At 69.9% G+C, this 55,654-nt stretch carries 55 protein-coding genes and 5 pseudogenes; 20 read left to right on the top strand and 40 right to left on the bottom strand.

The window, feature by feature from the left end; translation table 11 throughout:
* Positions 1-106 precede the first annotated feature (106 nt).
* Entirely contained in the window at positions 107-1,474 is a 1,368-nt protein-coding gene (locus tag AC3ETA_RS36015) for a replication-relaxation family protein (protein WP_432197093.1), read from the bottom strand.
* Positions 1,475-2,337: 863 nt separating this feature from the next.
* Here AC3ETA_RS36015 and AC3ETA_RS36010 point away from each other — a divergent pair.
* Positions 2,338-2,742: a hypothetical protein gene (locus tag AC3ETA_RS36010; RefSeq protein ID WP_432197092.1), complete on the top strand. Its 405-nt coding sequence runs from the start codon at positions 2,338-2,340 to the stop codon at positions 2,740-2,742.
* Positions 2,743-2,783: 41 nt separating this feature from the next.
* Here the strand turns inward: AC3ETA_RS36010 and mobF are convergent, their stop codons facing one another.
* Entirely contained in the window at positions 2,784-4,736 is a 1,953-nt protein-coding gene (mobF, locus tag AC3ETA_RS36005; RefSeq protein ID WP_432197091.1) for a MobF family relaxase, read from the bottom strand.
* Between the two features lie 191 nt (positions 4,737-4,927).
* Between mobF and AC3ETA_RS36000 the strand changes: the two genes are divergently transcribed.
* The 3 genes from AC3ETA_RS36000 (at position 4,928) to AC3ETA_RS35990 (ending at position 8,000) form a co-directional block, all read left to right on the top strand.
* Complete coding sequence (locus AC3ETA_RS36000; RefSeq protein WP_432197090.1) at positions 4,928-6,109, top strand: ParA family protein; 1,182 nt, start codon at positions 4,928-4,930, stop codon at positions 6,107-6,109.
* Entirely contained in the window at positions 6,106-7,206 is a 1,101-nt protein-coding gene (locus AC3ETA_RS35995; RefSeq protein ID WP_432197089.1) for a ParB/RepB/Spo0J family partition protein, read from the top strand. Before AC3ETA_RS36000 ends, AC3ETA_RS35995 begins: the two co-directional genes overlap by 4 nt.
* Positions 7,207-7,685: 479 nt before the next feature.
* Entirely contained in the window at positions 7,686-8,000 is a 315-nt protein-coding gene (locus AC3ETA_RS35990) for a hypothetical protein (RefSeq protein WP_432197088.1), read from the top strand.
* A 134-nt stretch (positions 8,001-8,134) separates the two neighbouring features.
* On the opposite strand, the gene AC3ETA_RS35985 is transcribed toward AC3ETA_RS35990, so the two are convergent.
* From AC3ETA_RS35985 to AC3ETA_RS35905, 17 genes and pseudogenes are all read right to left on the bottom strand, one after another.
* Positions 8,135-8,533 carry a hypothetical protein gene (locus AC3ETA_RS35985; protein WP_432197087.1) on the bottom strand — a complete coding sequence of 133 codons (399 nt, stop codon included), beginning with the start codon at positions 8,531-8,533 and terminating at the stop codon, positions 8,135-8,137.
* On the bottom strand, positions 8,530-9,210 hold the full coding sequence (locus tag AC3ETA_RS35980) for a hypothetical protein (RefSeq protein ID WP_432197086.1): 681 nt from the start codon (positions 9,208-9,210) through the stop codon (positions 8,530-8,532). Before AC3ETA_RS35980 ends, AC3ETA_RS35985 begins: the two co-directional genes overlap by 4 nt.
* A complete protein-coding gene (locus tag AC3ETA_RS35975) occupies positions 9,207-9,635 on the bottom strand; it encodes a RapZ C-terminal domain-containing protein (RefSeq protein WP_432197085.1) in 429 nt (142 codons plus the stop codon). Before AC3ETA_RS35975 ends, AC3ETA_RS35980 begins: the two co-directional genes overlap by 4 nt.
* Positions 9,636-10,482: 847 nt before the next feature.
* Positions 10,483-10,890 (bottom strand): annotated as a pseudogene (locus AC3ETA_RS35970) (NUDIX domain-containing protein); the annotation flags it as partial.
* 48 nt (positions 10,891-10,938) lie between these two features.
* Positions 10,939-11,019, bottom strand: a pseudogene (locus AC3ETA_RS35965) (hypothetical protein); the annotation flags it as partial.
* The gene (dnaN, locus tag AC3ETA_RS35960) at positions 11,016-12,158 is read right to left on the bottom strand and encodes a DNA polymerase III subunit beta (RefSeq protein WP_432197084.1); all 1,143 of its coding nucleotides are present in this window, start codon (positions 12,156-12,158) and stop codon (positions 11,016-11,018) included. The pseudogene AC3ETA_RS35965 and the gene dnaN, both read right to left, overlap by 4 nt.
* Positions 12,159-12,268: 110 nt before the next feature.
* The gene (locus AC3ETA_RS35955; RefSeq protein WP_432197083.1) at positions 12,269-14,140 is read right to left on the bottom strand and encodes an RNA polymerase sigma factor; all 1,872 of its coding nucleotides are present in this window, start codon (positions 14,138-14,140) and stop codon (positions 12,269-12,271) included.
* Positions 14,137-14,784 (bottom strand): ASCH domain-containing protein, encoded by a 648-nt coding sequence (locus AC3ETA_RS35950; protein WP_432197082.1) that lies wholly within the window; start codon positions 14,782-14,784, stop codon positions 14,137-14,139. Before AC3ETA_RS35950 ends, AC3ETA_RS35955 begins: the two co-directional genes overlap by 4 nt.
* Positions 14,781-15,473, bottom strand: coding sequence for a GGDEF domain-containing protein (locus tag AC3ETA_RS35945; RefSeq protein WP_432197081.1), 693 nt, complete (start codon positions 15,471-15,473; stop codon positions 14,781-14,783). The genes AC3ETA_RS35950 and AC3ETA_RS35945 overlap by 4 nt, the downstream gene beginning before the upstream one ends.
* A 238-nt stretch (positions 15,474-15,711) precedes the next feature.
* Positions 15,712-16,053: a hypothetical protein gene (locus AC3ETA_RS35940; RefSeq protein ID WP_432197080.1), complete on the bottom strand. Its 342-nt coding sequence runs from the start codon at positions 16,051-16,053 to the stop codon at positions 15,712-15,714.
* Complete coding sequence (locus tag AC3ETA_RS35935; RefSeq protein WP_432197079.1) at positions 16,050-16,994, bottom strand: AAA family ATPase; 945 nt, start codon at positions 16,992-16,994, stop codon at positions 16,050-16,052. Before AC3ETA_RS35935 ends, AC3ETA_RS35940 begins: the two co-directional genes overlap by 4 nt.
* Positions 16,991-17,341 (bottom strand): hypothetical protein, encoded by a 351-nt coding sequence (locus AC3ETA_RS35930; protein WP_432197078.1) that lies wholly within the window; start codon positions 17,339-17,341, stop codon positions 16,991-16,993. Before AC3ETA_RS35930 ends, AC3ETA_RS35935 begins: the two co-directional genes overlap by 4 nt.
* Positions 17,338-17,844: a hypothetical protein gene (locus tag AC3ETA_RS35925; protein ID WP_432197077.1), complete on the bottom strand. Its 507-nt coding sequence runs from the start codon at positions 17,842-17,844 to the stop codon at positions 17,338-17,340. Before AC3ETA_RS35925 ends, AC3ETA_RS35930 begins: the two co-directional genes overlap by 4 nt.
* 115 nt (positions 17,845-17,959) lie before the next feature.
* Positions 17,960-18,469, bottom strand: a complete 510-nt coding sequence (locus AC3ETA_RS35920; RefSeq protein ID WP_432197076.1) for an RRQRL motif-containing zinc-binding protein — start codon at positions 18,467-18,469, stop codon at positions 17,960-17,962.
* A gap of 195 nt (positions 18,470-18,664) precedes the next feature.
* Positions 18,665-18,901 (bottom strand): hypothetical protein, encoded by a 237-nt coding sequence (locus tag AC3ETA_RS35915; RefSeq protein WP_432197075.1) that lies wholly within the window; start codon positions 18,899-18,901, stop codon positions 18,665-18,667.
* A gap of 110 nt (positions 18,902-19,011) precedes the next feature.
* Entirely contained in the window at positions 19,012-19,815 is an 804-nt protein-coding gene (locus AC3ETA_RS35910) for a hypothetical protein (RefSeq protein WP_432197074.1), read from the bottom strand.
* A gap of 122 nt (positions 19,816-19,937) precedes the next feature.
* Positions 19,938-20,489, bottom strand: a complete 552-nt coding sequence (locus tag AC3ETA_RS35905; protein WP_432197073.1) for a DUF6197 family protein — start codon at positions 20,487-20,489, stop codon at positions 19,938-19,940.
* A gap of 158 nt (positions 20,490-20,647) precedes the next feature.
* Here AC3ETA_RS35905 and AC3ETA_RS35900 point away from each other — a divergent pair, with 158 nt between their 5' ends.
* The gene (locus AC3ETA_RS35900) at positions 20,648-20,809 is read left to right on the top strand and encodes a hypothetical protein (RefSeq protein WP_210595504.1); all 162 of its coding nucleotides are present in this window, start codon (positions 20,648-20,650) and stop codon (positions 20,807-20,809) included.
* Here the strand turns inward: AC3ETA_RS35900 and AC3ETA_RS35895 are convergent, their stop codons facing one another.
* From AC3ETA_RS35895 to AC3ETA_RS35825, 15 genes and pseudogenes are all read right to left on the bottom strand, one after another.
* A complete protein-coding gene (locus AC3ETA_RS35895; RefSeq protein WP_432197072.1) occupies positions 20,810-20,998 on the bottom strand; it encodes a hypothetical protein in 189 nt (62 codons plus the stop codon).
* Positions 20,999-21,078: 80 nt separating this feature from the next.
* The gene (locus tag AC3ETA_RS35890; RefSeq protein WP_432197071.1) at positions 21,079-23,217 is read right to left on the bottom strand and encodes a chromosome segregation protein ParM; all 2,139 of its coding nucleotides are present in this window, start codon (positions 23,215-23,217) and stop codon (positions 21,079-21,081) included.
* A gap of 79 nt (positions 23,218-23,296) precedes the next feature.
* A complete protein-coding gene (locus AC3ETA_RS35885; RefSeq protein ID WP_432197070.1) occupies positions 23,297-23,716 on the bottom strand; it encodes a conjugal transfer protein TraB in 420 nt (139 codons plus the stop codon).
* 19 nt (positions 23,717-23,735) lie between these two features.
* The gene (locus tag AC3ETA_RS35880) at positions 23,736-25,922 is read right to left on the bottom strand and encodes an ATP/GTP-binding protein (protein ID WP_432197069.1); all 2,187 of its coding nucleotides are present in this window, start codon (positions 25,920-25,922) and stop codon (positions 23,736-23,738) included.
* A 129-nt stretch (positions 25,923-26,051) separates the two neighbouring features.
* Entirely contained in the window at positions 26,052-26,360 is a 309-nt protein-coding gene (locus tag AC3ETA_RS35875) for a hypothetical protein (RefSeq protein ID WP_432197068.1), read from the bottom strand.
* Positions 26,357-26,833 (bottom strand): hypothetical protein, encoded by a 477-nt coding sequence (locus AC3ETA_RS35870; protein ID WP_432197067.1) that lies wholly within the window; start codon positions 26,831-26,833, stop codon positions 26,357-26,359. Before AC3ETA_RS35870 ends, AC3ETA_RS35875 begins: the two co-directional genes overlap by 4 nt.
* 115 nt (positions 26,834-26,948) lie before the next feature.
* Positions 26,949-28,709 (bottom strand): DUF2637 domain-containing protein, encoded by a 1,761-nt coding sequence (locus AC3ETA_RS35865; RefSeq protein ID WP_432197066.1) that lies wholly within the window; start codon positions 28,707-28,709, stop codon positions 26,949-26,951.
* 811 nt (positions 28,710-29,520) lie between these two features.
* Positions 29,521-29,694: pseudogene (locus AC3ETA_RS35860) on the bottom strand (DUF5999 family protein); the annotation flags it as partial.
* 192 nt (positions 29,695-29,886) lie between these two features.
* Positions 29,887-30,144 (bottom strand): WhiB family transcriptional regulator, encoded by a 258-nt coding sequence (locus tag AC3ETA_RS35855; protein WP_381695360.1) that lies wholly within the window; start codon positions 30,142-30,144, stop codon positions 29,887-29,889.
* 131 nt (positions 30,145-30,275) lie between these two features.
* Positions 30,276-30,467 (bottom strand): hypothetical protein, encoded by a 192-nt coding sequence (locus tag AC3ETA_RS35850; protein WP_432197065.1) that lies wholly within the window; start codon positions 30,465-30,467, stop codon positions 30,276-30,278.
* Positions 30,468-30,902, bottom strand: a complete 435-nt coding sequence (locus AC3ETA_RS35845) for a hypothetical protein (RefSeq protein WP_432197064.1) — start codon at positions 30,900-30,902, stop codon at positions 30,468-30,470.
* 147 nt (positions 30,903-31,049) lie between these two features.
* Complete coding sequence (locus AC3ETA_RS35840) at positions 31,050-31,340, bottom strand: hypothetical protein (RefSeq protein WP_432197063.1); 291 nt, start codon at positions 31,338-31,340, stop codon at positions 31,050-31,052.
* A gap of 210 nt (positions 31,341-31,550) precedes the next feature.
* Positions 31,551-31,706, bottom strand: coding sequence for a hypothetical protein (locus AC3ETA_RS35835; protein ID WP_432197062.1), 156 nt, complete (start codon positions 31,704-31,706; stop codon positions 31,551-31,553).
* Positions 31,707-31,808: 102 nt separating this feature from the next.
* Positions 31,809-32,054 (bottom strand): hypothetical protein, encoded by a 246-nt coding sequence (locus tag AC3ETA_RS35830; RefSeq protein ID WP_432197061.1) that lies wholly within the window; start codon positions 32,052-32,054, stop codon positions 31,809-31,811.
* A 345-nt stretch (positions 32,055-32,399) separates the two neighbouring features.
* Positions 32,400-33,245: a hypothetical protein gene (locus tag AC3ETA_RS35825; RefSeq protein ID WP_432197060.1), complete on the bottom strand. Its 846-nt coding sequence runs from the start codon at positions 33,243-33,245 to the stop codon at positions 32,400-32,402.
* Positions 33,246-33,590: 345 nt separating this feature from the next.
* Here AC3ETA_RS35825 and AC3ETA_RS35820 point away from each other — a divergent pair, with 345 nt between their 5' ends.
* Both AC3ETA_RS35820 and AC3ETA_RS35815 read left to right on the top strand, forming a co-directional pair.
* On the top strand, positions 33,591-34,349 hold the full coding sequence (locus AC3ETA_RS35820; RefSeq protein WP_381643720.1) for a GntR family transcriptional regulator: 759 nt from the start codon (positions 33,591-33,593) through the stop codon (positions 34,347-34,349).
* On the top strand, positions 34,346-35,032 hold the full coding sequence (locus AC3ETA_RS35815) for a P-loop nucleotide/nucleoside kinase family protein (protein ID WP_432197059.1): 687 nt from the start codon (positions 34,346-34,348) through the stop codon (positions 35,030-35,032). The genes AC3ETA_RS35820 and AC3ETA_RS35815 overlap by 4 nt, the downstream gene beginning before the upstream one ends.
* Positions 35,033-35,136: 104 nt before the next feature.
* Here AC3ETA_RS35815 and AC3ETA_RS35810 read toward each other — a convergent pair whose 3' ends face one another.
* Positions 35,137-35,451 (bottom strand): hypothetical protein, encoded by a 315-nt coding sequence (locus AC3ETA_RS35810; RefSeq protein WP_432197058.1) that lies wholly within the window; start codon positions 35,449-35,451, stop codon positions 35,137-35,139.
* 142 nt (positions 35,452-35,593) lie between these two features.
* Here AC3ETA_RS35810 and AC3ETA_RS35805 point away from each other — a divergent pair, with 142 nt between their 5' ends.
* From AC3ETA_RS35805 to AC3ETA_RS35775, 7 genes are all read left to right on the top strand, one after another.
* Positions 35,594-37,300: a helix-turn-helix domain-containing protein gene (locus AC3ETA_RS35805; protein ID WP_432197057.1), complete on the top strand. Its 1,707-nt coding sequence runs from the start codon at positions 35,594-35,596 to the stop codon at positions 37,298-37,300.
* Positions 37,301-37,342: 42 nt separating this feature from the next.
* Positions 37,343-38,326 carry an asparaginase gene (locus AC3ETA_RS35800; RefSeq protein WP_432197056.1) on the top strand — a complete coding sequence of 328 codons (984 nt, stop codon included), beginning with the start codon at positions 37,343-37,345 and terminating at the stop codon, positions 38,324-38,326.
* 27 nt (positions 38,327-38,353) lie between these two features.
* Positions 38,354-38,815, top strand: coding sequence for a PPC domain-containing DNA-binding protein (locus AC3ETA_RS35795; protein ID WP_432197055.1), 462 nt, complete (start codon positions 38,354-38,356; stop codon positions 38,813-38,815).
* 59 nt (positions 38,816-38,874) lie between these two features.
* The gene (locus tag AC3ETA_RS35790; protein ID WP_432197054.1) at positions 38,875-39,630 is read left to right on the top strand and encodes a GNAT family N-acetyltransferase; all 756 of its coding nucleotides are present in this window, start codon (positions 38,875-38,877) and stop codon (positions 39,628-39,630) included.
* On the top strand, positions 39,630-40,178 hold the full coding sequence (locus AC3ETA_RS35785) for a GIY-YIG nuclease family protein (RefSeq protein ID WP_432197053.1): 549 nt from the start codon (positions 39,630-39,632) through the stop codon (positions 40,176-40,178). The genes AC3ETA_RS35790 and AC3ETA_RS35785 overlap by 1 nt, the downstream gene beginning before the upstream one ends.
* Positions 40,179-41,150: 972 nt before the next feature.
* The gene (locus AC3ETA_RS35780) at positions 41,151-42,599 is read left to right on the top strand and encodes a hypothetical protein (RefSeq protein ID WP_432197052.1); all 1,449 of its coding nucleotides are present in this window, start codon (positions 41,151-41,153) and stop codon (positions 42,597-42,599) included.
* 220 nt (positions 42,600-42,819) lie between these two features.
* The gene (locus AC3ETA_RS35775; RefSeq protein ID WP_432197051.1) at positions 42,820-43,083 is read left to right on the top strand and encodes a hypothetical protein; all 264 of its coding nucleotides are present in this window, start codon (positions 42,820-42,822) and stop codon (positions 43,081-43,083) included.
* A 55-nt stretch (positions 43,084-43,138) separates the two neighbouring features.
* Here the strand turns inward: AC3ETA_RS35775 and AC3ETA_RS35770 are convergent.
* The 3 genes and pseudogenes from AC3ETA_RS35770 to AC3ETA_RS35760 form a co-directional block, all read right to left on the bottom strand.
* Positions 43,139-43,237, bottom strand: a pseudogene (locus tag AC3ETA_RS35770) (transposase); the annotation flags it as partial.
* Positions 43,238-43,283: 46 nt separating this feature from the next.
* A complete protein-coding gene (locus tag AC3ETA_RS35765) occupies positions 43,284-43,454 on the bottom strand; it encodes a hypothetical protein (RefSeq protein ID WP_432197050.1) in 171 nt (56 codons plus the stop codon).
* Between the two features lie 165 nt (positions 43,455-43,619).
* Positions 43,620-44,280 (bottom strand): annotated as a pseudogene (locus AC3ETA_RS35760) (HNH endonuclease family protein).
* A gap of 499 nt (positions 44,281-44,779) precedes the next feature.
* On the opposite strand from AC3ETA_RS35760, the gene AC3ETA_RS35755 reads away from it, so the two are divergent.
* Both AC3ETA_RS35755 and AC3ETA_RS35750 read left to right on the top strand, forming a co-directional pair.
* Positions 44,780-46,435, top strand: coding sequence for a DEAD/DEAH box helicase family protein (locus AC3ETA_RS35755; protein WP_432197049.1), 1,656 nt, complete (start codon positions 44,780-44,782; stop codon positions 46,433-46,435).
* Between the two features lie 116 nt (positions 46,436-46,551).
* On the top strand, positions 46,552-46,815 hold the full coding sequence (locus AC3ETA_RS35750) for a hypothetical protein (RefSeq protein ID WP_432197048.1): 264 nt from the start codon (positions 46,552-46,554) through the stop codon (positions 46,813-46,815).
* Between the two features lie 106 nt (positions 46,816-46,921).
* On the opposite strand, the gene AC3ETA_RS35745 is transcribed toward AC3ETA_RS35750, so the two are convergent.
* Positions 46,922-49,588, bottom strand: coding sequence for an ATP/GTP-binding protein (locus AC3ETA_RS35745; RefSeq protein ID WP_432197110.1), 2,667 nt, complete (start codon positions 49,586-49,588; stop codon positions 46,922-46,924).
* A gap of 126 nt (positions 49,589-49,714) precedes the next feature.
* On the opposite strand from AC3ETA_RS35745, the gene AC3ETA_RS35740 reads away from it, so the two are divergent.
* Together AC3ETA_RS35740 and AC3ETA_RS35735 are read left to right on the top strand one after the other, a co-directional pair.
* Entirely contained in the window at positions 49,715-50,614 is a 900-nt protein-coding gene (locus tag AC3ETA_RS35740; protein ID WP_432197047.1) for an ETEC_3214 domain-containing protein, read from the top strand.
* Positions 50,615-50,678: 64 nt separating this feature from the next.
* A complete protein-coding gene (locus AC3ETA_RS35735) occupies positions 50,679-50,954 on the top strand; it encodes a hypothetical protein (protein WP_432197046.1) in 276 nt (91 codons plus the stop codon).
* On the opposite strand, the gene AC3ETA_RS35730 is transcribed toward AC3ETA_RS35735, so the two are convergent.
* A complete protein-coding gene (locus AC3ETA_RS35730; RefSeq protein ID WP_432197045.1) occupies positions 50,921-52,756 on the bottom strand; it encodes a zeta toxin family protein in 1,836 nt (611 codons plus the stop codon). The genes AC3ETA_RS35735 and AC3ETA_RS35730 overlap by 34 nt on opposite strands.
* 136 nt (positions 52,757-52,892) lie before the next feature.
* Here AC3ETA_RS35730 and tap point away from each other — a divergent pair, with 136 nt between their 5' ends.
* Together tap and tpg are read left to right on the top strand one after the other, a co-directional pair.
* The gene (tap, locus tag AC3ETA_RS35725) at positions 52,893-55,094 is read left to right on the top strand and encodes a telomere-associated protein Tap (protein WP_432197044.1); all 2,202 of its coding nucleotides are present in this window, start codon (positions 52,893-52,895) and stop codon (positions 55,092-55,094) included.
* Between the two features lie 3 nt (positions 55,095-55,097).
* Positions 55,098-55,654: telomere-protecting terminal protein Tpg (tpg, locus tag AC3ETA_RS35720; RefSeq protein WP_432197043.1), on the top strand; the 557-nt coding region annotated here is incomplete at its 3' end.

Genomic DNA, 55,654 nt, shown 5'->3' with positions numbered 1-55,654 from the left:
CGCAGCAGCTGCTCATCGTCGCTGTCCATGCCCTTCAGCCTCGCAGTCGCCACCGACAACGGGGGCTTGCCCAGGTGGTCCTGGGCAAGCCCCTCGCGCTGCCGGGTCAGCTGCGCCAGCGTCCGAGCCAGCCGCCGGCCTTCGAGTCCTGTGCCGCTTCCGCCTCCTGGTGCTCCTGCTCCTGGCGCTCCCGTTCGGCCTGTTCCGCCTGCCGCTCCGCTGCGAGCGCCCTCGCCTTGCAGTCGTCGCACAGGTGCGGGTTGCTGTCCCCGCGGCCCCAGTCGACCGCGATGCTGGCCTTCCACCGGTCGTCGGTGAACTTCTGTCCGCAGTCCGCACACACCGGGCGCTGCGCCTCGCGTTCGGCGGCTTCCTGCGCGAGACGGCGCCGCCCCTCTTCGGCACGGCGGGCGAGGCCGGCATCCCGGCGAGGGTTGCCGATCGCATCCCAGAGGTTCTGGTCGACGTCGCGGCCGAAGCGCCGGAACGCGGGCCCGGCCGGGCCGTGCTCGCGCAGCAGCTCCAGCGTGGTCGCCACGATCGGCATCTTCCCGTTGTAGATGCGGAAGCCGCCTTCGGCCCACTGGCCCTGCCAGTGCTCGCGGGTGAGTTCAGCGACCCGCTCCATCTGCGTCCGCGCGGTCCGCTTGCCGACCTGGTGGAAGACGAGCAGGACCGGCGGGTGCGTCGCGTCGCCCCACTGGGGAGCGGGTGCGGACCAGCGAGTGCGCCACATCGGCTTGTCCTTGCCGTCGGTGTCCTTCACCTTCCGGTGGAAGTGGCGCATGTACTTGTCGAACTTGGCCGCGATGACCGGGGCTTCCTCGGTGCAGTTGTCGGCCTCGATGAACAACAGCGGCAGCCCCACCTCCGGAGCGGTGAGGACGATGTCGGCCCACGCACAGCCCACGCCGGGATTCCTCCAGGTGCCGGTCGCCGGGAGGGTGACCTCGGTGGCGTAGGAGGTGATGCTGCCGATCCCGTCGGGCGCGTCGACCCAGGCCCGGGCGGCCGCGACGGCTTCGGCCGGCTCACCTGCCACCAGATCCAGGTCGGGCTTCGGGCGGATCATCGCGATGACCGTCTCGTTGACCGTCATCGCGTGCGAGGCACCCGAGCGGCCCGCGCTCTTGGGCATGCCGCCCATCTCCTCCGGCCCCCGGTCCAACTCGAGGCCAGCGGCGGCCAGTCCCTCCTTGGTGAGCAGGCGCACCTCCTCCCCGCCTCGGGTTCGGCCGCCGTCGACGGCCAGGCCGTGCTTGCGCAGATCGTTGAGCGCGCCGCGGTGGGAGGCGGTGCGCGCCTCCTTCCGCTTGGCCGCCGTCTCCTTCAGGGTGTGCCGGTACGTCAGGTGCGGTGAGGACAGGCGCTGTATCTGGTCCGCCGTCGCGGCCTTGAGCACCCCGAGCGCGCGCAGCGCATCGGCGCGGTGCCCGGTCGACGATCCCGCCTCGTTCTCCTTGCGCTTCGCCATCAGCCCCGCCCTCCCGTCGTCCGCGTCCGGCCACCGGCCGGGCGCCGGCCCCCGGCCGCAGAGGGCACCAGGCGCGCCCTGAACCCGATGATCGCCTCCACCACTGACACCCCACCCCCACCTATTTCCCAGGGCTTGGTCAGTGAGAGGAGGAGAGAAGAGGGTCGTGACGACGCGCTACGGCCCCGAAAAGCCGTGGTGGCCAGGGGAAACGCGGTCCTCGCTCGTGCCGGGCACGGAAGTGGGTACGGCAGTGGGATCGCAAGCGCCGACGGCAGGAGACCGCGGCGGCCTGCCCGGCCGACCAGCCCTCCCGGCGTGGGGCGCGCGGCTCGCCGGTCAGGGTACGGCGGGCGCCTGTGGTGGGTCATCATCCCCGGTCTCTCCCTTGCGTCGTGGCGTCCTCCACCGGCCCTTGACGGCCAGTGGCACGCCCGCGCGAGGGTGAGCCGCCCCGATGGCTCGGTGGCCGCTGCATGCCCCTCCTGCGGGCGCGTGGCGGCCATCGTGAACGCCCACCCCTTGTCCGCGACCTGACGGCGGCCGGTAGCGAAGTCGGTCAAGGAGAAACGTGCGCTCCTGGCGGCCCGCGCCGCATCGGACAAGGGGTCCGTGGTCGGGCCGACCACGACTCGACAAGGGGCCATGGTCGGCCCGACCACACTCGACAAGGGGGCCCTCTTCGACCCATGCGGCACCAGTTCGCACGGGTTTGGAGAGGGGGAGAGATCTCGGGCCTTTATCCACAGGGGCCCCGCGTGAGCATTCGGGTCAGTCGCCGTGATCGGCACGGCGGCAGCCTGTTGAGGAGATTCGAATGCCGCACCGGGAGCAGTCCCCCACGCCCGCTGACGCCCGAAGAGGTGGAGCTCGCCTTCGAGTACGTGCTGGCGATACAGGGCCACAGCGAGCACGCCGTTGCCACCATCGTCGACCAGACGGGTGTCGTTCCGGCGCCGTCCTACCTTTTGTTGCGCCTGGCTGAGGACATCATCCTGCCCGTCACGGACCTGGCGGCCGATGCCGATCCGTGCGCGGACTCCTTCGCTCTGGACGAGGTCGGGGGCGTCCTGCTGGCCGCGCTGGAGGAGTGGACACAAGAGTGCGTCCCCAGTTCGATCTGGGGCATCGCCAACACCATCATCCGGTTCACCAAGAACATCCTGCGGCAGGAGGGCGAGGACATCGTCGACACCTTCAAGACGATGCGCACCGAGCACGTGGAACGGGCCCGCGCGGCGTACGCCTCGGGAGGCGCGCACCGGTAGCGCGCCGCGGTGCGCAGCTGGTGCGCACCGGTGCAGTGCGGTTACCGGTGCGCACCGGGACTGTGGCCGGGGCCGGGCTGGTGCGGTTGGTGCGCGCGCTGGTCGTCCTGGCGGTGCCCGGACGGCGCGCCGGTCTCTTCCTGGCGGTGCGCATCGGCGGCGTCCTGCCCACCGGGTGCGCTGCCGCTGGCGACCTGGTGCGCACGCCGGTTGGCGTTCTTGCGCAGCTTGCTGAGGTGCTGCCCGGCGAGGCTGAGGTAGCCGAGCTGTTCAGCGGTCAGTCCCAGAGCCTCGAGGTCGGTGCGCAGGACCGCGACGTCGACCGCCGGGCGGCCCGCCGTGTGCTGTTGCTCCTGGGCGAAGAGGAGCAGCTGCTCGGCTGGTGTCTTCGGTTGGTGCGCGGTGGGGCCGTACAGGGGGCGGCCGGTGCGGCGTGCGGTGCGCAGCCGGGCGGTGAGCACGGCGGTGGCGATGACGGCGCGGTCGTGACGCAGTGGCACGCGCGGGATGTCCCACTCCCCCGGCTGAAGCGGCAGGAAGGGCACGGCCGGGTCTGCGGCCGGCCTCCGGTCCACGGAGACGGCTGCCGGTGTTCGGGAACGCGGCGGGGCGGCGGGTGCCCAGCGGGCGGTGTAGAGGCGGTAGTCGCGTTCCTCCCCGCGTTCGGTGCGGGCCTCGGTGATGTCGGTGCAGTGCGCGGCGAGCGCGGTCTTCACGATCGTCTCGTCCAGGCCGGGTTCGCGGCGGCGTCCGCGCTGGACGAGGGCAAGGTGGCGGCGGGCTTCGGCGAGCAGGTGACGGCGGTGGAAGCAGCCGTCGGTGTTCATGACGAACACGGTGGCGGTGATGGCGACGGCCGCCAGGCCGACGTCGACGACGGCGGCGATCCGGGCCCGGATCACGGCGGCCGCGGCGCGGGCGCGCTCGAGGAGGGAGTCGATGAGGTCGGCGCCAGCGGCGGGGAAGTCCCGCGCGCTTTCTTGCCAGTCCTGGCGCAGCTGCGTAAGGGTGCGGGGCCGCGGTTTCGCGGGGCGGGTCTTGAGGGCGGCGATCCGGTTCAGCTTCGCCCGGGCCCGCTCGGAGACCTCGGGCCCGAACTTGAGGTTGCCGTCGTCGTCGGTGGCGGCGACGTACTCGCGTTCCAGGTCGGTGAGGCAGGCGGCGATCTGCGCGCTGCGGCGGGAAGTCCAGCGGATCAGCTCGTGCGGAACGCCGGCGACTTCCATGACCGGTCGGCGGCCCGGCGTGACGGTGCGCGGCTCGGAGGCCAGTCCCAGCGCCTTGCACACCTCAGCCATGACGACTTCGTTGTAGAGCGCGGATGCAGCGACGGCCGACTCCAGCAGGGCCGTGGAGTGCACCGCACCCCAAGCACCGTCCTTCGGGCGCACGCCCTTTAGGGACAGAAGGAGGTGGTCGTGGAGCAGTGGCATGCCGGAGCGGGCCTCGTAGTGGCGGAAGCGGGCGGCGACCAGGCCGTGCGCGGGACGGGTGCGGTGGATGCCCTGCGGGCCGTAGCGGATGACGGCGACGTCGTCCTCAATCCAGGCGACCACGCTGACGATGGCCCGTTCGTGGGCGGCCTCGATCGCCATGCGTGTCTGCTCATTCCCCAGTGCCCACAGCAGTTGCAGGGTCGGCTGCGGCCGGAAGACGAGATCGGCCCCGGTGACCTTCACCTTGCGTCCGAGCGCCCCGGCCCGGCGCGCGGCCTCAGGCTTCTTCCCCGCCGTCAGCTGCTCGGCTACGAGCCGGTCGGCGTCCGGGTGCCGGCCCTCGCCGAACAGGGAACGCAGCTGTGCCTCGGTCACCTCCGCACCGAGCACGAGACCGAGAGCGGGCACGCCCCGCCCCATCCATCTGCCGACCGGCACTCCGGCGTCTTGCTGCGCCTTCTTCAACGGCTGGCGGGCCGGTCGGCGGCCGTCGCCGATGAGGACCTGGCGCAGGAAGTAGCGGTACATCTGCCCCGCGGTGATCAGCGCTATATCCATCACACAGCCCAGGCGACACGCCTCTGCCTGGAGAAGGAGGACGACCAGTGTCACCTCCCGCCAGGCGGGAGCAGCAACCGAACTTTCTTGCCGAGTGTCCGTCAGGGCGGGAAGGGGATCCGGCTGAGTCGCGAGTGTCAACGCTCTCCCGTCGCACGCGTCCGAGTGAGAAACACACCCAGGTGCCCGCTATGCGCCACACCGACCTAGTAATGTTCGGCCACATGAGCATCCCTAGCCCCCGGGGGGAGCGAGAGAAGCTAATTACAGCCCTCACTCCCCAGCTGCGCAGGCGTTTGAAAATCCGCGCCTTTGAGCACGGAATGGATATTCAGGACGCGGCGGAGCACGCCATTAGAGCCTGGTACGAAGCTGACGGTCTCCCTGAAGTGAAGACCGACGGCGCCAAGACGTGGGGAACGTTCCTCTCAGTCGGCGAGCCCGACAAGTTCAAGGGGGTGTGCTCGGACCGAGGTGTCACGTACGTGCAGGGGCTGGCACAGGCCCTGACCCAGTGGCTCGACAACCACCCCTCGCCTACTGCCCCGTTGGTGTCCCAGCCTGTCGTGCGGGTCATAGTGGCCAACCAGAAGGGCGGTGTCGGCAAGACCTTCCTCTCCTCCGGCATCGCTCAGGCCCTCGCGGAGGCCGACCATCGCGTGCTGATCGTCGACTACGACCCGCAGGGGCACCTCACGGCAGAACTCGGCTTCGAGGACCTCATGTACGAGGACGATGTCGAGACACTGATGATGCACATGGATGGAACCGCCAAGGGCGACATCCACGACCTGTTGGTGGCTCTGGACGGCGAGCGCTTCGGCGATCGGCTGCACCTGCTCCCCGCGTCGGATGACGCGTTCCTGCGTGACGTTGTCCTCTCCAAGGTCAGCTTCAGCGAGGCCGCCCTCGAGCGCGCCCTGGAGCCTCTGGAGGGGGACTACGACGTCATCGTCATCGACGGCCCGCCCAGCCTCGGCCTGAACATGGACACTGCCCTCTACTACGTGCGGCGCCGCGACGGTGAACTCGCCGACCGCTCTGGGGTGCTCACACCGGTCTGGGCGAACAAGGCCTCACACCGGGCGTTCCGGCTTCTCAGCCGACAGATGGATGACTTGCGTGAGAAGGGCCGGATCCAGGTCGACTACCTCGGTCTGATCATCAACGCGTACGACAGTCGTCGCGGGAAGCTCGTGAAGGAGAACAAGGACGAGTGGGAGAAGAGCAGTTCCCCGCCGGTCTTGGCCGTGATCGGCGACTTGAAGGAGGGCCGGGAGGCAGCAGACGGTGAGATCCCGCTGCTGGAGTACGCCCCGGACAGTGAACACGCGCAGGTGATGCGCGACCTGGCTAAGGAGCTTGCCGTATGACGCCCCCGCAGCAGCGAGTCACTCGCGGGTTCAACATGGGCGAGGACGGCAGCGGCGAGAAGCCGCCGCCCCGGCGCATCCGTACGCGGCAGCAGATCATGAACGGTGAGGGGAAGCGGCCTCCCGCCAAGGTCGAACTCAGGTTGCTCGCAGGCAACCCGTTCAACCCGCGGGAGGAGCTCACCGCGATTGACGAGACTGCGGAGTCGCTGCGCGCCAAGGGCCAGATCCAGCCCGTTACTGTCGTGCGGCGAGAGGCTTTCCTGAACGCCCACCCGGGACAGGAAGCTGAGCTTGGGGAGAGTGCCGAGTACGTCGTCATCGACGGCAACCGGCGCCTGGCCGCTGCTGAACTGGCCGGGCTCGCCGAACTGCGGATCGACGTGAACGATGATCTCGCCGCGACGGCAGAGGACATCGTGGAGTCCGCCCTGATCGCCAACATCCACCGCGTGGACCTCCCTCCCATGGACCAGGCGAAGGCCATCCAGGAGCTGGTGCAGATCCATGGCTCTCAAGGCCAGGTGGCCCGGAGGCTGGGGAAGACCCCGGCGTGGGTGTCTCAGCGGCTTGCGCTCCTTGAACTCACCCCCGACCTGCAAGAGAAGGTCGAGACGGGCAAGTTGAAGGTGGAGCCCGCCCGCCGGATCGGCCGGCTCCCCAAGGGCGAGCAGCAGGCCGCAGCGGAGAAGGCTATTAACGCCGTTAATACCCCGCGTCAGCGGCGGCGCACGCCGACAGAGGACAGCCGTGCGACGCCAAGCGTTAACGGCGTTAATACCTCTGACAGGTCTACTGAGTCTGGAACGGGTGCCGCGGCAACCGTTAACGCCGTTAATACCCCTGCCGAGAGCGCAGGCTCGGTGGCCTCCGAGGGGGCGGAGACGGATGCGGCGGAGAAGAGTGAGGGCGGCCAGCCCCGACGGTTGCCGTACGACGATCCGTACTACGTGGTCCAGCACCTGCACGTGAAGATGACCACTGATGACTTCGCGCAGGGTGCCCGTGCCTGGCTGAAGATTCTGCGCGACGAGCAGCCCGACGTGTACGGCGCGCTGCTCGAGGAGCTCACCGAGCAGGAGCAGCCGGCAGTCTGAGCGTGGGCTGAAACACAAAAGGCCCGTGCGCCCCGCGAACTGCGGGGCGCACGGGCCTCTGCGTGTTTCGAGTGTCGTGTGTCAGGCCCCCCAGGTGGCGGAAGCCACGCCGCGGTCGGGGTCAGGGATGCCGGTGGCGGCCGGCTGGGAAACGGGATGCCGCATGGCGGTGATCGGAACGGCTCCGGGTTCGGTGGGAGGACTGGTGAAGAGGCAGTGTTCCAAGCCTGCACTATTCCCTGCACTAGCCCAAGGATCCGCCAGTCCCGCACTCACACGCTGCGGACGCCGTCACTCCGGAAGTCGGGCGTACGGCGATGGGTCCTCAAGAGTGAATCGCCACACGATGGAACGATCCTGCATCCACATGACAGCTATCCACGTTGGACCACGGGCAACATCACAAACAACCGAACGGCTACCGCGAAAGACACCTGGTAGCTGGCCCGTATGCGGAATGAAGTACTGAGGAGGACTCCATGTCCCGTGTCAAGGGAACTTTGACTCGCGTGAACACCAGCACGATCGTGGGCCGGTTCGGCCTGGATGGTCAAGTGCTTACCTTCGAAGCGTCGATCAGCCCCTCCATGCCGCCCTTCAGGAGCAACGACGTAACCCTTACTTACGCTGACGTAGAGGAGCTGACCAGCCATTGTGCCTACACAGGCAGAGTCGGCACGGAAAAACTCAGCCTCCAGCTCGCCAACGGACCCACGATGACAGGTCATCTCAACGAACCCGGGCTCCCCGCCGCCCACTCCGTCACCGGCAACGGCTCCTGGCTCGCGACCTAATCGTGACGTTGTGACTCGACCGGGCGCAGGCGTGCGTCTCATACCGCCAGAGGAAAGCCTGTGCGAACCGAGCCCACCTGTGAGCGCTGCTTGCGCTGACGCCGAAGAGGTCACTGATCACGATGGGAGGAAGGTCAGCCACGGCTTCGAGCATGGCGGTGTTGCGGGCGCTGATGACTTCCAGGCCGTGTTTTCGCAGCTTGTTCACGATCCTCTGGGCCGTGATCGGACGGTGGGCGGGCACGCCCGGAAGCAAGTACGTAGGGCGACCGTCCTGTGGCGGCCGGAGCATTGAGCGGACCGACGGCGGCCTCGATGACGTCGGTCCACCGGTGATGTCCGAGCGTGATGAACGCCTGCGGGTAGAGGGTGTCGTCGTGGGGTGCGCTGATGCCGCCGATGTACAGCTCGCGGTAGACGACGAATCCGCGGTCGACCGCTTCCTCGCCGGCAGGCTTCCAGATGCCCTCGGCCGGAATCATGGTGCCGTCGTTGGCCTCGCTGGTCTCGATCTCGTACAGAGCCGAGGTCACGCGCTCACCCCCGCGAGGGCGTTGCCCAGGAGTGCGGTGACGTCGGCGCTGTGCGGGTCGGCGTAACTGTCGTGGTCGCTGACGTGGAACACGGCGTCCTTCGCGGTGACGGTGAACCCGGAGATGACGAGTGCAGCGCGGCCTTCCAGCTCGGCGTTGAGGCGGTCGGCGTCACGGGAAGCCAGCCAGGTCTGGGTGTAGGGCCCGAGGCGCAGCAGCACGAAGCCGGTGCCGTCGGCGCGGCGGGCTTCGACGTGGACGCCGCAGTGGGCGGGGGCCATGCCGACGTCATCGGGGAGAGGCAGGTTCGCGGCGGCATGAGTGAGCAGCGCATAGGGCGACTGCCAGGTGCCGAGGATCGCGGTTGTCTCGCAACGCAGCCAGCCGCGGTCGGTGTAGCGGAGCTGGCGGCCGTGGCGGTAGGCCGCGGCCTGCGGGGTGTGGGGGTGGACCAGGGTGACGGCGATCATCTTGGTGTCGTGGTCGTCGCCGGGCCTGGTGTGTGCGCGCTCGATGAACGGGCCGACGCGTACGGCGATGTCCTGGGAGCGGCCGGGTGTCCAGGGCTCTGGGTCGCGTACGGCGGCGAGCATCGCGCGGAACTGGTCGACGACGGCCTGGTCATCGGGGGTGAGGGCGCCGGGGCTGTGCCCGCAGCGGCGGAAGCGATGGATCATCGGGCGGTCTCCTGCTCAGGGTTGGAGGGCGCCTTGAGGACGCGCGGCAGATGGACGTGCAGGTGCTCGACTGCGACCTCGCGGCCGCGGTCGCGGAGTGCTCGGGCCAGGAGTTCGGTGAGGCCGCTGGCACGGTGCCGGCCGCCTGCACAGCCGATGGCGATGCGGCTGGGGCCGGCGGGCAAGCTCGCGTAGTCGGTGAGGTTGGCGAGTAACTCGTGGGCGCCGGGCGTTGTGAGGACGACGTCCTGGACGCGGGGGTGGAGGCCGTCGAGGTCGAGGATGCCGCGGGCGGCGGCCGGGTCGCGAAGCCGGTCGCGGACGTCTTCGATGCGGTCGGCTGCGGGCGGGACGGGCGAGCCGTCCGGGCCGATGGGCAGATGGAGGTAGCCGAACGAGATCAGCCTGATGACGGGCTTGGGCATGTGAAGGTCCAATCAACGTGTCTGGTGGGGGCACCGGGGCGGCCGGACGCAAGGCCGGCGGCCGCCCCGGGCGTCATGCGGTGACGGACGCGCTCGCGTCGGCGGCCGCCGACCGGGCTGCGCTCGTTTCCAGTTCGGTTTGGCGCTGCTGGAGCTGGTCGATGGCGGTGTGGTCGGTCAGGGCCGTCGTGATCAGGTCCCGCTGGTACTCCATGCCGGCGGAGACGCCCGCGTGGTAGCGGCATTGGTCCTGGGCTTCGAGGCAGGCCGGGCAGTCCTCCCAGGACACGTCGTACGGTGCGGTCTCCGGTCCCGGCTGCTGCGCAGGTGTCTGCCGATAGCCGGTGGGGGAGTCGGGGCTGGAAGTGGTCAGGTCTTCCCGCCAGGTGGTCGGCAGCTCTCGGAGGTAGCCTGCCAGGCGGGCCGCGATCGGCCGGTAGTGCTCGAACAGTGACGCCCAGATCCTGCGGGCTTCGGTGTCGGGGTCGAACCGCGACGGCAGTTCATGGGCTTCTTGGGCGTAGGTGCGTGTCTTCTCGCGGCGCTCTTCCCAGTGGCTGGTGTCGATGCCGGCTTCCACGGCCGCGCCCAGGATCTGTGCGTCGTGCAGGCCGTCCGGCGTTCCCAGCGATGCGGCAAGGGCTTCGGCTGCGGCAGGATCGCGACGGGCGAGCGCGCTCACGGCCTGGTCGGTGAGGAAGGCCCACCGGCGGGTGCGCACATCGGTGTTGTTGTACGTGGTGGCGAGCATTCGGGCGCGCAGGCGGGTCAGGTGAGTGGTGTCTGCCATGTACCTCGCGGGCACCGGGCGTGTTGAGGACGATGCCCTGGACGCGGGAGTGAAGGCCATTGCCGCGCTGAGGATGGCGGCGTGATCGAAAGCGAGTCGATCCGGCAGGTCGTCCAGGGGCCACCAGCGGGCCGTGCGGGCGTCGTCTCCAGCGGTGATCGTGGTGCCGCCGGGGACGACAGCGACGTAGGCGACGGTGACGTACCGGCCCCGCGGGTCGCGCTCGGGGGCGTCCCAGGTGCCGATCGGGCGCAGGTCGTCGCCGGTGATGGTGACGCCGGTTTCCTCCGCCAGCTCCCGGACGGCCGCCGCGCGGCTTGTCTCGCCGGGGTCGACGTGGCCGCCGGGCAGCGCCCAGGCGCCTTCGTGCGGCGGCCAGCCGCGCTGGATCAGCAGGACCTCGCGGGCGGGTGTCAGGGCGACGACGTCGGCGGTGTAGCGGATCGTCTCGAAGGTCTCGGGCATGAGTGCCTCTCGGTTGGGTGACGAGTGGGTGGTGTTGTCGGTGACCACGAGGAACTGGTCCGTTGCCAGGTCCGTCACGACGTGGGCGTCGATGCCCTGATCGCGCCGTGTGGGGGCTGGCCGGTTCAGCCGCTGATGCTGGAGAGCCGGATCGGCATGACCAGGCCTCGGAAGACGTCGGCCTGGTCGACACCGTGCACAAGGGCGGGCTTGGTCGCGGTGGTGAAGTTGAACTGGGCGACGGGCCCGCCGATCTGCTGGAGCGTCTTGAGCAGCAGGCCCGGGTTGAAAGCGATGGTCAGCGGGGCGCCTTCGAGGTCGGCGTGGACCTGGTCGCGGCCGCGTCCCTTGTCGTCGGTACCGGCGCGCACAGTGATCTGACCGTCGGCGACTTCGAGGACCATCGGATCGGTTTTGCCCAGCAGGGGCTGGATGTGCTTGATGGCGTCGGTCAGGGCTTCGGTGCCGGTGGTGGCGACAGTCTCGAACTCGACGGGGAACAGGTTGCTGTAGTCGGGGAGTTCGCCGTCGAGGATGCTGCTGGTTGCCCACCGGCCGGGGACGCTGATGGCGAACTGGGAGTCGGTGATGACAAGTTCTGCCTTGTCGGCGTCTGCGAGGATGCGGGCGGCGTCGCGGACGGCGTCGGCCGGGACGAGAGCGCTGCCCGCGACGCGCGGCTTGTTCTTCCCCTTGCCTTTGGGGGCCTGGTTGGGGGTCCAGGGCGCGCAGGCGACGTGGAAGCCGTAGCGGTCGGTAGCCGACAACGTGAGCATGGTTTCGCTGAGGTCGAACTGGACGCCGGTCAGGATCGCGATGGTCTCGTCGGTACTGGCCGCCACCGCGACCCGCGCACCGGCTTCGGCCAGGGCGGCGCCGTCGACCGTGCCGCTCGCGCCGGAGATCGTCGGCAGGGTCGGGTAGTCCTCCAGCGGCAGGGTCGGCAGGAGGATGTGCGCCGTGCCGCAGGACAAAGCGAGGTCGGTGCCGTCCAGGGCCAGCGTGGTCGGCTTGGTCTTGGGGAAGGCCTTGACGATGTCGGTGAAGACGCGGCCGGGGACCAGGAGCGTGCCGGGCTCGGACACCTCGCAGTCCTCGCGGGCGCGGGCAGAGCGGTAGTAGTCGTACCCGGCCAGGGTCAGGGTGTTGTCGTCGGAGGCTTCGAGCCGCATGCCGGCCATGACCGGCGTGGGCGGGTTGCCGGGGATGGCGCGCAGCGCCCACTGGGCGGCGTCGGCGAGCTTGTCGGTGTCGATGGTGAGTTTCATCAGGGCCTTTTCGTCGTGGCTGCGGATGTGAAAGGGCCCGGGCGGGCCGCCTCGATGTGGAGGCGGCCCGCCCGGGCCGGTCAATGCTGATGGGGCCGCGCGATGGCGGTCTACTGCTCGTTGTCGTCGATGCCGGTGACGGGGATGTCGCCGAAGAGGTCGTCCAGGGCGCGGGTGACCGCGACCCGGTGCTCGGGCCGGGTCGCATCGAGGACGTCCCGGGTGAGTTCGGTGAGGTCCAGGCTGGCGAAGTAGTCGGTGAGGTCGGCGAGGGCCAGCGGGTCCAGGCCATCACCGGCCTGCGGAGGCCGGCTGTTGAGGGTGGCGCGCATCGCGTCGACGGCGTCGGCGAGATGGTGCGTGGTGACCGTGGTGATCTCGACGAAGCGGCAGTGCCGGTTGTCCGGGTCTCGGATGCCGATGGGCCAGATGACGATCTGGACGCCCGGCTGTCCGTCGTGGCTGGGGTCGCCGGCGAGCCCGGCGAGTGCGTCACCCAGAACCTGGACCGCCCGGACCTGCCCGGCCTGGCCCTCGGTCTTTGCGAAGCCGTTGTCCTCGCTCTCGTCTTCCTGCGCCTGGTCCTCCAGTTGGTCGAACTCGAGCGCCACCTCCCACAAGACCTCCAGGGTGTCGACGTCCATCCGAATGCGGCCGTCGGCGGTGTCGGGGAGGTGGAGGTGACCGGTGACCCGCAGCAGGTCACCGGTCTGGCAGTGGGTGATCCTGTGCACGAGGTCCGGCCGGCTGGTGGTGCAGGGAATCAGCGCCTCCTGCTCCTCCGTGCAGTCCTCAGGGGACGACGTGAGTCGCCAGGCGGCTGTCCCGTCGCCGGTGCCGGGCACGGCGGGATGGTCCAGGTAGCCGGTGAGCGCGTACGGGATGGGTTCCATCAGCCTGCCGCCTTCCTGTACCCGGTGCGCGCCGTGGAGACCTGCCTCCGCAGGGCATAGGGCAGAGAGGTGATGGTCTTGCGCTGCCGGGCGAGCGCACGGCCCCGCTCGCGGCTGTCGGCGAGGCTGCACCCGTCGCACGGATCGGTGCCGACGGCCTCGTGGCAGCGGTGGCCTTCCACGGTGCCGTGCGGGGCGGTGATGCCGTGGGCGGCGGCGAGCCGGTACAGGGTGTCGCCGGCAACGCCGGTGCGCTGGGTGATGCTGCGTTCGCGGTAGCCCTCGGCGCAGCAGGACCAGCGCCACGGCCTGGCCGGCCGTGAGCGGGGGGAGCGTGGCGGGCATGGCGTCGGTCGCCATGGGGCGGGTCCTTCCAAAGTCCAGACGGGGGGAGGGCGCGGTCCGTCGTGGCGACGGGATACGCGGGGAGGTCTGCGGGGCGGCGCAGGCCTGCGAGGGGGAGCCCGTGAGGGAGCTGGACGCCGCGTTCAGCAGCGCGGCCTTGATCTCCGGGGCGCTCAGGTTCTGCAGCGCGCGTTCCTTGAGCATCTTGGCCGCGAACGTGCTGCGGTCCATGCGCTGGCCGATCTCGCCGAACGGCAGGTCGTGCCAGTAGCGCAGCCACAGGCACTGCCACTGGTCGGGTGTCAGCCCGGCCAGTGCCTTGCGGAGTTCGGCGAGGACGTCGACCTTGGCCAGATGCTCGGTGACCTGTTCGCCGACGTCGCCGACGGCCAGGTCCTGGTCGCGCATGTCGCCCGTCGCCACCTCCCGGCGGTGCCGGGAGCTCTTGTAGTGATCGAGCAGCAGGTTGCGGGCGATCGTGGCCAGCCAGGCGCCGAAGTCGCTGCCGCGCCAGGTGAACGCGCTGATCCGGGCCAGGGCCCGCACGAACACGTCGGCGGTCAGGTCTTCGCTCAGCTCCCGGTCGTGGGTGCGGCGCCACAGGTAGGTGTAGATCTGCGGCCGGTAGCGGGCGTACAGGACGCCGAACGCCTCGCGGTCACCGCCGCGGGCGGCGTCGACGATGGCGGCCACCGGCTGCTCCGCCTCGGAGGCCGGCCGTGTCGTCGTGTCGATGACGGTCATGCGCTCACCCCCGCGTTCGCGGCGGCGAGCCGACTACGCAGGTGCGGGTTGGCGTCGGCGATCTGCCGCAGCAGCTTCGGCGTGGGCTTCCACAGACGCTGGGAGCCGCGGGCCGGAACGGGTGTGGTCAGCCGCTGCACCCGGGCCAGCTCCCAGTGGAAGCAGCCCTGTTGGGACCAGCGGGTGCACGCGCCGTCGTCGGCGTGGATGCCGGCGAGGTCGGCGATGGCGACCACGGCCCCGCGCACCAGCTCGTAGTCGTCGTCCAGCGTCTCGCGTACGGCGTCCAGGGCCAGGGCCCGCATGTCGACTTCGGATCCGGCGTGGATGAGCAGGGTGCCGCGCCACTGAGTGCTCCACACCCGGTTCTCGATGCGCTTGGCGACCGGGTCGTCGACGAACGCGATGAGGTCCGACCAGGGCGGCCGGATGGTCAGGCACCGGATCGGGGTGAGGTCGTGGTCCGGGGCGGTCTGCGGCCGGCTGGAGACCGTGGCGAGCGCCTCGTAGTTGGTGCGCTGCTGCTGGAGAGTCAGCGGCAGCGCCCGGGCCGGGGTGCGGGTGCGGAAGTAGGCGCCGGTGGGGATGGATTCGCGGGACAGCCGGGCCAGCAGGGCGGTGTCCGCGACGGGGGAGAGGGTCATCGCAGGTCCTCCGAGTCGAGGGGGTGGTCGGTGGTGCCCGCGCGCCCGAGGCGCCGGCCGTTGACGGTCGGCTCGCCTGCGTGGTCGGGGGTGGCGATGCGGTACAGGCCGGTGCGCTCCCGCTTGTGCTCGTACATCGCGCCTTCGGCGCCGCGCAGCACGTAGCTGAGGTTGCGGGAGTGCAGGTCGCTGGGGCTGGATGCGCCGATGGACATGGCGACGTCGACCGCCTGGCCGTCGACGTCGACGGGTCGGTGCAGCAACGTGTGCAGCTGCTCCAGACGCTTGGCGCGGTCGGCGGCCGGGCAGGGAAGGGCGGCGGCGAACTCGTCACCATGCAGGCGCGCCGCGACGCCGTCGTCGCCGACCCACTCCTGCAGCCGGGAGGAGATGGCGATGAGCAGTTCGTTGCCGGTGTCGTGTCCGAGGTCGTCGTTAACGGCCTTGAAGCCGACCGCGTCCAGGAACACGAGCATCGCCGTGTCGCCGTGGCGGGTGAGGCAGCGGGTCGCCTGCCGGATGTAGCCGGGGCGGGCGTGCAGTCCGGTGAGCGGGTCGCGGCGGGCGGCCGCCAGGCGGCGGCGCAGCGCTGTGGCGTGCACGGCCCATCCGGTCAGCGGGATCGCGGCCGTCGTCAGTAGAAGGGCACGCTGCCCAATCGGGGCGTGAGCGCGCAGGTGGGACGCCATACTGGTGTCCTCCGTCTCGTCTCGTACGGGAGGGATGGGCCCGGGGCAGGCGACTGGTTTGGACGCCGGTGTGCGCCTGTCCCGGGGCGGAGCTACAGCTCGTAGGTGTCGGAGTTGAGCCAGCTGTACGGGCTCTTCCAGCGGTCGGCCCACGCGGCGGACCAGTCAGGTTCCCGGCGGGCCAGTAGCCGCAGGCTCCCCATCAGCCGGCGGCCGTGGGAATCTCGAGGCCGCCCTCCTACTCGGTGCCTCGGGCCGTCGCGTTCGACGGCGAACAGGCGGGCTGTGGCATGGCCGGGGGCGACTGTGTGGCGCTCCCCGTGAAGTGCTGCCGGTTGGCGAGGGCCAGGAACTCGAATCCGAGCTCTGGCGCGGACAGGATCGTCCGGAGGATCGAAGCGAATCCGTCGCGCTCGATAGGGTTCAGGCGGTCCCACACCGCGTGCGCGTCGGCATGAACGCCGACGGCCTGGAGGTAGGCCTCTTCCGTCGTGAGGGTGTACTCAGCTCCACACCGGCCGCACCGGTAGATGGCCTGGTCCCAGCCGGAAGAAGATCCGGTGGTGGGCTTGATGGTCATCCGCCGACCGCCTCCAGCGCCTGTGCAGCGTGGTCGTCGGCCTCCTGGTCGACATCGTCGGAGCCGCCGTGAACGGTGCAGGCGACGTCTGGATCCCGGTCACGGTCGCCGGTGAGCGCGCCCCACAGGTCGGTGACCGTGTAGGCCGGCGCCCACGCCTCGCCCTCGCATTCGTCGTCGAAAGGGCAGGGCAGCAGGACCTCGAAGCCCACGCTGCCCTCGCCGTCGATGTCCGTGCGCAGGGCGAGGGTGAGGTACTGCTGGCCGATGCGGATCTCCGCGACACGGTCGTCCCCGGCGAGGGTGGAGCCGTCCTTCCAGCGCCACAGCGGAAGGAGTTCAGCGCCGAAGAACCGGCGGGGCAGGATCAGGTCGCCCAGGCCGTCGCTGCCGCCCGTGCCGAGCTCCCGGATCCGGATATTGCTGATCTGCTCCAGGAACGGCTCCAACCGGTACAGGCTGTCGGCGAAGAGGACCTCGTTGAAGCCCTCCGAGCTCAGGTTCGGGTGGGCGGCGACCATGGCCCGGTGCTGGTCGGCGACCACGCTTGCAGGCACGGCCCGGTTGGCGGGCCTGCTCTCCTGCCGCTCGATACACACCGAGGCGGGGGTGGGCACCAAGACCGCGATGACGGGCATGTTGTGCCGCTTGGCGGCGGCGATCAGCGGCTGCCGCGCCGGCCTGGTGACGTTCGTGGCGTCGACGACGGTGAACTTGCGCCGCGCCATGCGGCGTTCCAGCAGCAGGTGCAGGACGTCGACCGCGTCGTCAGTGGCCTCCTGGCAGCCTTCGTCGTCGCTGACCGCGCCCCTTATGGCATCGAGCGAAAGGACCTGGGAGGCGGGCCAGGTGCGGGCCAGCGTCGACTTGCCCGCGCCGGACGCGCCGATGAGAACCACCAGGCAACGTTCTGGCAGCTGCGGATAAGACAGCGAGGTCATAGGAGCTCTCCTTGGGGGTCGAGGGAGCGGGCAGCCCAGCTCAGGAGCTGCCCGGCGTTGTCGGTGAGGAGTTCGGCCGCCTCGTGCAGGGGGCAGGAGGCGTCACCGTCGCGGTCGGGCTCGATCTGCTCAGCCCGGCGTGCAGCGGCGGTGACCAAATGCGCGAGGGCGGGGAAGAGGCCACCGGGAACGTCGGTGTCTTCACGGAGCTCGCGCAGGATCGCGGCGAGCTCGCGGGCGTCGACGTCGTCGGCGGCCAGGTCGTCCTCGATCTGCTGGAAGGCGAGCTGGGCGATGCCTGCGGAGGCGCGCACCCTGTCGAGGCGGCTGCGGGCGCGGCCGGTCACCGGGTGGTGACCTTGGTGGTGGCGACCAGGGCGGCGGCGGTCTCCCAGCCGTGGTGCCAGGCACTGTCCATGTGGAAGGCGCCGTTGATGCCGAAGTCGGCGAGCTTGTAAAAGCCGCCCTTGCCGGTCTTGGTGGCGATCCTCTCCAGCAGGCCCTTGACCGGGACGCGTCGGTCGGCGGCGTAGTGGGTGCCGAAGGAGATGGCGAGCGCGGCCGCGGCGGCCGCCGGGTGGACCCGGATGCCGAGCGCGCGGGCGCCGGCCCCGGCGACGACCGCCTGGGTGGCCGTGTAGGTGAGGCAGTGGTGCAGGCACGCCTTGCGGCCGTCCGCGGTGCCGTGGACGGTCTTCTCGTCGGTGGCCGGGTCCTCGTAGGTGACCGGGAATTCGTCGGAGGCGCCCTTCACGCGGGCGCAGTAGTCGGTCTGGAGCCAGAAGTCGCCGATGGCGCTGGCGGCGCGGGTCAGTCCGAGCAGGGCGGCGAAGGTCGCGGCACGCTGCATGATGGTGTCTCTCCTGATCTCTTATGCGGGGTGAAGGAGTGGGCGCCGGCCTCTTCGCCGATGTGCGGTCGCCCGACGGTTCCGCCCCGGCCTGCATTGCCGGGGCGGAGCTGTTTCAGCGGCCGTCACCGCTCGGGGGTGCTGCCGGGGCAGGCGGCGAGTCGGTGTGGGCCGGGGCCGGGTAGGTCATGACGGTGTCGGGGCTGGGCTCGTAGCCCTTGTCACACGGTTCGCACTGGCCCTGGGTGCGCAGAGGGAGGCACGCGTAGTACCGCCTTCGGCATGTGGGGCACGTTTGCCGGGCGGCCATCGCCCGGTCCAGCGCGGCTTCCTGTGCCAGAGTCGGAACGCGCTTCGGGACCGCCAGTTCGATGCGGTAGAACCAGGCCCTGCGTCGCCCGCCGCGCCATACAAGTGGAATGGTCGGCTGCTGTCCGCCGGGGCTCATCCCCAGGGCGCGCAGCTGGCGGCGGGTCACGAGTCCGGTCTCCGGGATGGGGCCTTCGCCGCGTAGCGCTGCGCGTATGGCCGCGGCGCCGGGGGCACAGTTCCATCCGAACTCCAGCGGGCTGCCGTCGTCGTAGAGGTCAACGTCGACCAGGTCGTCTTCGCCCGGGTGGTCCATCACTGCCTCCAGGCGCCGGGTAACTGGCGGGGCTGCTGCGGGTAGCGGGGGCCCGGGCGAAAGGGGCGGAGCCGGCCGATCCGGCGGCGCGGGCGGGGGATGAGCACGAGCGGTTCCTCCAGTTGTCGGTGGACAGCGCTGCGCCCCGCCGACGTCGTGCTGGTGTCGGCGGGGCGCAGCGGGTAGTGCGGCTGGTTATGCGGCGAGGCCGTGGGCCGTGCGCGTGGGGTGCTCACCAGGCGTGGCCGGTGCGGGTGTGGTGTGGCCCGGCCGGGGCGTCTCCGGCTGCTGGGGGGCGCCGTGCAGGTGAGTGCCGACCAGATAGCCGATCAGCAGCCCAGTGACGCCGAAGACCTTGTGGCGATTGACCTTCCACCAGGTCGGGGCCGGGGGCTCGGTGAGCACTCCTATGACGGTCGGGGCGTTCGCCAAGACGGGGTCTCCTTCTCGCTCGGAACGGGGTGGTGCGTGCGGCCGGACGGCCTGTCCGGTCCTCGCCCGCCGCGTCAGACGGGGGCGAGGGCCAGGCAGGGAGGCCGGGGTCAGCGCTGGAGCGGGTGGATGTTGTCGGGAGCGAGGTCGTCGCCCGCTGGTGTGGGGGCGGGGATCGTGGCGTGCAGGTGGAGCGCCGGGTTGAACTGGGGCTGGAACTGCGGCGGGTGGTTGTGGACGATGGGCCGCAGGGTCAGGCCGCGCAGGGCGAAGATGCTGGCCAGCGCCCACATGAGGGCGGCGAGCCCGGTGGTGGCGGCGCGGCCCCCGGCGGGGGCGGCGGACCAGATCATGGCGAGGCTGCCGATGCCGAACAGCAGCCAGGCGATTCGGGCGCCGGCGTTGCCGAGGAAGCCTCCGACCAGGCCGATCAGCCCGGTCAGCTGCCAGAACGCGTACAGGGCGGCCGGGGAGACGGTCAGGTGTGCGGCCTGGTCGGCGAGGAAGACGCGGACGGGGTGGTCGATCGTGTCCCACAGTCCGCTGCCGCCACCGACGCTGGGGGCTTGGGCGGCGGACAAGCTCTTGAGCATGGCGGAGACGATGTCGCCGGCGGCGTCGACCATCATCGCGATGAGGCTGAGACCGCCGAACAGGCATACCGCCTTGATCCAGTTGGCGATCTCGTGCCAGCTGGCGTGCCGGGCCTGGGAGACGTCCTCCCAGCGCTGGTGGAGGAAGCCACCCTGCTGCCAGGAGGCGTTCCACGCGGCGCGAAACCGGGCGAAGCGCTTCGTGCGGGGCCCGTCCTTCGCATCGGGCGGCGGGGGCGTCTGCCCGAGCAGGTCGAGGAAGTTCGGGTTGTCCTGACCGTTGATGGGCTGGCCGTTGGTGGGCTTGTCGTCGGACTGCATGGCGGGGCGACTCCCTCGTTCGGGTTCAGGTGATGGGCGGTGCGGTGGTGCGCGGGCCGGACGGCCTGGCCCGCACCCGACCACGAGGGTTCGGGTGCGAGGCAGGTGGTCCGGAGCAGGGGCTAGAGGCCGCAGGCGTCGGCGAGGCGGGCGGCCTGGTCAACCATGCGGACCGGAACGCGGCCGTTTGCCCAGGCGTCGTTGAAGCTCGGTACAGAGTCGACGTCGTTGCCGAACTCGCGGCGGATCGCGTCCAGGAGCACAGCGGCCGCATCCGCTTCCAGGCCGCGGTCGCCGCCCGCTTCGGCGCGTAGGGAGCCGAGCATGCAGCGGAAGCCGTTCTCGTCGATGAGGGCGTCCTTGCACCAGCCGCCGGTGAGCAGACGGTGGTGAGCGCGCTGCAGGAGGGCAGCCACCGGGGTCGGGTACAGGTCCGGGAGCGGGGCGGGCCCGGTGTCGATGGGGACGGTGATGACGTCGGCCAGGTCCACGGGCTCGATGGGGATGTGTGCCGTGTTGACCTCGTAGGCGACGGCCGCTTCGTCCAGCCGCACGGTCATCTCCGCGTTGATGAACGCCAAGCGTTCCTCGAGGGTCAGTTCCACCGGCGGCGTGGCGGCCTGGGTAGTCGGGGCGGGGTGGTCGGTGGCGGGGGAGGGCAAGGTGTGGGACATCGTGGGCTCCTGGCCGGGACCGCGAAGGGCGCCGCTGGTGGTGTCCAGCGGCGCCCTTCGGCGTCGTGCAGCAGGGGAGTTGGGCGCTGGCGGTGGGTAGTCACCGGCTACGCGCCCCAGGCATCCTCGAACCAGCAGGCGCGGGGAAGGGGGTTCGGGTGGAGTTCGTCTTCGAGTGCGGATGGTGCGGCGGGGACAACTTCTTCGTGGGCAAGCAGGTCGGCTTCTGGGTCGACAAGTGGGAGGTGCCCGCGGAGTGGGACTGCCGCTTCTGCGACGGGCTCAACTACACGCATGACCCGCCGTGGACCGAGGCGTAGTCAGAAGCTGGAGATCAATCCGGCGAGCGAGGCGAGGCCAAGGTTGATGGTCGGGGCCAGGCCGGTCGCGGCGAGGGTGAAGCCGAACAGCGTGCAGGCCAGCGCGGGGCCGATGCGGACGTATCCGCCCTTGAGCAGGACGAAGACGATGATGGCCAGCAGTACGGCGGCGGAGATGGACAGGGCCACGGCGGCGGTGCTCCTTCGCAAGGGGTGGGGTGGGGCCGGCCGCGCTCGGGCGGGCCGGCCCCAGGGATGGGTGGGTGTGATCAGGCGTCGGTGAGGTTCCTGATGGCCTCCAGCGCCTGGCGGGGAGAGGCGAGCTGCTCGGAGCGGCGGCCGCCGCCTTTGGGGCCACGCCCGCCTCCGCCCTTGCCGCCGCCTCCGCCGCCGCGTCGGCGGGAGCGGCTCTCGCCGTCGTCGTCCTCGTCGGGCTCGGGCCAGAACTCGCCGGGCCTGACGGGCTCGTTCCAGTCGAACCACAGGCCGCGCTTGGTCAGCTCCGCGACCTCGTAGTCGGTGAGCCGGTTGACCTCGTCGGGGAAGAGCCCGGAGAGGTCGGTGTCGAAGTCCGCGTACAGCGACCGCATGAGCACGGCGCGGCCGTTGTCGAGGACGATGACCGCGACGCCGCCCGTGGAGACGCCGTTTTCCGGGTCGGCCTCGCCCCGCATGGCCCGCTCGATCGCGGAGCCCTCGCTGCGGGAGTAGCGGGCGGGGATGGTCGGCACGTCGTAGGCGTTCTCCATGGTGCCCTCCGCTGCCTTGCGGGTGGCGCCTGGCGAGCCCATGTTGAAGATGACCGGCCGGGAGTTCTGCCGCAGGTTGTCCTTCATCTCGGTGGAGAACCCGTTGTGCGCGAACGGCGACTGGCCGGCCGGGTTGAAGCCGATGCCGTACTTCAGGCCGGTGACCGTGAGGTCCTCGCCGTCCTTCTGGATGAACTCGCCGAAGTCCCCGTCCTGCGCCGCGGTCATGAACTCATCCGCGTACACGTTCAGCTGCCGGTACGGGCAGCGTGTGTCGCCCGGCTTGTAGTCGTGCGGCTGGCCGTCGTGCGGCCAGGGCATCTCCGCCCTGATCTCGCACAGCGCCTTCGCCGCCCGCAGCTGCCGCGCCATCCACAGTGCGTTCGAGCCCTGCCGGTCGATGTACCTGCCGAGCGTGGTCGTCTTCTCGTCTTTGCGGACGGTGGACAGCCACACCACCTGGCCGTCCAGGGACTGGGCGGCCATGTGGATCGCGAAGTACTGCGTCTTGCCCGACCGGGACACCCCGAGGGTGAGGCCGTGGGCTGCGGCGTTCTTGTCGTGCTGGTACACCATGGTCCTCACCGGCTGGCCGGTGATGGTGACGCCGCACACGTACATGCCCTTGGCGTCCGGGGTGAGCAGCTCGCGGGTGGCGGAGAAGATCTGCGACAGCGGCGGCTCGTCGAACGCGCTGATCAGGAACTCCGAGCCGTCGATGAGGACGAAATTGCAGGAGTCGTCCTCGGGCAGCCCGAGTGCGCGGCAGACCTTGGCGAGGTCGATGCGCGGGGTGTCGGTGGAGTCGGCCATCTTCGCCCGGTAGAAGGTCACCCCCCTTTCGTCGTCGCGGGTCTTGTGGACGAGCTCGGAGCCGGGCGCGCCGCCGTTGGGCCCTGCGACCCGGTCCGTCCAGCGTTCCTGTGCGGTCGGCTTGGTGCGCCGCCGGGCGTTGGCGTCGGGGGTGATGCGGGCTTCCATCCAGCCGGGGCCGCCCTGGCGGCCGGGCTGGATGGCGACTTCCGCCAGGTCGACGTCGCTGGAGTGCACGCCGAACGGGGCGGCGACCGCGGCTTCCGACAGGCCGGTGATCGGCCGGCCGGTCTCCGAGGCGCGCAGCAGGATCGTCATGTCGTGCTGCTGGCCGGGGTGCCGGGTGGCTTTGACGATGTGCGTGCGGCCGGGCATCCCGGCCTGCTCCCACAGAATCCGCGCGTCGCGGGTGAGCAGGTCGGCTCCGTCGTCCGGCTGCGCCACCGAGGGCTCGGGGGCTTCGGCGCTCGCCTGCTGCGGGGCCGGGGCGGCGACGGCGGGACGGTGACGGGTGTGCCGGGAGAACGGCATCACCAGCAGCCCGGCGGCCGCCCAGCTGGCGGCAAGCAGCCCGTCCATCCAGTACGGGCCCCAGCCGGTGGTCGTCTTGGCGGCGACGTCGACGGCGGCGGCCAGGACCAGCGGGGACCAGCGCAGCATCTTGCGTCCGGCACCGATCTCATTGCTCCTGGCGGCGAGGAACCATCCGGCGGCCCCGGCTGCGCCGGCCAGCTGCACGACCTGGTTGACGGGGCTGTCGGGGTACATGTTCGGGGCCACGGCCAGCACGGGCGCGGCGAGGGTGTAGGCGAGGCGTTCGAGCGCGGCACTGCGCGGCGTGGTCACCGGCTTCTCCTTCGGCGAATGAGCACGGGCGGCCCCGCAGCTGCGGGGCCGCCCGTGGAAGGGTGGGGGAGGGGAGGGGTCAGCGGTTGAAGAACCCCGGGCGGGGCGTCTTCTCACGCCGGTTGGAGCGGATGTCGTCCAGCGCCCCGTACAGCCCTGAGTGGGTGCGCCGGGTCTGGTGGGTGAGGTCGGCGGTCTCCTCAGCGGTGTCGGCCAGCTTGCGGACCTCGATCGCGGCGCCGCCCAGGGCGACGGCCACCAGGTTGGTCAGCTCCACGTACTTGACGTCCAGGCCGGCGTCGGCGATGTCGCGGGCCACGTCCTCGGTGCGGGAGGCGTTGGCGTTCATGCTGCGCCTCAGCGACTCCAGTTCCAGGGTGGCGTCATCCATGGCCTTGCCCAGCCTGAGGAGTTTGGCCTGGACGGCCTTGTAACGGTTGTCGTCGTCGGACGGGGCGGGTGATGCGCTGGTCTTGCGGGGCGCCGGGTCGCTGCTCATCAGCGTCTTTCCTCACTTTCTAGTCGTGGTGGGCGGCGGCCGACGCGTACGTCAGGCCCGCGTCTTCCTTGGCGGCCATGTCCTGGCCGTAGACCCGGGCGACTTCGCGGGCTGCGAGCGTGGCGGCCTCCTTGGCGACGCCGCACTGCTCGGCACACCGTTCGGCCTGCCCCTTCATACGGCCCGCGGCGTCCGCGAGATTCGCGATCAGGTCGGTGACCTGCGTGGAGATGTTGTGGTCGCCGATCAGGTCGCTGGCCATGTCCCGCAGGGCGTCGGCGACCTTGCTCAGTGACTTCGCCAGGGCTTCGGCCCGTTCCTGGTCCATGCCGGCCCGGATGGCGATCTTCGCCATCGCCATCAGGAACTCGTCGAACGTGATGTCCGTGCGGTGCTGGGTGGCCAGGCCGCTGCGCCCGGACGGCCTGCTGACTTGCGAGCTGCTCACGCTGCTCCCTTCCGTGCTGACGGGTCGGCTGGTGCCGGGCCGTTTGGTGTGCTTCTCCGGCGCGGGCGGCAGGCTCCTCGCGCCGGTCGTGACGGCCGCAGGGCCGTCAGGGACGATGTAGGCGTCGACGATGTCGTCCTCGCCCTTGGCGTCGGTGCGCGGCCGGCGGGTGGGGCGGTCGGGCCACTCCACCGTCGGGATGGTGTCCTCCGCACCGAACGGGCTGTCCGTCGGCCGGCTTCGCCGACCGGCACCAGCCGTACGACCGCGCCCTGCCCGGCCGGTGCGGCCTGCGCGGCGGGTACGTCCGCGTCGTCCGGCCCGGTCCGTGCCGCCGGTGCGCCGCCGCCGGAACCGGCGCCGCTTCTTCGCACCGTCAGACGTCCCGTCGCCGCCCGTTGAGTCGGTGCCCGGCGGATCGCCCGCTGTGCCGTCTTTCTTGGCGCTGGAGCCCTTGTCAGGGCCGTCCTTGGCGGCCTTCCCGTCGGTGCCCTTGCCCTTGGCTTTGGAGTCCTTGTCCTTGGTCGGGTTCACCTTCTCGGGACCGGGCTTGGCGTCCTTCGTCTCCCCAGCGTCCTTCGCGTCGGCGCGGCGCTTGTCCCAGCGGCGCTGGGCTTCCTCGCCGACGGCCTTGCCCAGCGTGGTGCGGCCCGGACCGGCCGCTGCGGCTTCCCGCGTCGCCTTCCGTGCCGCGTCCCGCTCCTGCCGCTTCGCGCGGCGGTCCTGCCACGCCTGCTGCCGCTGGGCGCGGGCCTGGTCGCGGTCCTTGGTCCGGTCCGCGAGGCCGGCGGCGTGCCCGGCGCTGCGCCGCTCCTGCCGCCCGGCCTGCCGGGCCCCGGCGCGCTCCTGGCGGCCGCGGGCCCGCTCAGTGCGGGCTCCGGACGCCTGACTTGCGCTGTCGCCCTTGGAGTTACCGTTCCGGCCGGATCCGCCAGAGCCCGTCTGAGAGCCTTTCGACCCACCGGACGCACCGCTGCGCCCGGAACCGGCTGCGCGGCTGCCAGAGCCCGTCTGGGAGCCCTTCGAGCCGCCCTTGGCGCCTCCGCCGCCCCCGGTCGATCCGGGCCCAGAACGGCCGCCGGGGCCGCCGGAGTTGGAGCCGCGCGAGCCGCCGGACCGGTTCAATCCCGGGCCCGAGCTGTTGCGGGACGGGCCGCGCGAGGACCCGCCCCCGCTGCCGGCCTTCGAGCGGCCCTTGTCCGCCCCCAGGCCGGAGCTCGAGCTGGACGACTTCGTGCGGTCGGCGTCGGCCTTTCCGCGCGCCGCCGCCTTGTCGCCCTTCGCTTTCATCATCGCGGCGTGGAGCTTTCCGTTCTGCTCCATCATCGCGACTTCCTGCGCGGTGCGGCCCTCCAGCAGCGCCGCCTTCCGTGCTATTTCAGCCTCACGGAAAGGCGCTTCGCTTTCATGGTCGGCCCGCGCCTTTTCCAGCCGGAATTCCAGCCAGTCACCGAGACGGTCAGCGAGAGAACGAGGCTGCTCGTATTCACCTTCCTCGTATTCGCTTTCGTCTTCACCGGTTTCCGGTGCGGTAATTCCTCCGGAACGCAGTGCCGTCGCCGGGTCCGGGGCGGCAGGAATCGGCGGCAGTTCCATCGTCGTCTCTTCCGGGCGCTCCGGGGGAGCCTCCGGAATGTCTTCCGGCGCTGGAATGGTGTCGATGAAATCCGGGATCGGCGGCAGCGTGTACATGGAATCACCGCTCCAGGGACCCTGGACCAGGGTCCCGCCGCCGGTGTCGTCGGACTCGTCGGACACGGTGCACCTCCCTTCAGGGGGACTTGACAGACAGTGGGGTCTCGTGTGCACGCGCGTGCACGTGCACGTGTGCACGCTCTACGCGCGCGAGGCCCCGCCGGAGTCCGGCGGGGCCTTCGTGGGTGACGCTCAGTTACGCGGGCCGTGCTGCTTGAGGACGGTGTCCGCGTACTGCATGAGGTGGTCGAACAGCCGCGGGTCGCCCGCCTGCCGCTTCTCCAGCACGAGCTTGAAGAGGCGGCAGACCAGCGTGAACGCGGTGATGACATCGCCGCGACCGGCTTTGACTTCCCTGGTGATTTCGGATCGAGTAACGCGGAGCCAGAATTCCATCCGGCCGATTTCACCGCGACTTTCGATCGCCTTGCGCTCTTCTTCCTGCAGCCAGCCGTTCCGTCCCTGAATTGAGCGTTCGGCACTGCTGAGGGGGCGCGTCACGCCGACTCCCGACCGAGGTCGTAAATCGACGTGGGACCACTGTAGCCGGAATTCTGGTTTTGTGCACCCTCCTGCGGGGCGCTGGGTGCGGCCTGGAGGGTCGGCGGGTTCTTCTTCCGCTGCCTTTCGATCTCCTTTTCCTTCCTGTCTTTGACCGTATTCACAACGGCCTCGTCGTGGGCGCGGCGCTTATAGGCGCTCTTTTCCAGGCCCTCGGTCAGGTTATTCAGGTTCTTGAGGACCTGTCCGAGAGCCTTTTCGACGGGCAGTGCGCGCAGCCTGGCGTGGTACCAGCGGTCGCCCTCCACGTGCGTCTTGCGCAGGTGCACGCGGGTCTCGATCGCGAGGGTCTCCAGGTTCTTGCCGATGTCCAGCAGGACCCGCTGGACATCGGCCAGGTACCGGGCAGTTGCCTCCGGGCTCTGCGCGACGTCGCGCAGAGGGGAGTGGTTCGGGTCGTTGTTGCTGTTCACGGCGGGGTTTCCCTCCTGGTGTACTGGTGGGGTTGTGACTGCTTCCGGCAGTCGCAGCGGAGGGCCAGCCCAATGCCCGTGGGCTGGCCCTCACTGGTGTGTGCCGGACGGTGGATCAGAGGTGGTAGCCGTCGGCGAGCAAGGTGCTGGCCTCCTGGCGGTACTTCGAGGCGGTGTCCGTGGACGACACCTCGAACTCGCGCTGGACGTCGGCGATCGAGATCACCCGGCACAGCTCGCGGTGGATTTCGTCTGCACCGAGGCCGACCGGCACGACGCCGGCCGCGAGCGCCATGCGCGCGACCTTGCGGACCGCCCGCTCGCGCGGGCTGAGCTTCGCGGTGTCCTCGATTTCGACCGCGCGCCGCTCGGTTTCGGCGGCGGCGAGCCGCGTTTCGGCGGCGCGGAGTTCGGTTTCGGCTTCCCGCTCGCGGGCGGTCTGCGTGTTGGCGCGAGCGGTCGCCGTGCGCTGCTCTTCCTCCGCCGTGAGTCGGTCGGCTTCGGCGGCGAGGCGACGCGTTTCGGCAGCGCCCTTCTCCGTTTCGGCAGCGGCCGCGTCAGCTTCGGCCGTAGCCTTGCGGGCTTCGGCGATACGCTCCGTCTCGATCGCCTGCGCCTCTGCCGCGGCGACCCGGTCGGCCTCCGCCGCTTCCTTCCGCTTCTCGGCTGCCTGGCGCTCCAGTTCGGCGGTACGAAGGTCCGCTTCGGCCTTCGCCTCGCGCTCCTGGGACTCCTTTCGCTCCGCCTCCGCCTCACGGGCCCGGGCTTCGGCGATGACGGCCGTCTCCAGCGCTGCTTCCTCCCGCTCAGCGGCCCGCTCTGCGGCGCTGACCTGGGCACGGGCATGCGCACGGGCCTGGCCGGTCTGGCCGTCGACCTCCGCGCGGACCGCCTCCACCTTGCCCTTGGCGCGCAGCCGCTCGGCTTCGGACTCCGCCTGGGCGACCTCGCTGCGCGTCTGTGCGTCCAGGCGCCGGCGCTCGGCTTCCTCCTCCCGCTCCTGGGCTGCCTGTTCCTGCTCGTCGGGCATGGCCAGGGCCTGGTCGACGGTGTAGCCGTACGGGGCCATCTTCATCGGCAGCAGTTCGTCCTCGCTGGCTGAGGACAGGTCGCCGTCGTGCTTGCGCTTGAGCCACTGCTCGTAGGCGATGAGCTGCTGGTCACGGCGGATCATCTCCGGGTAGGAGGTGACGCCCCACAGCCGCATCCGGCGGAAGATCCGGGCGGTCGCGAACGGGGCGAGGATCCATCGCAGCCACGGAATCGAGTCGCGTTCGGCCTGCTCAGGGCGGACAACGCGGTCGATGGCGTCACGGCCCAGCTCCACCACGGTGATGAAGAGGACCGGCACGACACCGTGGGCACCGGCCGCGACGTAGTCGATCAGCTTCCAGGCGCCCTCAGGGGCGCCGGAAGCGGCGTTGAGGACGACGGTCGCGCCGGTCAGCAGCCACACCGGGTAGCGGATCCAGTTGATGGGGCGCCGGAGCCAGGCCATCAGCAGGTCGACGGCGATCATCACCATGATGCCGACGTCGACGCCGACCGTGAACAGGCGGCCCTTGTCCAGCGACTTGAAGCGGAGCTTCTTGTGGGCGAACTCCGCGACGTGCTCGAAGCTGAGGTAGAGGCCGATGCCCGCGAGGGCGAGCGCGGCGATCACGATCGCTGCGGCCGCCAGCTTCTGGCTCCCGGTCAGCTTCCTGGGGGAGGGCTCTGGTCCGGTTCCACTTTCCGTCTCCGAAACGAACTCCGGCGCGTCCGAAACGGCGCCGGTCGTCTTCGAAACCGGCTGAGACGTTCCCGAAACGGCGGCCGGTGGAGCCGTCTCGGGGTCGGGTTCGGCCGCGGTTCGCGGCCAGTCGGTGAGTGTCATGAGGGCCTCCGGAATGGGCGGTTCAGGGTGTGAGCGAAACGGTGGCGGGTGCGCACGAAACGCAGTCGGCTGTTGCCGAAATGGCGTCTGGTGGAGCCGAAGCGGGGCCTCAGTGGGCCGCGTGCTGCTGCGAGGGGTGCTTGCGCAGGCTGTCTGCGAGGTCCTGCATTTCGCGGAGCTGCTCGCGCTGCGCCTCGATCTGCCTCTGGAGGCGGTCGACCAGCCGGTCGCCCCATCGGCACGGGGCGCGGTGGTAGTTGTCGTGCCAGGCGATGGGCCAGTCCGTGGCGTCCAGGCCGATCTCCTTGGCCACCTGCCACCAGGGGGTGTCTTCGTCCTCGCCCGTAGCGCGCACCTGCTGGTGGGCAAGCTGGGCGATGTCCGCGGCGACCGCGTCAAACCGGTCGGCTGCGGTACGGGCGGCCTGCTCCGTCTCGGTCAGCCGCAGCAGCGCCGCCTGCCAGTGCCCGTCACTACTCGCCCGCAGGGCCTCGAAGGCAGCGAAGAGGGTGTCGCGGGCACAGGTCCAGTCCTGCCACAGCGGGGCCGCCTGGCGAAGCAAGGGAAGGACGTGGAGACGGAATCGGGCCCGGCCCCACCAGGTGCGTGCGGCCCGGTACTCGGTCGACAGGCGGAGCCGGTCCTCACGGGAGACCAACGGGTCCGTCCACGCCTCGCCGGGCAGCAGCGGCTCCTCTTCCCTGCCGGTGGCCGGGAGGAGGAGCACCTTGAGCGTGTCGAAGGGGCCGGGCTCGGATCCGGCGACCAGCGGGTGCCGGTAGCGGGTGAAGGCGTAGTCGGCGGGCGGCGCCGGCCTGTGCGGGGCGATGGTCTGCCCGTCGGGCAGCAGCTCGCCGGTGTCGTCGAAGAGCAGCAGGCCGTTGCACAGCAGGTTCCAGCCCTGCTCCGGGTGGGACGCCACAATGGCGGCCGCTTCCCGGTCGGTGCTGTCGGCGGCCGGGCACCTGGGGGTGTGCAGGCACAGGGCGTCCGACAGGCTGCGGTGCAGGCCGCTGTCGTCGAGCGACGTCAGTAACGGAACCAGACGCATGAAAGCCTCCGGGGTCAGGGGTGGTGGAAGGGGCGCGGCTGCGCGGCTCCCCTGGACCGCGTCCGGCCCGACCCCGAGGTGCGGGGCCGGGCCGGACGGGTCAGGCAACCGACAGAACGCGGCAGATCAGAGCGTGGAACTACGTCGGGCGGCACGGCGCTTCAGCGCGCGGCGCTCCTTCTCGCTGAGGCCGCCCCACACCCCGGACTCGTTGCGTTCCAGGGCGGCTTCGAGGCAGCTCTCGATCAGCGGGCAGCGGCGGCAGACAGCCTTCGCCTCCTCGATCTGCAGCAGCGCCGGGCCCGTGTCGCCGATGGGGAAGAACAGCTCGGGATCCTCGATGGCGCAGGCCGCGCTGGGGCGTTCGGGCGCGGCGGTGGAGATGGCGCCGTAGCCGTATGCGGCGGTGCGTACGATGGTGTGCACAAGGGCCTCCCAGAAGGTCCGGTAGTACGAAGTGGCCCCGGGGATGCGAGCCCCGGGGTCGTTCTGTGTCGGCGGCCGATAGGCCAGCGTCAGCCCTGCGGCTTGTGACGAGGCCGGCGGTGCGGGTGCAGTTCGGCGACGCAATGGCCCGTCTCCCACGCGGCGATGGCGGCGGCGGCCGCGAGCAGCAGGCGGGTACGGGGGTGAGCGGCGCCGATAGTGGCGGCGGCCCGGGCCGCGGCGTGTTGCGCCACCCGGGCCGCCTGTATCAGGTGCGGCATTCAGCGGCCGAGGTTCTGGCACGCGCTGCACGTCCAGGCCGTGGGGGCCGGGACAGTGGCCTGTGTGTCGGCAGGCGCCGGCAGCATGCCGAAAACGCCGCCGCACACGTCGCACTGCATCCCGCCTCCGGCCGTCGCGGGCTCCGGAGCCACGGAGGCGGACGGGCAGTTGTTCGGGTCGCAGTTCCACCGGCCGCACAACGCGCAGGCGTCGTCGGCCATCACCGGCCGGTGCAGGACTAACACCGGCTGCCGCTCGTAGCCGGGCAGCATCTCCTGAAGCGTGCGGCGGGCCCGGCGCTCCGCGGGGGTGCCGGCGTCGGACTGGCGCACCATGCGCGCCAGGAGGTCACCGAGTTGGCGGTGCGCGTACTCCGGGTTGGTCACGGCCACTGTCGTACGGGCCGCGTGCCGTGTCATGATCGCTGCGGTCATGGGGATCTCCGAGTCCTTTTTGACCAGACAGCCCTGGAAGGTGAGAGTTCCAGGGCTGTCGCCTTTTAGCTGGCCGGACGGCCAGCCACGGCCCGTCTCCCGCCCCGTGTCGCTCTGGTGGGGTGGGAGAGGGACCGTGGCGGACCGTCAGGCGGCCGGGGCGTAGGCCGGGCCCGAAGTGCCCTCGCGCAGCAGGTAGTCGGACGTCGTCCACGCCGACCCGATCGCGAACGGCTGCCCGTCCGGACGCAGGGTGTCGCGGACGATGAGCGCCCACCGGGCGCCCTTGCGGTGCAGCAGCTTGGCGGCCTCACGCGGGTCGGTGACGCGGGCTAAGACCTCGAACCTTCCGTCGACGTTCTGGTAGATCGCGCCGGGGTGGCGGGGGCCGATTTCGTCGGCGGCGCTGGGCAGGATGGTGGTGGCGCTGGGCATCATGCGGCGGCTCCGATCAGGCGAGCACGGTGGATGATGGTCATGTGGGTGATCCCTGGTGGTGTGGAAGGGGTGCCCGCGACACCAAGAACCCCCAGGGTGTGTGGCCCTGGGGGTTCGTCGCGTGAGTGCGTCCTGCGCACTCCGCCGGCCACCGGCCCGGTCTGTAAGGGAACGGAGGGACGGTGGCCGACGGGCAGCGCAGGGCTGCTGTCAGCCCTGTATGCCGCGTTCGGCGTCGCGGATGTCCTGTTCGGCGTTGAACTGCTCGTATTCGGCCTGGTCAATCGCCTCGTAGGCAGCGTTCATCTCCTCCAACTCGCGCCTCTGCTGTTCGGCCCGGGCGAGCATTTCGTCGAGGCGGTCCATATGTCCTCCTGCCAATCGGGGTCAGTGCGCCCTGCGCACTCCGCCGCCCACCGGCCGCCGTTGAAGCGGGGCCGGTCGACGACGCGCAGCGCAGGCTGCCGGTCAGATTTGCTCGATCTCGATCACGCCCCTTAGGGCGCTGCCGTGCAGCGCGACGACCGTCAGACGGTTGCCGTCAACGGTCCGCAGCGGCTCACCCGTCGTGGTGCGGGTGTAGACGACCGGCTTGACCCCGGCGAGGGCGTTGATGCCGATCAGGCGGTACGCCATTTCCTGGCTCATGCCTGGCGTCACGTAGCGGGCCTGCGGCGTCGGGCCGAAGTAGGTGTGCGAAATCCGGGAGTCCATGAGTCTCCTGATGTCGGAGGGGAGGGGAAGTGCGTCCTGCGCACTCCGCCGATCACCGGGCTCCTGTGCGGCAGGTCGGTGACCGGCGGGCAGCGCAGGCTGCAAGGTCAGCGACCGAGGTCGCTGACCTTCTGCTTGAGCTGGTGAATGCGGTCAGCGACCCGAGCGCGGTCACGGCGGCTCAGGCCGGGCTTGGTCAGCTGCCTGTGAGCCGCCTCCAGCTGGGCGGCGACGCGCTGCTGAGGGGTACGCGCTTGTCTGTCGGTGGTCTGCGTGTACGAGCAGCCACGGCCCCGGCCTCCCCGAGCGATCGGGATGGCCGGGGCCGTGGCGGTTCGTGCGGTTCTACCGGGTGAGCTGCTCTTCCTGCGTCGCCAGGAGAGTGATCGCGCTCATCAGGTCGGCGCGCTCCCAGTCGGTGAGCTGCGGGGCGTCGGCCTTGCGCGGGTTGAGCGTCTGGATCAGCGCGGCCAAGGTGTCACGGACGCGCCGGAAGTCGGCGTCGGCGACCGGCTCCGAGACGTTCTGCCACTGCTGCTCGTGCAGCAGGCGCAGGCCCCAGGCGCGGCGGTCGTTCCAGTCCTCACGGTCCATCTGTGCCTTGCGGCGGGCGGGGGCGAGGCGCTTGGTGTGCGCGGCGAGCTGGGCGAGGCGGCGGCCGTCCGTGCACCGGGAGGTGAGGTCGGCGGCGCGCAGGATGTTGCCCTTGTCGTCCTTGATGGAGCAGGCGGAGCAGCCGCGGACGTGGGCTTCGTCCAGCTTGCGGGCCGTCTTGTCGTCGATGGTGCCGCCGACGATCTGCATGACGGCGGGGGTCGAACCGGTCTTCGGCTTACGGATCACGCGGGTGGAGCGTCGGCCGGCCGTCTGGGTCAGGCCCTCTTCCAGCCGCTGGAACCACTGGTCGACGGTGAGGTTGACGGTGACCAGGCGGTGGCTGCCGGGGCAGCGGATCGGGTCCTCGGTGCCGGCCTTCTCCGTGTGGTGGGGGACCAGCTTGGGCCGCGCGCTGTGCAGCGCGCTGATCGGCACCCAGGTGCGGCAGGTGGGGCAGACCAGCGTGGAATAGGCGAGGTCGACTTCGTGCGGCTTGAGGCTGGAGACGACCAGCGGGGGGAGAGTGCTGATGGCGCGGGACCGGGCCCGGCGCGGACGCTTCTGAGCGGTGAGATCACGGGTTCGCGTAAGCATGAGGGCTCCTTCTACAAAGTGGCAGGAGTGCATCGCAGGTGCTCTCTCCGCCCTCCAGGCCGCACGACGAACCGGCGTCCTGAAGGACAGACAACGCATCAGCGCTGCGGGGTGGTACTCGCTGCAGCCATGGGCGGAGGAGTTAGAGGTGCCTCGGGCTCCGGCCACCGAGGTGGCTAGGGCTTTGGACTCCGGCCACCGAGGTGGCGATCTGCTGCGATGGTGCTCACTCGGTGCTCCCGGAGGATCACCGGCGACTTACATACATCAGGTTGCATCAGGTACCCTCAGGTGTCAAGCGGTATAGTGAGGCACCCAGAGAGAATTTGAAGGAGGCGAAGGCACATGTCAGGGCCACCCCGAGCCGACAATCGGCCGCCGTACGCGCGCATCGCGGGCCACTACCGCGACCTGATCAGCTCTGGGGAGCTTTCGCCGGGGGACCTTCTGCCCAGCATCAAGACGCTTGCAACCGAGTGGGAGGTCAGCACAGCCACAGCAGACCGCGCCATGCGGCTGCTGCGCGAAGAGAAGCTCGTACAGGGCATCCCCGGCGTCGGCACCGAGGTGATGGCACGCCCCATCTCGCTGTCCTCCGGGGCGGAACGACACGACCGCAGCGGCAAGACACAGTCGTCGTGGGGCGTCGGCGAGAAGTCGTCCGGCCACACCGCCGGCATAGTCGATGCTCCCGAAGACGTCGCCCACGCGCTGGGCATTTCGCCTGGTGACGACGTGGTTCGCCGTAGCCGTGTCTACCGGGACGGTCATGGCATCGTCTCCCACTCCACCTCGTGGATCCCGGCAGAGTTCGCCCAGGCCGTACCCGAATTGGCGCGGAGCGAGCGGCTCAAGGGCGGGTTGTCGCTCGACTTGATCGCTCGGGCTACTGGCCGGCACGTCGCTAGGCGCGTGGATGAGGAGACTGCTCGCATCGCGACGAAACGCGACCTCGAGGTACTGGAGCTGGAGCCCGACACTGTCGCGGCAATCCTTGTGCTGACCGCGCGCTTCCTGGACGCCGACGGTGAGCTGCTGGAGTACGGGGTGGATTTGGGAGCCCCAGGCCGCACCCGTCGCACGACGTCAGAGGTGCGGCGGTGACCCCGCCCTACGCCGCCGGATTGGACGACACGCTCGTCTCCTGCCTCGAAGCCCGCCTCAGCCAGCTCCTTCGAGCCGAGCGCACCGACACCCTCACGCTGGAAGGACGATTCGAGATCACCCGCACCTCCGCCGCTTTGTCCGGCCGGCCGGGCCCCGCGCCTCGCGCGATTCTCATGTCCGGTCTCCAGGGCGCTGGCAAAACGACCCTCGCCCGCGCCCTGGAAGAGGCCGGGTTCCGGCGCCTCTGCCCCGACGAAGAGATGTTCCGGCGCTATGGCCACTACGGCAGGGACTTCCCCCGCGGGCAGTTCAGGATCCGGGAAGCGCCCGTGCTCAAGGACATTGCCCTTAAGCTCCAGGAACTCCTGGCGGCCGGACGTGACACCGTGGTCGACCACGGCTTCTGGACTCCGGAAGAGCGGGGCCAGTGGGCAGCGACCGTGATGGAGGCTGGCGGCGAGCCCGTCCTCATCTACTTGCCTGTGCCGCATGAGGAGCGCTGGGACCGGATCCGGAAGCGCAACGAGCAATCGCTGATTGATGCGAACAGCATCGAGTTCAGCGAGGAAGATCTGCTCAGGCATGCGGGCCGCTTCTCCCCGCCGACCGAAGATGAGCCGCACATCCTGTACGACGGACAGCCAGCGAGTGTGCTTGCCGCTCTTCGCCGGAAGCGCTGATGCGCCCGCATCTCGCCCTGGGAACCGTGGGTCGCCCTGCTCACCCGCCCACAGGGGAACCCACGATCGCCGGATCTGGGACTGAACTCCGAAGGCCATGGAGCTCACCGGTCCCGCCGGTTAGACGGCATCAGCAATGCCTTCAGGATCAGGCCGGTCACGCTGGTGCTGGCGATGGTGGTGACTATGTCGCGAACTACAACGAGCAGAACCATTACAACCAGTCCGCCGGTCAGGATGATGGTGACGCGTATGACTAACGCACCAGCGGGGTGTCCGCGCGGCTGGGTTCCTGCCACGGGTCTCAGGCAGGGGCAGTCATGTATCGACGTCGCGCCGTTGGGCGTGAGGTCGATATTCCGGCCATGTGCGTCGGCTACGCGGTGCCTCGCGTTGTGGGCATGCCGAAGTTCGTTCATCTCGCCCTCCTGGAGAAAGAGTTGGGGGTTCCGGCTGGAGGAGCCGGGACTCCAGGTGTAGGCGTGATCTCCAGTGACTTCTACGGTTGCCCTGTATCCGTCCGACGGATACAGGGACTTGGATACATAGAGGGGGCCCGGAATGGGGCAGAGGCCGAAGGTGCTGACGCCGGATCAGTCGCCCCAGCATCGCCTTGGCTACATGATCCGGGAACTGCGCGAGGCGCGTGGAACGTCCATGCGAGACCTCGCCGCCAAGACGTACGTTTCGCACTCCAAGGTGCAACGATGGGAGAACGGCGACCGGCCGCCCAAGGACCGCAGCGAAATCGAGCTGATTGACCAGGCGCTTGGTGCCGGGGGGTTCCTGATCGAGCTGTGGCAGGAGATCGGCCGAGATGCCACCGGGCCCGGGCATGTATCCGTTCCCGTGCTCCATGTATCCGATACATCGCCAGACCTGGCCACGGCCCTGTCGCAGGCGGCAGCGTCGGACAGTGAGGGGATCTTCGTCCCCCGGCGTCTCGACGATGGAACGGTGGTGCTCGTGGCACTCGATCGACGCGCGCTGTTGCGCGCCGGTGTGGGGATCGGTGCGGCAGGGATGGCTGGTCTTCCCGTGCCGGCGGCCGCGGCGGTGAGTCCGGCAGAAGATCCCTTCGGGTTCGCGAGAACTGCCTCCGAGAGCTGGTCCGGGCTTCGGCTGTCCCGGCCCGTCCCCGATTTCGGGGTGGACTGGCAGGCTCTGCTGCCGGGAGGGCGGTCCATGCTCGGTTCCCAGCTCTCCCTCCAGGTCCACCCCGCGCGCATCGAGGGGAGCCGGGTGATCGTGTCCCTCCCTGACCAGCGGCGTGCGGAGGAGTTCCTGTCCCGGCCGCACCGGAGCCTTTTGGTCGGAGCGGTTAGCACCGAGGGCATCTCAAGGTTCTTCGCCCTTGACGGGCGCGCGGCGCGCGGCAAACTCGCGAGGAACGGCGGCGTCTACGAGGTCACCGCGCCCGCCGCCTACGAGTTGGACGATCTCACCTACGGCATTCTGTGGGCCGTCAGCAACTACGACGACGCACTCCAGGCCGATGACCAGGCACTTTCCGAGACGCGCAGCGATCTCAAGGCGTACGAGCGGCTGTCATCGTCCGCGGTCAGCCGTGAGGCCGCGCCGGGGCTGAACGGGGTGGCCCAGATGTGGTTAGGCTCGGACTTCTGCGCGCGCCACATCCTGAAGGCGCTGCCGGAGCTTCCGGCGCTACCCGCGTTCTGGACGCGAGAACAGCGCGGTGAGGAGGCCAGCGCCTGGCTGATCTTCGATCACAAGTACCCGTATCTGCGGGAGACCACGAAGTCGCTCGGCAGCACGAGCACCCGGGCGTTCTGCATCCCGGAGGAGGTCGTCTACTCGTCTCCGAGGTACGAGCGGATCCTGCTGTTCCTGGCCGTGGCGCTGATGGAGTCGCTCGGGATCCACGCGCAGTTCACGTCCGACCCCGCGTACGAGGCCGTTGAGGGCTTTGTGGTCGCGCCCGACAAGGAAGCGGTGATCGCGAACTGGGTCCGGGGCGACGGCATGTGGCATGTCGACGTGACAGCCCGGTCCTCGGTCGTCCGCGAATTCACGATCGCGGCGCGCGACGTCGACGCGGACTCGCTTACCGCGGCGCCGACGGCTGCCGGACGGCTGCGTGCTTTGGCGCAGTACCTCGATCTGCCGTGGTCCTGGTTGATCCAGCGGTGTGGCCAGCTCGGCCGGTACGGATCGTCAGGGTTGATCCAGTCCCGCAGCCGGCTGGTCTCAGCGTCCGGCATCGATGCCGCGTGTGCGTACGTGGCGTCTCTTCCGGCCGATCGCTGATCCCGCACCATCAACTGCCTGTTAGCGAAGGGGAAAGAGGCCATGGCCGACAGCGTCCGGCGCGTCGCAGTGATCTCGCTCGGCGGCACTATCGCGATGACCGCGCAGACCGACGGTGGCGCGACGCCGACGCTGTCGGCCGACGACCTCGTCGCCGCCGTACCGGGTCTTGCCGACACCGGAATCCACGTGGAGGTGCATGACTTCCGCCGTCTGCCCGGCGCCTCCCTGGCCTTCTCCGACCTGCTCGAACTCGCCGCGACCATCGAGACGCTCGCGGTCGACGGTGTGGTCGTCACCCAGGGGACGGACACGATCGAGGAAACCGCGTACTTGCTGGACCTCGTCACCACGGGCGACATGCCGATCGTGGTCACCGGAGCCATGCGCAACGCGAGCATGGCAGGAGCGGACGGCCCCGCAAACGTACTGGCCTCGATCCGCACGGCGGCCAGCACCGAAGCCCGGGGCACAGGCTGCCTGGTCGTGTTCGGGGAGGAGATCCACGCTGCCCGCTGGGTCCGCAAGACCCACTCCACGAGCCCCACGGCTTTCACCTCGTACCCCGGGCCGATCGGCTACGTCGCGGAAGACCGGGTGCAGATCCTGACCCGCCCCGATGCGACCCTGACGATCGCTCCCCAGGTCGACACCGCTCGCGCCGTCCGCACCACCGTCTTCACAGTCGGGATCGGAGACGACGGGACACTCCTCCAGGCCCTCGGTGACCACGTCGACGGCCTGGTCGTCGCCGCGTTCGGAGCCGGCCACGTCCCGATGGCCTGCGTGGACGCCCTCACCGACCTCGCCAAGCGCATGCCGGTCATCCTGGCCACGCGCACCGGATCCGGTCCCGTGCTCCGGCAGACCTACGGCTTCCCCGGCTCCGAGTCGGATCTACTCACCCGAGGCTTGATCTCCGGCAGCACGTTGGACCCGGTCAAGGCACGCATCCTGCTGCACCTGCTCCTGATGGTCGGCGCCGACAAGGACCAGATCGTCCAAGCCTTCAGCACCCTCTCGTAACCGCCCCAACAGCCCCGGGACCCCACCTTGCGCAGCTACGAACTCACCACCGGCCGGACCTTCGCCGTGAACTTCGACCACGGCGACGACTTCTTTCCCACACTCGCCGACTTCTGCCGCCAAAGCGGCGTGAAGCACGGCTACATCCCCATGTTCATCGCCGGCTTCGCCGAAGCGGAGATCGTCGGCGCCTGCGAGAAGCTCGAGAATCCCGAGGCCCCGGTATGGAGCAAGGTCCACCTGGCCGGGGTGGAGGCGATGGGGTGCGGAACGCTCGCGTACGACGCTGAGACGGACACGGTCCTGCCGCACATCCACACCTCACTGGGGGAGAAGGCACGATCGGCCACCGGCCACACGAGCCATCTACTCAGCGCTCAGGTGCAATTCCTTGTCGAGATGCTCGTAGTCGAAGTCAACGCCCCTGTGATGACCCGTCCCAAGAACCCGAACCTCTATGACATACCGCTGCTGACCTTTGGCGCTTGACACGCCTCGCGCCAGTCCTAGGACTGTGGTTGACTAGATCCGAAGTGAGGAGGATACGCATGGCACCGAAGTGGCAAGAACTCGCGGACAGGCTCGCCGCACAGATCCGTCGTGGCGACTTCGCGCCCGGCCAGCATCTGCCTCACATCCGGGAACTCGTGGCAGCCGGCGAGGGCTCGAAAGCCACAGTCCACGCGGCCTACAAGGCACTCGAAGCACAAGGGCTCGTCACGCCGTCGCGTGGCCGCGGCACCATCGTCCGTCCCAACAGTCCCGTCAAGCCGATTCACCTTGTTGGCAAGCGGGTTGTCTTGCGTGAGTTCACCCGTGAAGACGTCGACGATGTCCTGGCGATCATCGGCGATGACAAGGTCACGACGTGGCTCAGCTTCGACAGCCGTGACCGCGCCCAGGCAGTCTCCATGATCGAGGGCGCGATCGAGCGCGCTTCGCAGGAACCGCGGACCGAGTTCTACCTCGGGGTGACCAAGCACGATGACGACCGCGTAATCGGATTCGTCCGGATCGGGCTCAGCGGCGTCCAAGCCGGAAAGCTCGGGTACGCCATCGCAGCAAAGGAGTGGGGCCGCGGCTATGCAACGGACGCGGCCCGCACGCTGGTGACGTACGCGTTCAAGGAGCTCGCTCTCCACCGCATCACCGCTGCGATCGGCCCAGAGAACGCTGCCTCGATCGCCATGGCGCAACAGCTCGGATTCACGCGCGAGGGTGTGCTGCGCGACCACGTGCTCACCAACGGGGCTTGGCGCGACAGCGTGCTGTATTCCGTGCTTGCCCATGAATGGAGCAAGTGATGGCGAGCACCAGCGAAAACTCGAGTCAGGTGTACGTGATCGGTTCAGCGGCCTCGCGCATCGTAAAAATCGGTTACAGCAACGCCCCCGAAAAACGTCTCTGGTTCCTCCAGGTCGGTTCACCTGTCGAGTTGTCACTTCTTGCCAGCTTCGAGGGCAGCCAGGATCTCGAGGCCGCACTGCACCACTACTTTGATGCCTGGCACGTACGTGGCGAGTGGTTCGATCTCGGGGCCAACCCGGTAGAGGCCGTACGAGCCGCTGTGGCGCTGGGAGTCACTGGCCTGCGCTCAAGGCAGGGGCCGACGGCCATCCCTGGGGCCTCGCGCTCCTATTCAGCGCTCGACAGGCCCGGGCACCGCGCCATGGAGGGAGTCGACTTGGACATGCGGTTCCCACCCTTGCCTCGGTGGCATGCCGAAGCCGTCCTTGCGGTGCACGACATCGCAGGCGTCGCAAACGGGTGGGTGAACCATGTATGTGAAGGGTGTCCCGACTGCCTTGCCCACTTCCCACCGCGGCTTACCCTCCGCCCTCATCTCGCCTGACAGGAGGCTCAGGATTGAATCTTCCCGCCGGGCGGGATTCACCGGGGTGTTTGTGCGAATCCTCTTGGACTCCGGGGCGATTCCTGTTCGGATCTTGGGCACGTGCCGTGTGATCAGCGCAGTTGGTCCCGTGATACGCAATTCAGCAGGGAGGTATCGGTCGTGACGAGCGGTCAGTGGTCGCCAGGCTTTGCGACACGTGCATCCCGGGGCGGCGCGGAGTTGGGCGAGACCGGTACAGTGGCCCCCAGCGTTGATCAAAAAAGAGTGGCCCCGTCGACCGGCCTTGGACAAGCCGGGAGGGGCCACGTGGCCAAGGACCTTTTCGCCGGGGTCCTGAAGCCTGCCGAGCACCCTTTTCGCCAGAAGGAAGGTGCCGACGTGATCAGGGTACCCGTACCCGTCACCCGACACACCGCACCCCGCCGTGGGGGCAGCAGCCATGCCGGTTGCTGGTCCTTCGACGGGGCGTTTGTGCTGTCTGAACGCACCCCGGTTCACCCCTCAGATGAGGGGGTCGGGATGACGTAGGTCGTTCAGGGGCGGCGCCTGCATCGCAGGTCTTCTGACCGCCCCGGGCCTGGTTCCCGGTGATTGCCCGTCACCAGTTCCAGCGCCCATCTGCTCTCCGCGAGGTTTGCCCGCCTCTTGGAGGAGCTGCTCGCCCCGGTTGCCGCCGGCTGCGAGCGGTTCGATCTCGGTTCTCTCCTGAACCACGACCCACCCCGAGAGGGGCTTTGTCGTACCCACCTTCAAAGAAGGAGGCGTCGTCATTCTGCATGACCGCTTGGGCTTTCGCCAGCCCAGATACGCCCGTTTCACTCGCATTTGCCGACCTGTGTCGCCCCACGTCGAGGGATTTCACAGTCCGGTTTGCCCTGTTCATGCGCCTGTCGTTGAGCGGTGCCCCGTGGCTGAGGCCTCGACGAGTGCGGTTACTCCAATGGGGTGCCCGGCCGCGCGATTCCGTAAATGTTGCTCATCGTGCGTCGTTGGCCACGGGTGCTCGCATTTTGCATCGCGGTCTTCCTCGCCTTCGTACGTCGCTGGTGCCGCCCGGGTGAGCTGGTGAGTTCCGCGGCGGCGCCTGCTGACCTCACGCTGTCCGGGAAGGCTGGGCCGACTTCGGGCGTGGCGTTGCCGGCTGCTCTGGTGCCGAAGGGGGAGCAGGTCGTCGGGAGGACACGGTCGCGGCGTTCCGGTCCGCGGCGGTGGCTGCGGGCTGTGGAGTGGCTGGTCGGTGCGGGGCTTCATCCGCGTGTGTCGGCGACGACGCTGGCGGTCGCGCGAGATCTGGCGGCGCGGATGGATTACGACACCGGTGAGGTCAGGTACTGCCTCAGGGGCATGGTGGCGCGGCTGGGGCTGTCGCGTGCGACGGTGAGCCGGCATGTGGCGTATCTGCGTGAGATGGGCTCGCTGGTGTGGGTGGAGCACGGGAGCCTCGGCAATGCGCGCCGGGTCCGGGGCCTGGGCGGGTACGCCCGCACGGCGACGGTGTACGGGGCGGTGATCCCGGCCTCCTACGACCGGGCGTTCGGTCACACGATCGTCGGGGCCGGGTACGCAGCCCGGATCGTGATCGATCAGCGTGGCACCGTGCCTGTGTCTGCCGCTGAGCACGTGGAGGCTGTGGATAACTCACCTGTGGACAACCGGAGTTCGGCTGCCTGTGAGACCCCTTCCCGTACTGGGGTTAAGGAGGTGGGAAAAGTTCAGGTAGTGGGTGGTGAAGACTCTTCTACCGCTCCGCGGGCAGCCAGCCAGATCCCCTCCCGCCGTAAGAAGCGCAAGCTCACGATCCTCGGATACAAGATCACCTCTGAGCGGATCGAGCAGGCCCGCCGCCTGGCGGTGTCCGTCCGGCCTCAGGTCAACTGGATCCAGGGCGCCCGCCACGACCAGCTCTCCTGGGTGCTGCTCGACATGGTCGCCATGGGCTGGTCCGAGCCGAAGATCGTGCTCTGGCTCAACCAGCTCGGCCACGAGGCCGGCACCCGCCGCTGGCGGCCACGCTTCCCCCACCGGCTCATCGCCGCCGCCCTCCTGCGCAAGGATCGGACCGACAAGGAACGCACCGACCACGAGGGCACCGACCACGACCAGGCTCTGCGGCACAGCGTGGCCCCGAACCATGCATTCGCGCAGGCCTCCCGCCACGCTGCCGCGCGTCACCGCGAGCCGGTGCACGAATACCCGCGGCTCGCTGATGTGCCCGAGAGTGCTGATGAGCGGGCCCTGCTGCGGGAAGCGGCAACAGGCAATCCCAGGCTGGTCGAGCTCTACGCGCAGCTGCGCGGCCGGGACGAGGCCATCCGCGTGTACGGCCTCACCGCCGTCGGCGCCATGGATGCCGCCCACGAGGCCGCGCAGGCCGGATTGATGGCTTCGCGCCGACGATCATCTGCAGGTCAGCGCTGACGTTGGACCCGACCAGCAGCTCGGCGAGTTCGGACCCCTGAGCGTGAGCTGGCGGGCGCCCGTGCTGGCACGGCAGGCGAGGAGGAGCAACCCAGTAGGGGCTGGGCACGAACACCGCGTTGTCGGTGCCGAGGAGTAGCGTTGATCCCAGTTCGGACTGCCGGAGGCCGCAGGGGCGGCCTGACCCGCGCTGGGTAGTCCCGTCCCTCGGGAGGCCACCATGGCCAAGTCCAAGTTCAAGTTCGACGACCGCGCCGTGAAGAAGGTGGTCCAGCAGGGCGTGAAGAAGATGGCGGACGATCTCACTCGGGCTCTGAACGGGCTCACCGTCCGCTACAAGGGCAAGTCGCTGGAGCAGATCAAGCCGGAGATTCAGCGAGTGTGGGCCAAGCACTCGGGCGGAGGCAGCATCAGCGATCCGGAACTGACGCAGTTCGCTGAGCAGATCCAGGCAGGCGGCCGGGTCACGGTCCGCATGAAGTAGTGCGTACGACGGTGTCCGCCGCCTGCTCATCCCGGGCGGCGGACACCGTCATGCCATCGAGGCGAATGAGGTTGAGTGCAACGGCGGAGAAGACGTGCTCCAGGTGGGTCTTCTGGAGACCGAGGTAGCGGGCACGTCTCATGCCGGAGCTGCGACGGTTTGTACGGCACCTTTAACGTCCGCATGGCACGGCAGGTGTGTCAGAGAACAGTGATTGCCGAGTCCTGACACTCGTGCACCGGTCGGTGGAAAAAGCCCTCGACCACGTCGCGGTGTCCACGTACCGGCTCGGCCAGCACGCGCGGCAGGGCCGCCGCAGTGGACCAGGACGGGCGTACCGCGGCGTCCACGACTAATCGGTCGCTGCTCATGCATCGACCCTAGTCATGGCGCGGCCGGGTCCGACAGGGTGCACCAAGAGACGGCAATCGGCGCAAAGCTCTTCGGCAGTGGTACACCTGTGGCACGGTGTGGAGTGGTCTGGCCCGTCGCTCTCCCCGTGGTGACGGGCCAGCGCCGTGTTGCGGGACGGCTTCTCAGGGGGCGGGTTCGTACGTCACCGTCTGGTCCGGGCAGCTGGAAGCCGCGCTGTCCAGAGCGGCGAGCTCGGTGTCGTCGACGGCGAGGTCCCAGCGGAGCTTGGTGCCCACCCATTCGGCGAGGTAGCGGCAGTGCACGTCGGCGGCGGGCGGGAGCCAATCGGCCGGGTCCTGGTCGGCCTTGCTCCGGTTGGAGCGGGCGGTGACCGCGACCAAGCTGTTCTCCGCGCCCTGGTCGTTGGCGTACGCCTCGCGGCGCTGCGGGGTCCAGGAGGATGCGCCGCTGTCCCATGCTTCGGCCAGGGGCACCATGTGGTCGATGTCGAGGCCGGACGCCGACGTCACGACGGTGGCGTCGTAGTACGACCACCAACTCCCGCCGGTCAGGCGGCAGCCGGACCCGACAGCGGGCGGGGTGATGGCTTCGTGGAGGAGGACTTCGGCGCGGGTGTTGCAGCCGTCTGTCGGGTTGTCGCCGGCGTTCCAGTGGCGGAACTTGTCGCGGTCGTAGCCGTCGCGGGACTCGGTGGCCACGGGGAGGCTGGATGGCTTCGGTGAGGGGCAGGGTCTCGGCGGCGTGGGCGTGGGTGGAGGGGGTGGCGGTCAGGACGGCGAGGGCGGCGGCGACTACGAGGCGGTGCAGGACGGATTTGGCCATGTGCCGTTGATAGCCCCGCTGATGGGGGCGTGATCAGCGGTTTCCTTTGGGCGCCGCCCGTGTGAGTGGAAAGGTCATACCGGAGAAACGAATCCGCCGTGCACGTCAGCGTCGTCGGCGGAAGGGCCACCGGTCGGCCGTGTGCGGCGGCGCGGCGGGGTCCGGCGGCCTGGGTGGCGCAGGAGGGTTGACCGGCGGTGCCAGGCTCGGCTGGTGCCGGGGTCCGGCGCGGCGGGCGGGGGAGCAGGTGCCGGCGGGGCGGTGGGCGCGGTGGTCGTCGGAACGGGCGCTGTGCCTGGTACAGCCGTACCTTGGCCACCGCCTACCCCCCGTTCGTCCACTACGGCTTACGGCGGCCGTACGCCGCGCACGGCGAGTGGTGAGTTTGCCTGGGCTGGTGAGCAGGGCCGTGTTGTCAGTGGGCGCTCGTACGCTCGTGGCAGGGCGACGGCAGCGTCGAAGTGAACACGGAGGCAGGATGGCCAGGGACTCGCGTCGGGTGCAGACTGCAGTGATCGGCAACGCCGATTCCGAGGATCCGATCGAGCTTCCCATGGAGGCCATCGACCTCGATGTCTTCCGGCACACGCATCAGAGCGACACGTTCTGGTGCGGGCTGTGGCTGGGGGGCTGCGGGAGCCGGCTGACAACGAAGCTGTATGTGGATCGGGCCTGCCACTTCGCGCACGTCCCGCACCCGGGCATACCGGATTCGCCGTGCCGCAGGACGAGCACGAGGGCCTCCGGCGCAGGCAGCGCCGACCACCTCTACATCAAGGCCGCCGCGCTGGACTGGATGGCGGGGCAGGGCATCGTCGGCGCTGCCCTCATCTCGCGGGACGAGACGGGTGTCGTCCGGCTGGGCGGCGAGGTCGTCGTGGAGCCCACTGGCCACGAGACGATGCGCTTCGTCCTGGACGAATCCGCCGTGACCGAGCATGCTCCGGCGGCCGGGACGATCCTGGGACCCGGTATCGAGCACGACCCGCGCGCGCTGGTCGAGCACGGCTTCGTGCACCGGGTCCGCTGTGTGAGCAACGGTGTGCAGCGCCGGGTGCAGATCGGCACCCAGCACCGCGATGGAACCGACTGGTTCGACCTGGACGAGGTGGAGCTGACCCCCGAGGGGCTGTCGACTCCGGCCGTAGCGGAGATCCGCCGACGGCGTACGCAGAGCGTGCCGATCGGTGTGCGCGCCCACGATGTAGCGGCCAAGACCGCTGCTGCGCCAGCGCCTCCCATCGGTGTGCAGCAAGCCGTTGAGGACCGCACGGCGGTGTTCGCGGCCCTGCAGGAGGCAGTTGGCGACAGCCGGAGCCTGACCCGGCTGCAGCGCTGCTTGGATCGGGCCGAGGCGGTCTCGATGCAGGGCGCCACCGCGGCGGAGAACGAGCTGATGCGACAGGCGGCCGACGTGCTGCTGCGCCTGCGCCGCGGCGTGGGCGCGTCCTTCGCGCCCCAAGCTCAACCTCCGCAACCGAAACGGCGTTACCGGGATGTGCCGGCTCCCCGCGCCGGGTCCCACACGGCGGCCAAGAACGTCAGGGAGCTCCTGAATACGCTGGAACAGCACAGCAAGCGCACGATCACGGCGGAGACCGAGCAGCTCGTGGAGCGTCTGGCCAGGCGGGCGGAAGCGGCCGGGATGTTGCTCAGCTTCCCCGAACGCGACGCGGTCACCGCCTGGAAGAAGCGGATCTCACACGAGGCCATCCGCCCCGGCGATCCCGCCACCGCAAAGACGGCTCCCGCTTCGCCTCGGACCTTCGAGGAGAAGCGGGCGGTGGCGCCGATCCCGTCAGCGGTCGTGGCGGCCGCCGACCAGGCCCGCGAGATCCTCGAGGAAGCGGCCCGCCTGGGAGAGACCCTGACCTGGGCGGAGCTGAAGCAGCGGGTTCCCGAATTCGCCGGACTGTCACCCGAGAAGCAGCGCCAGGCCCTGGGGCAGATCGATGCTCCCGGTCACCCGACGGGCACGGGCCACGCCCGAGCGTTCCTCGCCTCCTTGATCACGGCGGACGTCGGCGGCCCGCACCCGAGTTACCGTCGGATCGCCGAACAGCAGGGACACTTCCTTCCCGACAGCCGCGAGAAGATCCTCGCGGCCTGGCAGTCGAGCGTCACGGCCGTACACGAGCGCTACAACACCCCGTGACGGGGACCGCCGCGTACGAGCGGCAGCCCAGGGGCTCCGCGCCGCTCGAACGGAGGGTGCGTGGGCTGCCAGGGTGGGGGCGATTTCCGGCGCGTGGGTCTGACAGGATGATGAGCATGGCGAATGAGACGGGGACGTACGACGGGCGGCTGCGGGACCTGGAGGCGGAAGCCTTCCGCACCGGCCGGACGCTCGCGGAGCACAGTGAAGAGCTGGCGACGATCCGTGAGCAGCAGGGCACGGCGTTCGGGAACATCGACTCCCTCGCCAACGCCATTGGCGCACCGGGGGAGCGGCCGATCGCGGATCGTCTGGACACGATCGAACGGGTCCTGTTCGCTGTTGCGCGTGCGCAGGGCATCGATCCGGACGCCGTCTGAATCACTGATCCCCTGAAGGCTGCGGCCCACGAGCACCTGGTGTTCGTGGGCCGCAGCCGTATGTGTGCCGGTCAGGCGGTTGGGTCGGGTGGACGGCTTGGCTGCCCTACTGGTTGTGGAGGCGGTGTTGGCGGGCGGTGACGAGGGTGCGCCATCGGGCGCGGGTGGCCTGCTCGCCATCCAGCCAGTGCGGCGTCGTGTGGTCGGCGGGGAGAGGGAGGCCGGCCATGAAAGAGGCGATGTCGACGTAGTAGGCGTAGTCCCCGTCTCTGGTCTGTTCGCGCAGCCGGGTGAGGGTGGCGTCGAGTGCGTCGTGGTCGTCGCGGACGGCCTGGTGGAAGGCGCTGGCGAGTTCGAGGGTGGGGGCCATGGAGGTGAGGCCGGCGACGTCGAGCTCGGTGCGCAGGGCGCGGATGCGGTCGTCGAGGGTGGGGTGGCCGGCGTCGCGGATCAGGGCGGCGATGGCTGCGTTGATCGTGGTGGCGCGCAGGTCGAGGCCCGCGAGGAGCTGGTGGGCCAGGTCGATTTCGTCGTCGGCCTGCTGGGGGTCGTAGAAGGCGACGGTGAGGGCGCGCAGGGCTTGGTTGTGGGCGGCTTCGCCGGATGTGGCGTGCTGTTCGGCTTCCGTGCGCCCGGCGAGGTAGGCGGCGGCCGCCTGTTCTGGTTCGCCTTGCAGCCACCGCAGATCGCCCAGAACGCGCTGGTGGCGTCCTTCCCATCCCAGGGTCTGTGCGGCGGTGTATGCGGTGGGGAAGTCGCCGGCGAGGCGGGCGGCCTGGGCGAGTCCGCGCCGGGCGGCGGGGGCAAGGCGGCCGCCGCCGTCGGCGACCTGCTGGTATCCGCGGCGTGAGTCCTGGCCGCGACCGATGTCGCGGTGGGCTTTGGCCCGGTAGTAGACGGCCATCTCGTGCAGATCGGCGGGAAGCAGGCCGCAGTCGATGACCGTGGTGAGCCGGATCGCGGTGCGGGAGCGGTGCTCGTGCTGGCGGCGGGCGAGCGTGCTGAGGAGTTCGACCAGGGCGTCGGCCGCGGTGTCGAGGCCCGTCGCAGTGTCGGTGTCCGGTGGGGCGAGGGGCTCCCAGACGGAGTCGCTGATGTAGGTCCAGGCCGCCTCGGTGAGCCAGTCGAGGTCCAGGCGGTGGTCGCGGGCCAGGCGCAGGCCTTGGCGCAGGCACGCGATCAGCAGCAGCCTGCCCGGGCCGGGGGCGCCCTGGTGTTGTTCGCCCAGGGCGGTGAAGGCGCGCTGGGCGGCCTGCTGCCAGTCGGTCTCGGTCCAGCGGTCGTCGGTGGTGTCGTCGGCGTTGCGTACGGCGGATCGGATCAGCCCGTGGAGATGGAAGGGCCACAGGCCGAAGGGGTCCTCGCGGATGAAGGGGCGCTCGGTCAGTCGCAGGGCGGGGCCCTCGTGGGTGAGGCCTGCCGCCCGGGTGGCGAGGGGGACGTCGAAGGCGTCCAGCAGGCTGACCGAGCGCAGGACGTGGCGCTCGCTGGGGGTGAGGTCGGTCAGGGTGCGGGCAACCAGGGCGGGGAAGTCGTGGTCGAAGTCGGCGGGCTGCGGGGTGTGGCCGCTGCGGGTGAGCTCGAGGAACCGGGCGACGGACAGGTCGAGGTAGAGGGGCAGGCCGTGAGATCGTGCGGTGATGACTCGCCGGTTGGGCTCGTTGATGAGGGGCTGTCCGTCGCGGGTGAGGCGGCGGGCGAGGTAGTCGTCACAGTCCTCGGGGGAGAAGTCGCCGACTAGCATCTGCCGTGCGGTGCCGGCCTGGGCCGGGGTGCGGGCGGCGGTCACAGCCATGTGGTGGAGTCCGGGCCAGGCGGCGGGGCCGGTGTAGTCGAGCTGGCCCTGGAGCGCGGGGTCGGCCCACTGCAGGCGGGAGCGGCCGGTGATGACCCAGAAGGCGTTGGGCAGCAGCCACACCGTGCGCTGGATCAGCCGTTCCAGGTCGCGGCGGGTGCGGTCGCCGATGTCCTCGAACGTGTCGAGCAGGACAAGCGGCACGGTCTGCTTGCTTTCGGGCAGGCGGGCGAGCTCCCAGGCCAGCAGGTGCGGGTAGTAGGACAGGGCGTCCAGGTCGGGTTCGGCCTCCAGCAGGTCCGCCAGCCGTTCGCACCCGGCCAGGGCCCGTACGGTCTGGCGGCGTTCGCGTAGCGCGCCGACCAGGGTGCCGGTGAGGGCGCCGACGGCCGATCCGATGGTGCCGGGCAGCATGAGCGCCTGGGCGACGTCGGCGAGCGCGGACTGCATCTGCTGCGGCAGGGCTTGGCCGAAGCGGGAGCCGAGCCCTGCGCGGCGCAGGTACTCCTCCAGCGGCTCGCCGGGGTGGTTGGCCTCCCAGTAGCGGCGCAGGGCCAGATCGAAGGCGGGCAGGGGGCGTCCGATCCGGGTGAGGGCGGCGCGGATCGTCAGCACAATCTGCTCGAAGTCGGTGCCGGCGGAGCGTGCGAGGTCGATCCGCACGGGCAGGATCCGGTCGGCCGGCCATCCCGGTGCGCCCCACTGGGAGGGGCGCCGTCCGGCGTCGGCGAGCGCGGCCTCCAGCGTCCTGGACAAGGTGGTCTTGCCGATGCCGCCGACGCCGTGGAAGACCAGCACGTTGGTGCGGGGCGCCTCGAGGTCCTCAGCGTCGAAGGCGGGGGAGCCGAGGTGCTGAAGGTGGGCGGTGAGCGCGGCGGCGACCGTCTCCCATTGCGCGGCGCGGTTCGTGAATGCCTCATCGGCCTGCACGCTGCGGTCGTTCGTACTGAACAGAGCCCTCAGATCCCGGCCTGCCACACCCACCCCCGAATGATGATCGCTTTCGGGCTCCAACCTATGCCCGACGCACTGCGGTTGGGGATCCCGCCCTGCTGCGGGACAGCGGACTGCTCAGGTCCGGGGCGCATACGGCATCCTTCAGCGATGAAGCCCGATCCGGAGCCCTGGTACAGCACCACCCTCAACCTCTGGCAGCTGGCGGGCGTACTGGTCGCCGGCTGGACCCTGATCAAGGCGCTGACCGAGGGATGGCGCCGCACCGTCGGCCGCCGGCGCTATGTCACCACGCGGCTCCGGAAGATCGCTCCGGGTGTCCGGCACGACTATGTCGAGTCCCTGCTCGGGGAACCGAGGTGGCAGTCGGCGATGCACTGCACACGACTGACCCCGCAGGAGCCCGAAGAGGTCCATGACGGGGACCGGAAGGTCGAACTCACCGTCCGGACCTGGCTTTTGTCGAAGCTCTGCTACCTGGTCACCTGGTGTGAGGACGACATCGTCGTGATGTACGGGGTCACCACGAGTAGCTGGTGGTTCCGGCCCTGGGTGCGGGTTGGCGAGACGCGGATCCGGCTGGGGAAGAGCACCTTCTCGGCCCTCGCCGACAGCGCCGTCACTCATCGGGCCTGGCTCGGCAACCGCCGCTTCGGGTACTTCGAGGAACACTACTTCGGCAACGTCGGCGGCTACCGCTCGTGGTACGTCGGCGTCAACGACTTCGGCTTCAACGCCTTCCCCGTTGCCGACGAATGGTTCGACCTCTCGGAGTTCTCCCACACCCTGCTCCGGCCCGGGCCCCGCGAGGCGTACCGGGCGAACGCGCCGATCAACACGGTCGTCGTCAGCGGAATCGCCCTGTACGAAGAGATCCAGGAGGGCACCTTCTTCGGTATCTCCCTGGGCGTCGACCAGGACCTGGTCCGTCTGGCCGATCCTGAGTATCACGTGCTCGACAGCCGCATCGGTCGCGCTCACCGACGGATCCGTGCGTGGCGCGGTGGCCGGAGTTACCGCCGCTGGGAGAAGCGACGGCAGGGCCAGTGACCGCTTGGGGGATGTTGTGCGGAGGGGACAATGTCCGCCCGATCAAGACCAGAGGGAGTTTGCCGTGCCCGGCACATCAGACGAGCGTGACTTCTCAGGCCTCGAAGGGGGCGAGCTGTCCAGCGCGGTCGACCACATCAGGGCGGTGGTCACCTGGTACAGCACGCAGATCGTTGCTGAGCGCCGGGCCCCGCTGCCCGACGAGGAGAAGATCGCGCGCTGGACCGAGGAGCGTAAGTCCGCGCACGCGGACCTCCAGCGGCTGGAGACAGCAGACGCCGGCGAGACGGCCCGCCTGGCCGGGATCTATGCGACCCGGCGCAGGGAGCTCGGGGCGTAGCCGAGGGCGGAGCGCGGCAGGGGGAGCAGCCGCACCTCCGGGCGGGATGTACCGATCCGGGGCGGCTGCATCCAGGCGGGCAGCAGCGAGCGGGCCAAGGCGGCGACCTCGTCCAGTTCGCCGCGGTGTTCGGGCAGGGCCCGGCGCAGCGCCTGGTACAGGCGCAGGAACGCGGCGGCCTCCTGCTCGGTGTAGGGGCGCAGCCGTTCGGCGGTGAGCGCCCACGTTCCCCGGCCGACGACGCCGGGTTGTTCCTGGCGGAGCAGGGCGCGGCCGTCGCGGCGCAGGATCGTGAGCGCCGTGATCGCCGGGTGGGCTTCGGCGGCCGCCACGGTGTCGGCGACGCCCAGGTAGCAGCGGTCGTGCCCGGCGGCAGAGGTGAACCGGCCCGCCAGCCCGGCCTGCAAGGCTCGGGCGTAGCGCAGGGCGGTGGCCAGGCGGCTGTCGGTGGCTCGCACGGCCAGCGCCACCAGCTCAACCGGGTAGCCGGCCCGGGCGAACGACAGGGCGCTTTCAAGGAGTTCGTCCGCGCTGCCGGGGGCGGCCTCGATGAGCACGTCCCCGCGCCGCTCCCGTACGAACCGTTCCGCCTGGGCGAACCAGGTGCGGTAATCCGTGCGGATGGCCGCGCTGGCGCCGCGCGGATCGGTCTTCATCAGCTGGAGATAGTCGGGGTGGGCTGCTTTGAAGTCGTCGCTGGACAACCGGATGGTGCCGGGCCGCATCGCGCGGCGCAGTAGGCCGGCCGTCTCGGTCTTGCTCGCGCCGGGCTGGCCGATCAGGTACACGACGCGCGGATCGGTCCGCGGCACGAGGCCCTCGAGCACGGTCGGTGTGATCAGCTCGTCGAAGATCCAGCGGTGCTCATCGGCCGACAGCCGGTGGTAGGCGACCCCGGGCGGCGCGGATATCGGCTGGGCAGTGCGGCGCACCGGCTCGGACCAGGAGGCGGCGCGCTCGCCGTCGCGCTGCACTGCCAGGCGCCGGTCCTCGCTGATGAGTTCGGCGTGCACGCGTCGGTCGGTACGGGCGAGTTCGCGGCGGAAGACAGCGGTCTCGGGCGCGGTCCACGGCCGTGACCGCTCCCGCTGCACCGCCTGCTCCGCAGCGGGGCGGCGTCGCCAGCTGCCGTCGGCGGTGAGCTCGTTGACGTACAGGGCGGTGCCGTCGCGCCGTACGACGGTGACGCGGTCGGCGAGCTGCTCGGTCTCGATGACGGCCAGGGTGGTCAGCATGCCCTTCGCGCAAGTGTCGTGGTTCGTCCAGGACACGTACCGGCCGCCGCCGGTGGCGGACTCGGTGAGGAAGCGGTCCAGAATGCCGAGCTGGCTCAGGGCCTCGGGCGTGGCGACCGCCACGACCTCGATCCGGTGGCCTGCGGCCCGGTAGGTGGCAGAAGTAGTGCGGAAGTCGTCCGGGTCGGCCAACGCCGACTCCACCACCGCGTCAAAGCTCCGGTTGCGTACGACGTCTTCGATGGCGGCCTGCCAGCGGGCGGTGTCGGGGCGGACCAGGGCTCCGGCCGTACGGACGTCAGCGTCCAGAAGGCCCGGGTAGTCCCGGTGCGCGTGCTTGTACAGATCCCGCCCGACCCGCACCGCGCCGCCGCGGTGGTTCAGGACCGCCTGGACGAGGTCGGCGAGGGTGGTCTTCCCGGCCCCGGGCTGCCCGGCGACGACGACCACGACGGGTCGGCGCTGGGAGACGGCGCACCGAGTCGCCTCCGGGAGGAGCACCCGCTGCAGCACGTCGCAGCTCTCCTGCTCCGACAGTACGACCGGGTCCCCGGCTCCTCCTGCCACCGCTCCTCCTCCTTCTCACCTCGAGCCCGTACAAGCAGCGAACGCGATCAACCTAACAGAATGAGCGATCCAATGCGCGAAACATCATGCGATTCAATGCGCGATTAGGGTAGGGTGATTAGTGGAGGTGAGCGCTGTGCCCACTGAGAACGAGCTGCTCAGCGCGGTGGATGCGCTGTTGAACCGGGTCGACCAGAACGACCTGCCGCCGCCCGCCGAACGTCGGCGTCTGCGCGAGGCCGCCGATCTGACGCAGACCGACATCGCGACGGTGCTCGGCACCCGCCGGGAGACGGTGGCAAGCTGGGAATCCGGCAAGAACGAACCGCGGCCGCCGCAGCGCACCGCCTACGCCAAGCTGCTCGAAGGCCTCGCCGTGCGCTTCCCCGCCCCCACCGGCGAGGGCGAGGCGGCCCCCGGGCCGGAGGTGCCGGACACGTTCACCGCCGCGCCCGCCCCGGCGGCCTCTGCTGCATCGGCGCCGGCCGCCGCGAAGCCACCCGCCCATAAGGCGGCGAGTACTACCAGGCCGACGTCGGCGTCGCGGCGCCCAGGTGCGAAGAAGGTCGCCCCGAAGAGGACCACCGCCCCAGCGGCGGCCGCGGTCGACCCGCGCTTCGAGAACGGCCCGCTCGCCGTGGTTGACTGTGAAGACGGGCAAGTGTCGGCGTACTGCGTAGGCGGCCTGGTCCTGGACGTGCCCGCCAAGTCGCTGCCCGCCCTGGTCGACTGGACCATCACCGAGGCGAAGCTCGGTCAGCCCCGGCTGCACCGCAACGGGCGTGACGCCGACCCGATCCTGGTTCTCACCCCGGCCGCGCTGGAGCGCTACGGCCTGCCCGCCGCCTTGTCGGATGAGGAGCGGCGCGCGGGCCGGCTCCAGGACAGCCACAAGGTCGTCAAGCAGATCAAGAGGGCCGAACTCCAGCTCACCCAGCGCGGGTTGGGGCCGTGGGCGCGCGTGTTCCGTGACCCGGAGGGCTCCCGGCGGCGTTGCGTGCAGCTGTGCATCCCGTCGTGGAACGCGCTGGATGCGCGGGAGTGGGACCGGAAGGACGACCCGCAGTTGCCGGGCATGCATCCCGCGGACCTCGCCCGGTATCTCGGCACGTACGCGCAGCGGGTGATGACGCCGCGTGGCACTGCGTCGACGACCGGCCTGGAGCTGATGACCGCGCTGCGCCCGCCGACCCGCGCGGAGAAGGACGAGACGACCGGGGAGTTCGGGCGGGCGTTCAACGCGGACGCGCTGACGGCGGTGTACGACGTCGTGGAGTGCGAGGTCCCGGACGAGCACCCCATCCTCAAGGGCAAGTGGCCCCGCCACCACCTGCGCACGCCGGACCAGATGCTGATGGAGGAGCCGTACGACTGGTGCCGGGAGCTGACCGATGAGGAGTGTATGCAGCCGTATCTGGTCGCGATCGACGTCAACATGGCGTTCGCGGCGGCCACCAACGGCCTCACGGTCGGGCTGAACGGACCCACCCACCTGAAGGACAACCCGAAGTTCGATCCGTCGCTGCCCGGCTCGTGGCTGGTCGACCTCAGCCACGTCGACCTGTCCCGCGTTGAGGTGGGCGGCCGTACGGTCGACGGTGACCGGCTCCCCAGCCCGTTCACGCCGAAGGGCGACCGGCCAGCAGGCCCGGCCTGGTACGCCACCCCGACTGTCGCGTACGCGGTGGAGCTCGGTTTCGACGTCGCGCCGATCGAGGCGCACGTGCGCACGCAGACCGGCCGCTACCTGGACCCCTGGTACAAGCGGCTGCGCGACGCGTACATCGCGACGATGGCCGACCTCGGTGTCACCACCGACATGGCAGGCCAGGGTTTCCTGGACGCGATGGCCCTCCACAAGCAGGTCGACCCGACGATGGCGCTGCTGCTGACCGCGATCAAGGCGACCGCGAAGGGCGGCATCGGCAAGCTGCGGCAGCGCAGCCGGGGCCAGGTGCCGTACTACGAGCCGTGGCCGGCGCTGAAGCGGGAGACGTGGCGCCCCGACATCCGGGCCGCCGTCCTCGCGAACGTACGCATCGGCATGCACCGCAAGCTGATGAAGACCGCCGCCGTGGCCGGCCTCTACCCCGTTGCGATCGGCACCGACGCCATCGTCTACCCCTCCACCGGCCCGTCCCCGCTGGACTTCCTGCCGTACACGGACGACGGCAAGCCCGCGCCGGGCACATTCCGGCTGGGGGTCTCGCCGGGAATGGTCAAGCACCAGGGCACCCAGACCGTGCTGTGGGCGGAAGCCCAGTTCGAGGAGCACGGCGGGGTGTTCAACCTGTCCAACCTCATCAAGACCGACCAGACCGTCGGGGAGGGGGAGTAACCGATGGTGGACTCGATCGGGGACAGCCTGGACCGGGCGCTGGAGGGATCGTTCACCCGTCCCGCTCCCAAGTCCGCGCAGGCGCAGATGAAGTACCTGGTCAAGCAGCTCAAGGGCACCAAGGCCGTTGCAGAGGCGCTCGGGGTGTCCCAGCGCACCGTGGAGCGGTACGTCGTGGGCAAGCTGAAACGGCCCCGCCGCGAGCTCCGCGGGCGCATAGAGCGTGAGGTGAAGCGGCGTTGGCAGCCGCAGATCCGTGCGAAGGCGCGGAAGAAGGCCGCCTCCACGGACGGCCTGGTCGTCTCCACCCGGGCCCGTTTCGGGTTCACCGCCGAACCGGGCACGACCGACGACGCCCGAATCCGCGACATCACCCAGGCCCTGCCGCCGGAGTTCGCAGACCGGCTGTTCACCGCCCGGGAACAGGGCGCCACCGAGCAGCAGCTCAAGCAGATCGCGGCTGAGGGCCTCGCCCGCATGTACTTCCGCGCGAACAACACCCGCGCCCACGGGCTGGGCGTGGAGTTCACCGACGTGGAGACCATCGAGATCCAGCTCTA

Source organism: Streptomyces sp. bgisy027 (genome assembly GCF_057710365.1).
This window is presented reverse-complemented; position numbering and strand designations above follow the sequence as displayed.

Coding starts and splice junctions, on each gene's coding strand:
- AC3ETA_RS35775 (WP_432197051.1), top strand. CDS start 42,820: ATGGCCAAGTCCAAGTTCAAGTTCGACGACCGCGCCGTGAAGAAGGTG.
- AC3ETA_RS35810 (WP_432197058.1), bottom strand. CDS start 35,451: ATGAACGAACTTCGGCATGCCCACAACGCGAGGCACCGCGTAGCCGAC.
- AC3ETA_RS35925 (WP_432197077.1), bottom strand. CDS start 17,844: ATGCAGCGTGCCGCGACCTTCGCCGCCCTGCTCGGACTGACCCGCGCC.
- AC3ETA_RS35800 (WP_432197056.1), top strand. CDS start 37,343: ATGGCCGACAGCGTCCGGCGCGTCGCAGTGATCTCGCTCGGCGGCACT.
- AC3ETA_RS35830 (WP_432197061.1), bottom strand. CDS start 32,054: ATGGACTCCCGGATTTCGCACACCTACTTCGGCCCGACGCCGCAGGCC.
- AC3ETA_RS35790 (WP_432197054.1), top strand. CDS start 38,875: ATGGCACCGAAGTGGCAAGAACTCGCGGACAGGCTCGCCGCACAGATC.
- AC3ETA_RS35740 (WP_432197047.1), top strand. CDS start 49,715: ATGAAGCCCGATCCGGAGCCCTGGTACAGCACCACCCTCAACCTCTGG.
- dnaN (WP_432197084.1), bottom strand. CDS start 12,158: ATGAAACTCACCATCGACACCGACAAGCTCGCCGACGCCGCCCAGTGG.
- AC3ETA_RS35950 (WP_432197082.1), bottom strand. CDS start 14,784: ATGACCCTCTCCCCCGTCGCGGACACCGCCCTGCTGGCCCGGCTGTCC.
- AC3ETA_RS35785 (WP_432197053.1), top strand. CDS start 39,630: ATGGCGAGCACCAGCGAAAACTCGAGTCAGGTGTACGTGATCGGTTCA.
- AC3ETA_RS35805 (WP_432197057.1), top strand. CDS start 35,594: ATGGGGCAGAGGCCGAAGGTGCTGACGCCGGATCAGTCGCCCCAGCAT.
- AC3ETA_RS35920 (WP_432197076.1), bottom strand. CDS start 18,469: ATGGACCACCCGGGCGAAGACGACCTGGTCGACGTTGACCTCTACGAC.
- AC3ETA_RS35840 (WP_432197063.1), bottom strand. CDS start 31,340: ATGATGCCCAGCGCCACCACCATCCTGCCCAGCGCCGCCGACGAAATC.
- AC3ETA_RS35990 (WP_432197088.1), top strand. CDS start 7,686: ATGTCCCGTGTCAAGGGAACTTTGACTCGCGTGAACACCAGCACGATC.
- AC3ETA_RS35945 (WP_432197081.1), bottom strand. CDS start 15,473: ATGGCGTCCCACCTGCGCGCTCACGCCCCGATTGGGCAGCGTGCCCTT.
- AC3ETA_RS35935 (WP_432197079.1), bottom strand. CDS start 16,994: ATGACCTCGCTGTCTTATCCGCAGCTGCCAGAACGTTGCCTGGTGGTT.
- AC3ETA_RS35825 (WP_432197060.1), bottom strand. CDS start 33,245: ATGCTTACGCGAACCCGTGATCTCACCGCTCAGAAGCGTCCGCGCCGG.
- AC3ETA_RS35865 (WP_432197066.1), bottom strand. CDS start 28,709: ATGACACTCACCGACTGGCCGCGAACCGCGGCCGAACCCGACCCCGAG.
- AC3ETA_RS35910 (WP_432197074.1), bottom strand. CDS start 19,815: ATGCAGTCCGACGACAAGCCCACCAACGGCCAGCCCATCAACGGTCAG.
- AC3ETA_RS35750 (WP_432197048.1), top strand. CDS start 46,552: ATGGCGAATGAGACGGGGACGTACGACGGGCGGCTGCGGGACCTGGAG.
- AC3ETA_RS35765 (WP_432197050.1), bottom strand. CDS start 43,454: ATGAGCAGCGACCGATTAGTCGTGGACGCCGCGGTACGCCCGTCCTGG.
- AC3ETA_RS36000 (WP_432197090.1), top strand. CDS start 4,928: ATGCGCCACACCGACCTAGTAATGTTCGGCCACATGAGCATCCCTAGC.
- AC3ETA_RS35820 (WP_381643720.1), top strand. CDS start 33,591: ATGTCAGGGCCACCCCGAGCCGACAATCGGCCGCCGTACGCGCGCATC.
- AC3ETA_RS36015 (WP_432197093.1), bottom strand. CDS start 1,474: ATGGCGAAGCGCAAGGAGAACGAGGCGGGATCGTCGACCGGGCACCGC.
- AC3ETA_RS35940 (WP_432197080.1), bottom strand. CDS start 16,053: ATGACCATCAAGCCCACCACCGGATCTTCTTCCGGCTGGGACCAGGCC.
- AC3ETA_RS35885 (WP_432197070.1), bottom strand. CDS start 23,716: ATGAGCAGCGACCCGGCGCCCCGCAAGACCAGCGCATCACCCGCCCCG.
- AC3ETA_RS35835 (WP_432197062.1), bottom strand. CDS start 31,706: ATGGACCGCCTCGACGAAATGCTCGCCCGGGCCGAACAGCAGAGGCGC.
- AC3ETA_RS35955 (WP_432197083.1), bottom strand. CDS start 14,140: ATGACCGTCATCGACACGACGACACGGCCGGCCTCCGAGGCGGAGCAG.
- AC3ETA_RS35975 (WP_432197085.1), bottom strand. CDS start 9,635: ATGCCCAAGCCCGTCATCAGGCTGATCTCGTTCGGCTACCTCCATCTG.
- AC3ETA_RS35995 (WP_432197089.1), top strand. CDS start 6,106: ATGACGCCCCCGCAGCAGCGAGTCACTCGCGGGTTCAACATGGGCGAG.
- AC3ETA_RS35780 (WP_432197052.1), top strand. CDS start 41,151: ATGTTGCTCATCGTGCGTCGTTGGCCACGGGTGCTCGCATTTTGCATC.
- AC3ETA_RS35905 (WP_432197073.1), bottom strand. CDS start 20,489: ATGTCCCACACCTTGCCCTCCCCCGCCACCGACCACCCCGCCCCGACT.
- AC3ETA_RS35850 (WP_432197065.1), bottom strand. CDS start 30,467: ATGCCGCACCTGATACAGGCGGCCCGGGTGGCGCAACACGCCGCGGCC.
- AC3ETA_RS35845 (WP_432197064.1), bottom strand. CDS start 30,902: ATGACCGCAGCGATCATGACACGGCACGCGGCCCGTACGACAGTGGCC.
- AC3ETA_RS35980 (WP_432197086.1), bottom strand. CDS start 9,210: ATGATCCATCGCTTCCGCCGCTGCGGGCACAGCCCCGGCGCCCTCACC.
- mobF (WP_432197091.1), bottom strand. CDS start 4,736: ATGGATATAGCGCTGATCACCGCGGGGCAGATGTACCGCTACTTCCTG.